Annotated in this window: 43 protein-coding genes and 1 tRNA gene (2 of these 44 only partly in view); 24 read left to right on the top strand and 20 right to left on the bottom strand. The window is 62.1% G+C overall.

The window, feature by feature from the left end:
- The 3 genes from IPM27_05675 to grxD all read left to right on the top strand — a co-directional run.
- Positions 1-1,027, top strand: partial view of a porin gene (locus IPM27_05675; protein ID MBK9161038.1) — the 3' portion only. 47 nt of this gene lie to the left of the window's left edge; the window shows 1,027 of its 1,074 coding nt (coding positions 48-1,074); its start codon lies beyond the left edge, outside the window; its stop codon occupies positions 1,025-1,027.
- 234 nt (positions 1,028-1,261) lie between these two features.
- Complete coding sequence (nhaD, locus tag IPM27_05670; protein ID MBK9161037.1) at positions 1,262-2,677, top strand: sodium:proton antiporter NhaD; 1,416 nt, start codon at positions 1,262-1,264, stop codon at positions 2,675-2,677.
- Positions 2,678-2,779: 102 nt separating this feature from the next.
- Positions 2,780-3,094, top strand: coding sequence for a Grx4 family monothiol glutaredoxin (grxD, locus tag IPM27_05665; protein ID MBK9161036.1), 315 nt, complete (start codon positions 2,780-2,782; stop codon positions 3,092-3,094).
- 204 nt (positions 3,095-3,298) lie between these two features.
- Here the strand turns inward: grxD and argH are convergent, their stop codons facing one another.
- The gene (gene argH / locus IPM27_05660; protein ID MBK9161035.1) at positions 3,299-4,690 is read right to left on the bottom strand and encodes an argininosuccinate lyase; all 1,392 of its coding nucleotides are present in this window, start codon (positions 4,688-4,690) and stop codon (positions 3,299-3,301) included.
- A 79-nt stretch (positions 4,691-4,769) separates the two neighbouring features.
- Between argH and IPM27_05655 the strand changes: the two genes are divergently transcribed.
- Together IPM27_05655 and IPM27_05650 are read left to right on the top strand one after the other, a co-directional pair.
- Complete coding sequence (locus tag IPM27_05655) at positions 4,770-5,783, top strand: histidine kinase (GenBank protein ID MBK9161034.1); 1,014 nt, start codon at positions 4,770-4,772, stop codon at positions 5,781-5,783.
- Positions 5,780-6,544, top strand: coding sequence for a response regulator transcription factor (locus IPM27_05650; protein ID MBK9161033.1), 765 nt, complete (start codon positions 5,780-5,782; stop codon positions 6,542-6,544). Before IPM27_05655 ends, IPM27_05650 begins: the two co-directional genes overlap by 4 nt.
- Here IPM27_05650 and IPM27_05645 read toward each other — a convergent pair.
- Positions 6,537-7,733 carry a DUF3393 domain-containing protein gene (locus IPM27_05645; protein MBK9161032.1) on the bottom strand — a complete coding sequence of 399 codons (1,197 nt, stop codon included), beginning with the start codon at positions 7,731-7,733 and terminating at the stop codon, positions 6,537-6,539. The genes IPM27_05650 and IPM27_05645 overlap by 8 nt on opposite strands.
- A 46-nt stretch (positions 7,734-7,779) precedes the next feature.
- On the bottom strand, positions 7,780-10,614 hold the full coding sequence (gene ppc, locus IPM27_05640) for a phosphoenolpyruvate carboxylase (GenBank protein MBK9161031.1): 2,835 nt from the start codon (positions 10,612-10,614) through the stop codon (positions 7,780-7,782).
- An 80-nt stretch (positions 10,615-10,694) separates the two neighbouring features.
- Between ppc and hemC the strand changes: the two genes are divergently transcribed.
- Genes hemC through IPM27_05620 form a run of 4 tightly spaced genes read left to right on the top strand, consistent with a single transcriptional unit; the run spans position 10,695 to position 14,723 of the window.
- Positions 10,695-11,639, top strand: a complete 945-nt coding sequence (hemC, locus tag IPM27_05635) for a hydroxymethylbilane synthase (protein MBK9161030.1) — start codon at positions 10,695-10,697, stop codon at positions 11,637-11,639.
- The gene (locus tag IPM27_05630) at positions 11,632-12,462 is read left to right on the top strand and encodes a uroporphyrinogen-III synthase (protein MBK9161029.1); all 831 of its coding nucleotides are present in this window, start codon (positions 11,632-11,634) and stop codon (positions 12,460-12,462) included. Before hemC ends, IPM27_05630 begins: the two co-directional genes overlap by 8 nt.
- A 36-nt stretch (positions 12,463-12,498) precedes the next feature.
- Positions 12,499-13,560, top strand: coding sequence for a uroporphyrinogen-III C-methyltransferase (locus tag IPM27_05625; GenBank protein MBK9161028.1), 1,062 nt, complete (start codon positions 12,499-12,501; stop codon positions 13,558-13,560).
- Positions 13,557-14,723 carry a heme biosynthesis protein HemY gene (locus IPM27_05620; protein MBK9161027.1) on the top strand — a complete coding sequence of 389 codons (1,167 nt, stop codon included), beginning with the start codon at positions 13,557-13,559 and terminating at the stop codon, positions 14,721-14,723. Before IPM27_05625 ends, IPM27_05620 begins: the two co-directional genes overlap by 4 nt.
- Positions 14,724-14,732: 9 nt before the next feature.
- On the opposite strand, the gene IPM27_05615 is transcribed toward IPM27_05620, so the two are convergent.
- Positions 14,733-15,746: a CDP-6-deoxy-delta-3,4-glucoseen reductase gene (locus IPM27_05615; protein ID MBK9161026.1), complete on the bottom strand. Its 1,014-nt coding sequence runs from the start codon at positions 15,744-15,746 to the stop codon at positions 14,733-14,735.
- A 52-nt stretch (positions 15,747-15,798) separates the two neighbouring features.
- On the opposite strand from IPM27_05615, the gene IPM27_05610 reads away from it, so the two are divergent.
- Positions 15,799-16,668 (top strand): SDR family oxidoreductase, encoded by an 870-nt coding sequence (locus tag IPM27_05610; protein ID MBK9161025.1) that lies wholly within the window; start codon positions 15,799-15,801, stop codon positions 16,666-16,668.
- A 1-nt stretch (position 16,669) separates the two neighbouring features.
- On the opposite strand, the gene IPM27_05605 is transcribed toward IPM27_05610, so the two are convergent.
- The 6 genes from IPM27_05605 to IPM27_05580 form a co-directional block, all read right to left on the bottom strand.
- Positions 16,670-17,491, bottom strand: coding sequence for an alpha/beta hydrolase (locus IPM27_05605; protein ID MBK9161024.1), 822 nt, complete (start codon positions 17,489-17,491; stop codon positions 16,670-16,672).
- Positions 17,492-17,712: 221 nt separating this feature from the next.
- A complete protein-coding gene (locus tag IPM27_05600) occupies positions 17,713-19,890 on the bottom strand; it encodes a tetratricopeptide repeat protein (GenBank protein MBK9161023.1) in 2,178 nt (725 codons plus the stop codon).
- A gap of 20 nt (positions 19,891-19,910) precedes the next feature.
- The gene (locus IPM27_05595; GenBank protein ID MBK9161022.1) at positions 19,911-21,080 is read right to left on the bottom strand and encodes an IS4 family transposase; all 1,170 of its coding nucleotides are present in this window, start codon (positions 21,078-21,080) and stop codon (positions 19,911-19,913) included.
- A 731-nt stretch (positions 21,081-21,811) separates the two neighbouring features.
- The gene (locus IPM27_05590) at positions 21,812-23,716 is read right to left on the bottom strand and encodes a sulfotransferase (GenBank protein ID MBK9161021.1); all 1,905 of its coding nucleotides are present in this window, start codon (positions 23,714-23,716) and stop codon (positions 21,812-21,814) included.
- Positions 23,717-23,767: 51 nt separating this feature from the next.
- Complete coding sequence (locus IPM27_05585) at positions 23,768-24,265, bottom strand: GNAT family N-acetyltransferase (protein MBK9161020.1); 498 nt, start codon at positions 24,263-24,265, stop codon at positions 23,768-23,770.
- On the bottom strand, positions 24,265-24,546 hold the full coding sequence (locus tag IPM27_05580; protein ID MBK9161019.1) for a DUF1778 domain-containing protein: 282 nt from the start codon (positions 24,544-24,546) through the stop codon (positions 24,265-24,267). Before IPM27_05580 ends, IPM27_05585 begins: the two co-directional genes overlap by 1 nt.
- Positions 24,547-24,805: 259 nt before the next feature.
- Between IPM27_05580 and IPM27_05575 the strand changes: the two genes are divergently transcribed.
- The 5 genes from IPM27_05575 (at position 24,806) to IPM27_05555 (ending at position 36,896) form a co-directional block, all read left to right on the top strand.
- Complete coding sequence (locus IPM27_05575) at positions 24,806-25,738, top strand: FAD:protein FMN transferase (GenBank protein MBK9161018.1); 933 nt, start codon at positions 24,806-24,808, stop codon at positions 25,736-25,738.
- Between the two features lie 310 nt (positions 25,739-26,048).
- Entirely contained in the window at positions 26,049-27,788 is a 1,740-nt protein-coding gene (locus tag IPM27_05570) for a hypothetical protein (protein MBK9161017.1), read from the top strand.
- Between the two features lie 67 nt (positions 27,789-27,855).
- A complete protein-coding gene (locus IPM27_05565) occupies positions 27,856-32,676 on the top strand; it encodes an autotransporter domain-containing protein (protein MBK9161016.1) in 4,821 nt (1,606 codons plus the stop codon).
- Between the two features lie 146 nt (positions 32,677-32,822).
- Positions 32,823-36,221: an autotransporter domain-containing protein gene (locus IPM27_05560; GenBank protein ID MBK9161015.1), complete on the top strand. Its 3,399-nt coding sequence runs from the start codon at positions 32,823-32,825 to the stop codon at positions 36,219-36,221.
- Between the two features lie 222 nt (positions 36,222-36,443).
- Positions 36,444-36,896, top strand: coding sequence for a transposase (locus IPM27_05555; GenBank protein ID MBK9161014.1), 453 nt, complete (start codon positions 36,444-36,446; stop codon positions 36,894-36,896).
- Between the two features lie 129 nt (positions 36,897-37,025).
- Here the strand turns inward: IPM27_05555 and trpD are convergent, their stop codons facing one another.
- From trpD to rpe, 6 genes are all read right to left on the bottom strand, one after another.
- Positions 37,026-38,048: an anthranilate phosphoribosyltransferase gene (trpD, locus tag IPM27_05550; GenBank protein MBK9161013.1), complete on the bottom strand. Its 1,023-nt coding sequence runs from the start codon at positions 38,046-38,048 to the stop codon at positions 37,026-37,028.
- A 183-nt stretch (positions 38,049-38,231) separates the two neighbouring features.
- Complete coding sequence (locus tag IPM27_05545) at positions 38,232-38,801, bottom strand: aminodeoxychorismate/anthranilate synthase component II (protein ID MBK9161012.1); 570 nt, start codon at positions 38,799-38,801, stop codon at positions 38,232-38,234.
- Between the two features lie 93 nt (positions 38,802-38,894).
- Entirely contained in the window at positions 38,895-40,601 is a 1,707-nt protein-coding gene (locus IPM27_05540) for an NAD(P)/FAD-dependent oxidoreductase (GenBank protein ID MBK9161011.1), read from the bottom strand.
- Between the two features lie 144 nt (positions 40,602-40,745).
- Positions 40,746-42,233, bottom strand: coding sequence for an anthranilate synthase component I (locus tag IPM27_05535; protein ID MBK9161010.1), 1,488 nt, complete (start codon positions 42,231-42,233; stop codon positions 40,746-40,748).
- A gap of 129 nt (positions 42,234-42,362) precedes the next feature.
- Positions 42,363-43,049, bottom strand: coding sequence for a phosphoglycolate phosphatase (locus tag IPM27_05530; GenBank protein MBK9161009.1), 687 nt, complete (start codon positions 43,047-43,049; stop codon positions 42,363-42,365).
- Complete coding sequence (gene rpe, locus IPM27_05525; protein ID MBK9161008.1) at positions 43,049-43,735, bottom strand: ribulose-phosphate 3-epimerase; 687 nt, start codon at positions 43,733-43,735, stop codon at positions 43,049-43,051. The genes IPM27_05530 and rpe overlap by 1 nt, the downstream gene beginning before the upstream one ends.
- Before the next feature lie 389 nt (positions 43,736-44,124).
- Here rpe and IPM27_05520 point away from each other — a divergent pair, with 389 nt between their 5' ends.
- Positions 44,125-45,993 carry a diguanylate cyclase gene (locus IPM27_05520; GenBank protein ID MBK9161007.1) on the top strand — a complete coding sequence of 623 codons (1,869 nt, stop codon included), beginning with the start codon at positions 44,125-44,127 and terminating at the stop codon, positions 45,991-45,993.
- Between the two features lie 44 nt (positions 45,994-46,037).
- Here the strand turns inward: IPM27_05520 and IPM27_05515 are convergent.
- The 3 genes from IPM27_05515 to ffh form a co-directional block, all read right to left on the bottom strand.
- Positions 46,038-46,113, bottom strand: a tRNA-Ala gene (locus IPM27_05515).
- A 14-nt stretch (positions 46,114-46,127) separates the two neighbouring features.
- A complete protein-coding gene (locus IPM27_05510) occupies positions 46,128-46,853 on the bottom strand; it encodes an HAD-IA family hydrolase (protein MBK9161006.1) in 726 nt (241 codons plus the stop codon).
- A gap of 133 nt (positions 46,854-46,986) precedes the next feature.
- Entirely contained in the window at positions 46,987-48,339 is a 1,353-nt protein-coding gene (ffh, locus tag IPM27_05505; GenBank protein ID MBK9161005.1) for a signal recognition particle protein, read from the bottom strand.
- Between the two features lie 57 nt (positions 48,340-48,396).
- Between ffh and ccsA the strand changes: the two genes are divergently transcribed.
- From ccsA to dnaE, 8 genes are all read left to right on the top strand, one after another.
- Complete coding sequence (gene ccsA / locus IPM27_05500) at positions 48,397-49,209, top strand: cytochrome c biogenesis protein CcsA (protein MBK9161004.1); 813 nt, start codon at positions 48,397-48,399, stop codon at positions 49,207-49,209.
- A 92-nt stretch (positions 49,210-49,301) separates the two neighbouring features.
- Complete coding sequence (gene rpsP / locus IPM27_05495) at positions 49,302-49,553, top strand: 30S ribosomal protein S16 (protein MBK9161003.1); 252 nt, start codon at positions 49,302-49,304, stop codon at positions 49,551-49,553.
- A gap of 44 nt (positions 49,554-49,597) precedes the next feature.
- The gene (gene rimM / locus IPM27_05490) at positions 49,598-50,098 is read left to right on the top strand and encodes a ribosome maturation factor RimM (GenBank protein MBK9161002.1); all 501 of its coding nucleotides are present in this window, start codon (positions 49,598-49,600) and stop codon (positions 50,096-50,098) included.
- On the top strand, positions 50,095-50,868 hold the full coding sequence (gene trmD / locus IPM27_05485) for a tRNA (guanosine(37)-N1)-methyltransferase TrmD (protein MBK9161001.1): 774 nt from the start codon (positions 50,095-50,097) through the stop codon (positions 50,866-50,868). Before rimM ends, trmD begins: the two co-directional genes overlap by 4 nt.
- A 4-nt stretch (positions 50,869-50,872) precedes the next feature.
- Positions 50,873-51,244: a 50S ribosomal protein L19 gene (gene rplS, locus IPM27_05480; GenBank protein MBK9161000.1), complete on the top strand. Its 372-nt coding sequence runs from the start codon at positions 50,873-50,875 to the stop codon at positions 51,242-51,244.
- 75 nt (positions 51,245-51,319) lie between these two features.
- A complete protein-coding gene (locus IPM27_05475; protein MBK9160999.1) occupies positions 51,320-51,877 on the top strand; it encodes a methylated-DNA--[protein]-cysteine S-methyltransferase in 558 nt (185 codons plus the stop codon).
- Complete coding sequence (gene xerD / locus IPM27_05470) at positions 51,870-52,766, top strand: site-specific tyrosine recombinase XerD (GenBank protein ID MBK9160998.1); 897 nt, start codon at positions 51,870-51,872, stop codon at positions 52,764-52,766. The genes IPM27_05475 and xerD overlap by 8 nt, the downstream gene beginning before the upstream one ends.
- A 164-nt stretch (positions 52,767-52,930) precedes the next feature.
- Entirely contained in the window at positions 52,931-56,470 is a 3,540-nt protein-coding gene (dnaE, locus tag IPM27_05465; protein ID MBK9160997.1) for a DNA polymerase III subunit alpha, read from the top strand.
- Positions 56,471-56,506: 36 nt separating this feature from the next.
- Here the strand turns inward: dnaE and sthA are convergent, their stop codons facing one another.
- Positions 56,507-57,671 carry the 3' portion of a Si-specific NAD(P)(+) transhydrogenase gene (sthA, locus tag IPM27_05460; GenBank protein MBK9160996.1) on the bottom strand. 230 nt of this gene lie beyond the right edge of the window, so only the last 1,165 of its 1,395 coding nucleotides appear in the window; its start codon lies off the right edge, out of view; the stop codon is at positions 56,507-56,509.

Below are 57,671 nucleotides of genomic sequence, written 5' to 3'. Positions count from 1 at the left end.
ACCGGCGTTCGCCGACAACAGCAACATCACGATCTATGGCATCGCCGACCTGTCCTATGACTTCATCAATACCGGCACCACCGCAGCGGGTGTTGCGGGTGTCAGCAAGCGCAATGTGTCGAGCAATGTTTCCCGTCTGGGCCTGAAGGGTGTAGAAGACCTGGGCGATGGTTTGGCGGCAGTCTGGCAGATCGAGCAACAGATCAACATGGACAATACCGGCGGTACTTTCGCCACCCGCAATACCTTCCTGGGGCTGAAGAGCAACAGCATGGGTACCGTGTTGCTGGGTCGCCACGATACGCCCTACAAGATTTCCACCCGCAAGCTGGACGTGTTCGGTGACAGCATCGCTGATAATCGCGGGTTGATGGGCGGTGTGACCGGCACTTCTGCTGCAGCCGCTTTCGATGGACGCCAGCCTGACGTGATTGCCTATATCAGCCCGGCCCTGAATGGTTTCACCGGTGCGGTAGCCTATGTCAATCTGACCGAAGCCAATACCACCGCTGCGGCCGCCAAGGCTAGCGCTGTGACGATGACGGGTATGTACGATGCTGGCCCATTCTATGGCGCGTTGGGCTACGAGGAGCATAAGCTCGACACCGTGCAGGTCGGCGGCAAGGAATCTGCATGGAAGCTGGGACTCGGCTATACGATGGATGCGTTCACGCTTGGTTTTGCCTACGAGAAGACCAGCGACAACCTCACCCCGGTTACCTATGCGAACCTGTTTGGTCACAACGCCTACTACCTGTCCGGCAAGTACAACATCGGCAACGACGCGGTCAAGCTGGCTTATGGCAAGGCTGGCCAGTTGGGGGCGACGGCCAACACCGGCGCGAACCAGTTCAGCTTGGGGTACGACCATGGCCTGAGCAAGCGTACCAAACTGTATGCGATCTATTCGCGTATCAGCAACCAGAGCGGCGTCAACTATGGTTTTTCGCAGACCACTGCGGTAACCATCAACGGCGCTGGCGCTTCCCCGTCTGTCGTTTCGCTGGGCATGAAGCACACGTTCTGACCCGAAGTGGCAAGGCACATCTGATCTGATTTGTCGATTGGATAAACAGGACAGGCACCTCAGGGTGCCTGTCCTGTTTTGTTTCCTGCTTGTCGCCGGGCATCCGTGTAGTGGCGGGCAGCCTGGATTCGGCCGGCTTCCTGTCTATTCGTTGTTCTGGGAGGGTAGAATGCCGCCCTGCTACCGCGCCGGACTGTGATCCGGCCCGGGTGACTTTAATCTGGAGATGTATTTATGGAACGTTTTGCCGCCTTCTTGTTTTTGATGCTCATGCCAATATGGGCGCACGCCTCCGAGGGTGCGGAGCGTCTTGATCTGACCGGAAGTTGGGTGGGTATCGCGGCGGCATTGCTGTTTTTCGTCGCCTATATCGTCGTCATGACCGAGGAATTCACCCACCTGCGCAAATCCAAGCCGGTGATGTTGGCTGCAGGGCTTATCTGGGGGCTGATCGCGTGGTATTACCAGTCACATGACATTCCGCATGTGGTTGAGGTCGCGCTACGCCACAATCTCGAGGAATATGCCGAGTTGATGCTGTTTTTGCTGGTGGCGATGACATTCATCAATGCGATGGAGGAGCGCCATGTATTCGAGGCGCTTCGGTCATGGCTGATCCGCAAGGGTTTCAGTTTTCATGGCCTGTTCTGGGTCACCGGGTTGCTGGCGTTCTTCATCTCGCCGGTTGCCGACAACCTGACGACCGCTTTATTGATGTCGGCGGTGGTGATTGCCGTCGGCGGAAGCAATAAAAAATTCGTCATGCTCTCCTGTATCAGCATCGTGGTCGCTGCCAATGCCGGCGGGGCTTTCAGCCCGTTCGGCGATATCACCACGCTGATGGTCTGGCAGAAGAATGTGCACGCGAGTAATGGCATTGTGGATTTCTGGAAGTTCTTCTATTTGTTCATTCCGTCACTGGTCAACTGGCTGGTTCCGGCGGCGGTCATGCATTTTTATGTTCCCGAAGGCAAGCCGGAAGGCGGAGGAAAAAAGATCGCCATGAAACGCGGAGCCCGCCCGATCATCGCGCTCTTTTTGTTTGCCATCGTCCTTGCGGTGACCTTTCACGGCTGGCTGGGTCTGCCGCCGGTGATCGGCATGCTGACCGGTCTGGGCCTGCTTAAGTTCTACGCGTATCACCTGAGGTTTGCTGACAGGCGGAAAAAATTGCGCAATCAGGAGGAAGAGGGCATCGGCAGCCCGGTGCCATTCGATATATACCGGGAGGTGGCGCGCTCCGAGTGGGATACGTTGTTCTTCTTCTACGGCGTGGTGATGTGCGTAGGCGCGCTCGGCTTCATCGGTTACCTGAGCATGCTTTCGCATTTGTTGTACGGCGTATGGGGCGCGACCAATGCCAATATCGCCATCGGCCTGATCTCGGCTGTCGTGGACAACATCCCGGTGATGTTCGCGGTACTGACGATGATGCCCGATATGTCGATGGGCCAATGGCTGCTGGTGACGATGACTGCGGGAGTGGGCGGGTCGCTGCTTTCGATCGGATCGGCTGCGGGTGTCGCCCTGATGGGGCAGGCACGCGGAATTTATACCTTTTTCGGCCACCTGAAGTGGACCCCGGTGATTGCGCTCGGTTATGCCGCCAGCATAGCGGTTCATATGCTGATCAATCGCAGTTTGTTTTAAAGAAGTCGGCGCCGCATGTTAATCCCCGACCGGGTTCGTGCGCTTGACGAAGCGCCGCTTGCGACCATAGAATTCCCGACCATTTAATTCAGGTAAGTGATAATGAGCACAGATATCCAGCAACGCATACACGAACAGGTCACCACCCATCCGGTGGTGCTCTACATGAAGGGCAACCCGAAATTTCCGCAATGCGGCTTTTCCGCCAACGCGGTACGCATCCTGAACGCGCTGGGGGTGAAGGATTTTTTCAGCGTGGACGTGCTGCAGGACCCGGATATCCGGCAGGGAATCAAGGACTACGCCAACTGGCCGACCATCCCGCAGCTTTATATCAGGGGTGATTTCGTCGGCGGTTCGGACATCATGACCGAGATGTACCAGAGCGGGGAGCTCAAGCAATTGCTGACAGACTAGGCCGAAATATATATGCATTTCGGCATATATGAATTGTTCGAAAATGTGTATATATTCCGTGTCGAGTGTCAAAAAGTGGTGGTTGGCGACAACCCCATTTTCATACTCTCCTCCTAACTTGGGCGATCTTCGGGTCGCCCATTTTTTGCCCATTTTTCAGGGCATCCGAATGGATGCACTGAAAGGGAGCGGAGACGCGACGCGCTATTCGGAAAGCGATTGGCGCGCGCGCACGATTGCGGCGCGGACCTGGTTGGGCGCGGTGCCGCCGATGTGATCGCGGCTGGCAAGTGAACCTTCCAGCGACAATACCTGATACACGTCCTCGCCGATATGCGGCGAGAATCGTTGCAACCCCGCCAATTCGATCTCGGCAAGGTCGCAGCCCTTCTGTTCGGCAAAACGCACCGCAAGCGCCACTGCCTCGTGGGCATCGCGGAACGGCAAGCCTTTTTTCACCAGGTAATCCGCCAGATCGGTTGCAGTCGCATAACCCTGCAATGCCGCACTGCGCATGGCTTCCGGTTTGACCTGTATGCCGGCGATCATGTCGGCGTAGATGCGCAGCGTCAGCGTCAGCGTCTCGACGGTGTCGAACAGCGGCTCCTTGTCTTCCTGGTTGTCCTTGTTGTAGGCCAGCGGCTGTCCTTTCATCAGCGTCAGCAGTGCCACCAGATGGCCGTTCACCCGCCCGGTCTTGCCGCGCACCAGTTCCGGGACGTCCGGGTTCTTTTTCTGCGGCATGATGCTCGAACCGGTGCAGAAGCGGTCGGCGAGGTCGATGAAGCCGACGCGCGGGCTCATCCACAGGATCAGCTCCTCTGAGAAGCGCGACAGGTGGGTCATGATCAGCGCGGCGCAGGCGGTGAACTCGATGGCGAAATCGCGATCCGACACCGCGTCCAGCGAGTTCTCGCATACGCCGTCGAAATCCAGCAGCTCCGCCACCATCTCCCGTTTGATCGGATAGCTGGTGCCGGCAAGCGCAGCAGCGCCCAGCGGCAAACGGTTCACGCGTTTGCGGCAATCGCGCAGACGTTCCGCATCGCGCTTGAGCATCTCGAAATAGGCCATCAGGTGATGGGCAAAGCTGATCGGTTGCGCGACCTGCAGATGCGTGAAGCCGGGCATGATGGTGTCAGTGTGCCGTTCGGCGAGGTCGAGCAGCGCGCGCTGCATGACTTTGATCAGTTCGAGCAGTTCGTCGATCGCGCTACGCAGATACAGTCGCACATCGGTTGCCACCTGGTCGTTGCGCGAACGTCCGGTATGCAGGCGCTTGCCCGCATCGCCGACCAGCGTGGTGAGCCGCTTCTCGATGTTGAGGTGCACGTCTTCCAGATCCAGCGACCAGACGAACTCGCCGCCGATGATCTCGTTCTCGATCTGCGCAAGGCCGCGCAGAATATCGTTCAGGTCCTGTCCCGCGATGATGCCGCAGGCGGCCAGCATGCGCGCGTGCGCCAGCGAACCCTGGATATCGAACAAGGCAAGCTTGCGGTCGAAATCCACCGAAGCCGTGTAGCGCTTCACCAGCTCTGCCACCGGTTCCGAGAATCGGCCCGACCAGGTATCTTTGTCTTGTATGTTCGCCATGGTTTGCTCCAGAATGGGACATGAAAAAATCCGCGATTCCTCATTCATGAATAAGGCGCGCAGTATAAAACAAAATGCCATGCCGGACGCGTTGCCGAACTTCCGCAACCTGGGCGTGACGCTGCGTATCCTGTTGATCGTCAACGGTCTGGCATTGGTGCAGTCGGTATTGCTGGCACATGCGTGGGCGGACGTGCCGCTGCACATGATGCAGATCGCCGCATTGCTCACCCCGGTACTGTTTGCCAGCCTGCTGCTGCTGTGGGCCGTGCAGCCATGGCTGGACAGGCTGGCATACTGGCGCGGCGTGCTGGCGGTGAATGTGGCGGTGGTCGTATTGACGCTGACTGTCTATTACGCGGGCGGGGAATTGTACCGGCCGCCGGAAACGGCCGATTACCGTTACTTCGATGCGGTGCGTTACGCGCTGCTCGGCGTGGCGGTATGCGGCATCCTGCTGGCGTATTTCAACCTGCGTGCCCGCTTCCTGTCGCGCGCGCTGCACGAGGCACGCCTGCAGGTGTTGCGCGCGCGCATCCGGCCGCACTTCCTGTTCAACAGCATCAATGCCGTACTCGGCATCGTGCGCGCCCAGCCCAAACAGGCCGAGACCGCGCTGGAAGACATGGCCGATCTGTTCCGCATGGCGATGAACGAAACCGGTGATCTGGTGCCCCTGCATCGCGAGATACAATTGAGCAGGCAATATATTGCACTGGAACAGTTGCGCATCGGCGATCGCCTGCGGGTGGATTGGGACACGAAGGGCGTACCCGACGATGCCCTGATCCCTCCGCTGTTGTTGCAACCGCTGCTGGAGAATGCCGTGTATCACGGCATCGAGCGGCTACCGCAGGGCGGCAGCATCGGCGTCGCGCTGCGCCTCGGCGGCGACGGATTGCGGATCACGGTGGAGAATCCATGCCCGCTGCGCGAAACCGCCCCGCACGCCGGCAGCAAGATGGCGTTGCGGAACATCCGTGAACGGCTGGCCTTGCTGTTCGACGTCGAGGCCAGCTATCAGGTGGAAAACGGCAAGGATTTCTATCGCGTGGAGATCACACTGCCGTACAGGAAGGAGGAAACAAGATGAACAACATCGTTGAACTGGCGTTGCGCGTCTTCATCGTGGACGACGAACCGCCCGCGCGCAACCGGCTGCGCGACCTGCTGCAGGATTGCAGCGAGCAGCTCGCGCTGGAAGTGGTCGGCGAGGCGGGCAACGGCCAGGAAGCGCTGGACAAACTGATGGAGGTGACGGCCGACGTGGTGCTGCTGGACATCCGTATGCCGCAGATGGACGGCATCGAACTCGCGCAACACCTCAATAAATTGCCCAGGCCGCCGGTGATCGTCTTTACCACCGCTTACGACGCCTACGCGATCAAGGCATTCGAACTGCACGCCATCGACTACCTGCTCAAGCCGATCCGCCTCGGCAGGTTGTTCGATGCGCTCACCCGCGCGCGCGAAGCCGTCCCGGTGCAGACCGAAGTGCTGCGCGAACTGCTGCCCGAGCCGCGCAAATGTCTTTCCATCCACGAGCGCGGCAAGATCCACCTGGTACCTGTCGAGCAGGTGCTGTACCTGCGCGCCGAGCTGAAATACGTCACGGTGCGAACCGCCGATCACGAATACCTGCTCGAGGAATCGCTCAGCGCGCTGGAGAAGGAATTCGCCACGCGCTTTGTGCGCATCCACCGCAACTGCCTGGTCGCGAAAGAGGAGATCGAAGGTTTTGAAAAAGGCGGCGAAGAGGGCGAAAGCAGCGGCTGGATGGTGAAGCTCAAAGGGCTGGACGAACTGCTGGCGATCAGCCGCAGGCAGCAGCATATCGTCAGGGAATTCAGTTGACCGTGACGAACTGCTTCCTGAACCCCACCACCTTCTGCAGGTACTGGCGCGTTTCGGCATAGGGCAGCTTCTGGCGCAGTTTCCAGTACACGGAAGGCGCGCTCAGGCTGTTGATCTGTTTCAGCGCGCTGTCGCGGTTCTTCGATGAGCCGCCGAAGGCGCGCAGCACGTTGCCGGGGCCGGTGTTGTAGGCGGAGATGACGCAGTACTCGCGCGACACCGGATCGGCGATGGCATCCAGTTCGTCGAAAGACAATACGCTCAGATAGGCCGTGCCCAGCTCGATGTTGTTGCCGGGATCGAACAGGTATTGCTTGCTCGGTATCTGGTCGTATCCTCTGGCGCGCTTGTAGGCGTCGCGCCCGCCGCTGCTCGGGACCAGTTGCATCAGGCCGTAGGCGGGCGCGGGGCTGACCGCGAACGGGTTGAAGTTGCTTTCGGTGCGCATGATGGCGAATACCAGACTGGGGCTGATGTCGTAGGTCCTGGCGAATTTTTCCACCAGCGGGCGGTATTTCTCCGCCTGTTTATTCGAGAAATTGCTGACCATGCCGAACCTGGCATAACGTGCCTGCTTGCGTCCCGCGTCGGTGTCGACGCTGCGGGATTGCGCCTTGCCGACCAGGCTGGCGGCGTAGCGTTCCGCCTGTTGCGGCGTGGCGATGGCGCGCCCCGTTTCGTCCAGCACCAGCCCGAGCAGGTAGGGGTCGTGTTCGCTGGTCAGTTTGATCGAGTTGTCCGAGAACAGGTCGACCGCGCGCGGATCGTCCGGTGTGAGCAGTGTGGTGATGATGGCGTCCTTCAGGCTGCCCTCCGGGTTCTTGTCGTCCAGCGTTTCGACAGTGATCTCGCCGCGGTCGAAGTCCACGATGGCGCGGCTCAGATAACCCTGCGTATATTTGACGTAATGGGTGCGGTCGGGCAGGCGCGTTTCCTTTTTGCCCCACTTCTTGCCGGCGTTGCCGCGCAACACGTCCATCAGTCTCTGGAAGTCGCGCTGGAGGCCCTTCAAATCGCTGGCGAGTTGCAGCGGGTTGCGCATGTAGGACAGCTTCTTGCGTTGCAGAATCGCGCGTGCGGCAGCCTCTGGACTGCCGCTGGTGGCGATCTGCGCGACGGTCCGCGCGGTGCCGCTGGTGGCGGCCGAGACGATGCTTCGGGCGGATTTGCTGCTGCACGAGGTGAGCAGCAGGAGGGCAGCAAGCGATAACAGGATGCCGCGTCTCACGTGCCGGTCACCCGCTGTTGCGCAGGCCGGTTGCGATGCCGTTGATGCTCAGGTGGATCGCGCGCTTGACCAGTACGTCGTTGTCGCCGGCACGGTGGCGGTGCAACAGGGCGACCTGGAGGTGGTTGAGCGGATCGATATAGGGGGTGCGGGTCATCAGGCTACGCGCGAAGGCCGGGTTGTCCTGTAACAGCGTGTGGTTGCCGGTGACCGCGAACAGCATTTTGATGGTGCTCTTCCATTCGCTTTCGATCGCGCCGAAGACGGCATCGCGCAACGCTTCGTCCTCGACCAGTTCCGCGTAGCGCGACGCGATGCCCATGTCGGTCTTCGACAGCACCATGTCCATGTTCGACAGCAGGCCGCGGAAGAACGGCCAGTTCCGGTACATCGCCTGCAATTGCGTCAGCCCGGCCTTGCCTTCGCGCTCGACGAAGCGCTGGACCGCGCTGCCGAAGCCGAACCAGCCGGGCAGCAGGGTGCGGGTCAGCCCCCAGCTGAACACCCACGGGATGGCGCGCAGATCTTCGATGCGGTCGGAAGCCTTGCGCGACGACGGGCGGCTGCCGATGTTGAGTTCGGCGATCTCGCGGATCGGCGTGGCGGAGAAGAAATAATCGTTGAAGCCCGGCGTTTCGTACACCAGCTTGCGGTAGGCCTGGAACGCGTCGAGGCTGAGCGCTTCCATGATGCGCATGTATTCCGGGTTGCCGTCCGCGTCGTGCGGATGGTCGAGCAGGGTCGCCTCGAACGTGGCCGCAATCAGCGTTTCGAGGTTGCGACGGCCGATCTCGGGATTGGAGTATTTGCTGGAGATCACCTCGCCCTGCTCGGTGATGCGGATCTGGCCGTTCACGCTGCCCGGCGGCTGCGCGAGGATCGCGTCGTAGCTCGGGCCGCCGCCGCGCCCCACCGTGCCGCCGCGCCCGTGGAACAGGCGCAGTTCGATGCCGTGCTTCTCGAACACCTTCACCAGTTCGACCTCGGCCTTGTACAGTTCCCAGTTGGCGGTGAGGTAACCGCCGTCCTTGTTGCTGTCGGAATAGCCCAGCATCACTTCCTGCGTGTCGCCGCGGCTGGCGAGCAGCGTGCGGTACCACGGCAGCGAGAACAGATCGTCCATGATGGCGGCACAGCCGCGCAGGTCTTCGATGGTCTCGAACAACGGGATGATGTTGACGTGCAGGCGAGGGTTGGGATCATCGCGCAGTGATTCGTTCGCTCCCTCTCCCGCTGGGCGGGAGAGGGTTGAGAGGGTCCCGCCTTCGAGCAGGCCGACCTGCTGCAGCATCAGCGCCAGTTCCAGCATGTCACTGACCGCATCGGTCTTGGAGATGATGTGGTTGGGCAGGGCGTCGCGGCCGAAGCGCTGGTGGAGTTGCGCGGCGGTTTGCATGATCTTCAGTTCGCTCTTTGCGATGTCGCCGTATTGTTCGATATCGCCGAGCATCGGTTTGCCGGCCTGCAACGCGTCCAGCAGTACGTTGCGCCGGGCCGCCTCGTCGAGATCGCGGTAGTTTGCCTTGCCGCTGCTGTGGGAGAACAGTTCACTGACGGTCTCCTCGATGACGGCACTGTGCTGGCGCATGTCCAGCGGCGCAAGGTGGAAACCGAACACCTCTGCGGCACGGCGCAGGTTGGCCAGCCGTCCGCGCGCCAGATAGACCGCGCCATGTTTGAACAGCGAATCGATCAGCACATCGAGGTCGGCGATGAATTCCCGGGGCGAGCCGTAGGGCTGCGCGTTCTCACCCAGAGGGGGTTGGTGCGAAAGCTTGTGTCCGAGCTGTTGTGAGGTTGCGGACAGGCGCGCATAGATCAGGTTCAGCGAGCGGCGGTAGGGTTCGTCGGCGCGCGCAGGATCCTTGTCCGGGGAGGCGTCGGACAGCTTGCGCAGGTCGTCGCTGACATCGACCAGATGGTCGGTCAGGCTCAGGCGCCGTCCCAGCACATAGGTCTCGTTCAGGTAGTATTCCAGTGCCAGTGAGGATTGCTGCTGAACGGCGTCCAGCATCACCTCATGGGTGACGAACGGGTTGCCGTCGCGGTCGCCGCCGATCCAGCTGCCGACCCGCAACAGCGGAGGCACCTTGATGTCCTTTGCGAAGCGGGCTTCGAGCTGTTTTTCCAGATTCGCGTAGATGCGCGGGATCTCCGACAGGAAGGTGTAGCGGTAGAACTCCAGCCCGTTGGCGACCTCGTCGCGCACATTGAGCTTGGAAGGGCGCAGCATGCGCGTTTGCCACAGGATCAGCACGAAGCGGCGCAACGCCACTTCGTTGTCGGCCAGTTCGTCCGGCGTCATTTCCATGCGGTCGCGGTTCGCCAGCAGGCTGGAGATGATCAGCTGGCAATCAAGGATGCTCTTGCGCTGCACTTCGGTGGGGTGAGCGGTGAGTACCGGCGAGACCAATGCGCTGTCGAGGAATCTCTGCAGCGCCTGCTTGCCGATCGGTTTGTTCTCGAGGCGTTTTAGCGCCAGCGCCAGGCTGCCATCCTTGGGGGCGCTGCCCTTTTTGAGATGGGCGCGATGGCGGCGGTTGTGGTGCATGTCCTCTGCAATGTTGGACAGTTGCGAGAAATAGCTGAACGCGCGCACCACGGCCAGTGTCTCACCGGGCGAGAGCGCTTCCAGCACCTGTTCGAGTTGTTCTCCGTCGCGCTCGTCCTGCGTCTTGCGGAAGCGTACCGCCGCGCGCCGCACGTTTTCGATCAGCTGGAACGTCTCCTCGCCTTCCTGCTCGCGCAGCGTATCGCCGAGGATGCGCCCGAGCAGGCGCACGTCGTCGCGCAACGGCTGGTCTTTACTGGAAATGCTGGTGGAAGCGACAATCAGGTTCATCAGTTTCTCGGAACAAAAGCGCGGCGCACCTCATGCTAGAATGCGCCGCAGATTAATTACAAAATTTTCAGGAAATTTCGATGAGTCAAACAGCCCCAACTTCCCCTTCCCGTCTGGTGATCGCGTCGCGCGAAAGCGCACTGGCCATGTGGCAGGCGGAACATGTGCGCGACAGGCTGCGCGCATTATATCCGCAAACCCAGGTCAGCATATTGGGGATGACCACGCAGGGCGATCAGATCCTCGATGTCACGCTGTCCAAGATCGGCGGCAAGGGGCTGTTCGTCAAGGAGCTGGAGACCGCGCTGGAAGACGGCCGCGCCGACCTTGCGGTGCATTCGCTGAAGGATGTGCCGATGCACCTTCCGGAAGGCTTTGTGCTGGCCGCGATCGGCGAACGCGAAGATCCTCATGACGCCTTCGTGTCCAATCAGCACGAAAACCTGCAGAGCCTGCCGGAAGGCAGCGTGGTCGGTACCTCCAGCCTGCGCCGCGAGAGCCAGTTGCGCGCGCGTTTCCCGCACCTGAAGATCGAACCGTTGCGTGGCAACGTACAGACCCGTTTGCGCAAGCTGGACGAAGGCCGCTATGCGGCCATCATCCTCGCTGCTGCCGGTCTGAAACGCCTCGGGCTGGGGGCGCGCATCCGCAACATCATCTCCAGCGAGGACAGCCTGCCGGCCGTCGGGCAGGGCGCGCTGGGCATCGAATGCCGCGCCGATCGCGCCGATGTGATCGCCTGTCTGCAACCGTTGCACCATGCGGATACCGCAGCCTGCGTGCTGGCCGAACGCGCAATGAGCCGGACGCTGAACGGCAGTTGCCAGGTGCCGTTGGGCGGTTTCGCCGAACTGCGCGAGGGCCGGTTGTGGATGCGCGGCTTCGTCGCCACGCCGGACGGCTCGCGGATGTTGCGTGCCGAGGCTTTCGGCGATTGCGGCGATCCCGCCGCGCTGGGCATCCGGGTCGCCGAAGCGTTGCTCGCGCAGGGTGCGGGCGAGATCCTTGCTGCGCTCAATGGGTGACCTGCCGCTCGCCGGACTGAGAATCGTCGTCACGCGGCCGCGTGACCAGGCCGCGCAACTGGCGCGTTCGATCGAACAGGCGGGCGGCATACCCGTACTGTTCCCGTTGCTGGAGATCGGCCCGGCGAGCGACCCGCAGACCTTGCAGGAGCAGATCGCGCGTTTGGCGCAATTCGACCTCGCCATTTTCATCAGCCCGAATGCCGTGCATTACGGTATGGAGGCTATCCTGGCGACCCTCGCGCGCGCTGTCGCGCCCTCCTCTCCCTCAAGCGGAGGAGGCGTTGGGGGAGAGGGGGGGCTTCTGGCATTGCCACCAGCCCTTAAAATCGCCGCAGTCGGGCAGGGCAGCGCGAAAGCGTTGCGCGAACTGGGCATCGCCCGGGTGATCGCGCCGGTCGAGCGCTTCGACAGCGAAGGCCTGCTGGCGGTGCCGGAATTGCAGGATGTTGCCGGATGGCGGGTGATGGTCTTCCGTGGCGACGGCGGTCGCGAGTTGCTGGGCGATACGCTCAGGGCGCGCGGGGCCACCGTGGAATATGCCGCGTGTTACCGGCGCAGCAAGTCGCAACAGGATGCGACCGTGTTGCGGGACAGCGCGCCTGACGCGATCAGCGTGACCAGCAGCGAGGCGCTGGAACACTTGTGGAAGATGCTGGACGGGACCGCGCGGGAAGGGTTGCGCGATGTGCCACTGTTCGTGCCTCACCCGCGCATCGCCGGGTTGGCGCAGCGGCAAGGCTGGCGGCAGGTGCGGCTAACCGGCCCCGGGGACGATGGTTTACTATCCGCGCTGGCGGATTGGTCTGAAGAGCAGGGGTGAGACATGAGTGAGCAGGACACGCAACCGGGAAGCGCCATGCCGGATGCACCGGAACCTCCGGTACCCGTCCGTCCGGCGCAAAAGAACTCGCCGGCGGATATCTTTTCGCGCATCACACTCACGCAGATGACGCTGGCCGCACTGGCCGTGATATTCCTGTGGCAATGGCTGGACGGGCATCGCGCCATCGGCGACATGCAGCGCCAGTTGGCGCAGAAGATCGCGGAGATGGACGGTGCGGGCAAGGCCAATCAGGTGCTGCTGGCGCAGAGCCAGGACGAGGTGCGCGAACTGTCGGCCAGATTGAGCATGATGGACGCGCGTTATGCCGAAGCGCAGGATCAGCGGGCTGCGCTGGAGGTGTTGTATAACGACCTGTCGGTCAGCCGCGACGAGACGGCACTGGCGGAAGTCGAGCAGCTTCTGCTGATCGCCGGCCAGCAACTGCAACTGTCGGCCAACGTCAAAGCCGCGCTGATCGCGATGCAAAGCGCCGATGAGCGTTTGCAGCGCACGGATCGCCCCGTATTCAACCGGCTGCGCAAAGTCATCGGCCAGGACATGGACAAACTCCGCGCGCTGCCCGACGTGGATGTCGCCGCGCTCAATTTCCAGCTCGACGACCTGAGTGCCGGCGTGGACGCGTTGCCGCTGGCCTACCAGCGCCGTGCGACGGAGGCTGCCGCCGAAACACATCCCCGGGAAGACGGATCCGCATGGCAGAAACTGCTGCGCGAGATCGGGCGGGAGGCGGGACAACTGGTGCGCATCGAGAACACCGGCAAGTCTGCCATCCCGCTGGTCGCACCCGACCAGAAATTCTTCCTGCGCGAGAATCTCAAGCTGCGCCTGCTGTCCGCTCGCCTTGCACTGTTGTCGCGCGACCAGGAGAGTTTCCGGCGCGAGATCAAGACCGCGCAGCTATGGACGGCACGCTATTTCGACGAGAAATCGAAACCGGTCGCGCAGATGCAGAAGGCGCTCGGGAAGTTCGCACAGTCCGACATCGACATCGAGTTGCCCGACATCAGCGCCAGCCTGCAGGCCGTGCGTACCCAGCGGCTGTCCCGCGAGAACGAGGCAAAGGCCTCGCGATGAAATACCTGCTCTGGATCCTGGCTCTGTTCGCGGCAGCGGCGGCGCTGACAGTCGCCTCGCACAATCCGGGGTATGTGCTGCTGGTTTATCCGCCGTACCGCATCGAACTGTCGTTCACGCTGTTCGCCATCCTGTCGCTGCTGGCATTCGTGACCGGCTATGTGCTGGTGCGCATGGTGTCTGCCGCGTTGCAATTGCCCGCCTATGTGCGGAAATTCCGTATGGAGCGCGCGCGGTCCAAGGCGCGCGAGCTGCTCGACGAGGCGCTCGGCGCGTTCTTCGAGGGCCGCTACGCTGCAGCGGAAAAAGCCTCGGTGCGTGCGATGGAGCTGGGCGACACCTCCGCATTGCATCCCGTTATCGCCGCGCGGTCCGCGCACGAACTGCACGAATACGAGAAGCGCGACGTCTACCTGTCCGCTGCCGAGGGCAGGACGGCGGGGGACGCCACCATGCGCCTGATGGCTTCCGCCAAGTTCATGCTCGACCAGCACGACCCGCACGCGGCTCTGGGCGCCTTGCACAAACTGCGCGGCAGCGGGGGCAAGAGTCATGCCGGCGCGTTATCCCTGGAACTCAAGGCGCAACAACAGGCGGGGAACTGGGATGAAGTGCTGGGCGTGCTGGAGCAACTGGAAAAGCGCGCAGCCATCGATGTCACGACGGCTGCGCAATTGCGCCAACAGGCCTGGCTGGAAAAGATCCGCCGCCAGGAAAGCCTGGCGGACCTGAACACCTGCCTGAGAGGCATGCCTGCAGAACTCAATCGGTGCGGCAAGATTGCGGCGGCGACCGCGCAGGCGCTGATCCGCCGTGGCGATTGCCAGGCCGCGCAACACCTGCTTGCCGACAGCCTGAACGCGCAATGGGACAGCGAACTGGTCGCGCTATATGGCGATTGCCGTTCCGGGGATGCCGTGGCGCAGATCGAACAAGCCGAGAAGTGGCTCGGCCTGCACCGGGACGACGCGGGATTGCTGCTGGCGCTCGGCAAGCTTTGTCTGCACCAGCAGTTGTGGGGCAAGGCGCAGAACTATCTGGATGCCAGCGCCAGCATCGCGCCCGGTCATGCGGTCTATACCGCGCTGGGCCAGCTTGCGCAGCACACGGGGAAATCCGGCGAGTCGCTCGAATACTATCGGCGCGCGATGGAATTGAAGTGAGACGGGCGGCTAGCTCTTCGGCACGAAGGTGAAGGCGTCCGAATAGAATGCGTCCTCCGGCAGGCCGCGCTGCGAAGTGAAGTCGCGGTGTGCCGCTTCCACCACCACCGGTGCGCCGCAGGCATACACCTCATGCGCGGATAGATCATCGTAGTCGTCCAGCACCGCCTGGTGCACGAAGCCGGTGCGCCCCTGCCAGTTGTCTTCCGGCAACGCGTCCGACAGCACCGGCGTGAATCTGATGCCGTTGCCTTCCCATTCCTTCGCCTTGTCCAGCATGTACAGGTCGGCCAGCTTGCGCACGCCCCAGTAGAAATGCATCGGGCGCTTGATGCCGACATACAGCGCGTGCTCGATGATCGCCTTGATCGGCGCGAAGCCGGTGCCGCTGGCGACGAAGATGATCGGCCGGCCGGAATCCTCGCGCAGGAAGAACGTGCCGAGCGGGCCCTTGAAACGCAGGATGTCGCGCTCCTTCATCTCCTCGAAGATATGGCGCGTGAACGCGCCGCCGGAGATGTTGCGGACATGCAGTTCGAGGAACTCGTCGTCGTGCGGCGCATTCGCCAGCGAGAAGCTGCGCGGCTTCTGGTCCTTTTGCAGGATGTCGATGTATTGCCCGGCGAGGAATTGCAGCCTTTCATTCGCGGGGAGCTTGAGTTTCAGCACCATCACGTCCTCGGCGGGACGCTCCATCCTCTGCACCCGGCACGGCAGCGTCTTGATCTGGATCTCGCCCGCCGCAGTCACTTCGCGGCACTCGATCACCAGATCCGACAGCGGTTTGGCGCAGCAGAACAATGCCATGCCGGTAGCCTTTTCGGCATCCGTCAACACGCCTTCCTGATGCCTGCCGTGGTCGATATTGCCCTGCACCACCTTTCCCTTGCAGGCCCCGCACACACCGTCGCGGCAACTGTAGGGCAGGGTATAGCCATGCCTGATGGCGGCTTCGAGGACGGTCTCGTTCGCTTCGATGGGGAATTCGTGCCCGCTGGGCTCGATGATCGTTTTGAATGACATGGTGAATAGTTCGGGGTGCGTGAAGGCATGGATTTTAACGCATAATCACGCCATGAAAAGAATTCTTGTCGTTGGATGCGGCGATGTCGCGCTGCGTACCATCCCGCTGTTGAAAGGGCGCCATCGCGTGTTCGCGCTGGTGCGCAACCCGGCTTATCGGGAACGTTTGCGCGCCCTTGGCGTGATACCGGTACTGGGCGATCTGGACGACCGTGCCAGCCTCGTGCGCCTGGCCGGCCTGGCCGATGCGGTGCTGCATTTCGCGCCGCCGCCGGATTCCGGAACGCGCGACCCGCGCACGTGCAACCTGTTGAGCGCGCTGTCGCGGGGAAAGTTACCCGGACGTTTGATCTACATCAGCACCAGTGGCGTGTACGGCGATTGCGCGGGAGAACGGGTCGGCGAGACGCGTCCGCCGAATGCGCGGAATCCGCGCGCGCAGCGCCGCATCGACGCCGAACGCCAAGTGCGCGACTGGGCGAGGCGCAACGGGGTGAACGCCGCCATCCTGCGCGTGCCGGGCATCTACGCGGCCGACCGACTGCCGCTGGAACGGCTGCGGGCTGCCGCCCCGGCGATCGTGCCGGAAGAAGACAGCTACACCAATCGCATCCATGCAGACGACCTGGCGCGCATCGCCGTCGCCGCGTTGCGGCGCGGCAAGGCGTGCCGCATCTACCACGCCAGCGACGACAGTACATTGAAGATGGGCGATTATTTCGATGCGGTGGCGGACGCCTTCGGTCTGCCGCGCCCGCCGCGCCTGCCGCGCGCGCGGGTGGAGCAGGCGGTGTCGCCGATGATGTGGTCGTTCATGAACGAATCGCGGCGTCTGGACAACCGGCGCATGAAGCGGGAACTGCAAGTGAAATTGCGCTACCCGACGCTGGCGGACACGCTGACTGTCAGCGGGCGCGGCTGATTCAGCGCGCCTCCTGCCAGATCGAATCCCATTGCTCGGCCCAGCAACAGGCGTGATCGAAATCCGGGATTTCGATCACTTCCGGGCGCCGCTGCGGCGGGAAGCGCGCAGCATAGGCGTCGGCCACCGCGCGGCTGACGACCTTGTCCTGTTCCCCGACGAAGTGCCGTTGCGGCAAGCCGACCAGCGACCGCCACTCGTCCGCGGGATTCAGCGAGTTCTTGAGCGCGGGGACATGATGCAGCGTCGTCCAGGCGCGGTGATCCAGGTTGCCCGCCACCGTCACCAGCCGGACGACATCCTTGCGCCGTGCCGCCAGTAGTGCCGCGACGGCGCCGCCGCCCGAATAGCCGACCAGCACCAGCCGTGCCGCGCCGAAGCGCTGTTTGAGTTGGTCGACAGCCCGATCGCTGGCATCGATCACCTCGGGCGCGAAGCGTCCGTCCGTCCAGTAAGTCTGCCGGCAGTTCTGCGCGTCCTGCGGCGCGGTGTACTGGCAGGGGCGCGCCAGATAGGCGGCCAAACCCTGCGGATGGCGCAGCGCCAGTTGCAGCCCGACCGGATTGCGCGGCGTCGGGTCGTTCGAAGGTTGCGAGCGCGTCAGCCAGGCCAGCCCGTCGCCTTCGATATACACCGTCAGCGCGTCCTCGGGCGCGGCGGGTGCGGGTGCATAGGCGGTAAGGACGAAGGTTCCGGCCGGGATGTGCAGCTTCTGCCAACCCGCCTGTTCCGCCAGCCGGTCGGCAAGCTGCCAGCGGGACTGCGGCGACAGGTCGGCGCAACCGGCCAGCAGCAACAACACGAAAAGTACGCCTGTCTTCATAACCAACCCGGATGATCCATTACCCTGAAATATGTGTCCGTAGGAGCCCGACTTGTCGGGCGATTCGATATCGTTCTATCGCCCGATAAATCGGGCTCCTGCATTTGTTTCCATCGCCATCCTGTAGGAGCGCAATTTCATTGCGCGATAGCTGCGTGATCGAGAATCATCGCCCAGCAAGCTGGGCTCCTACAACATCGTCCCTCTGTAGGAGCGCAATTCTATTGCGCGATAGTTGTCTTTGGCGCAAGTTCACCCAGCGCGTCCAGCAACGGGCCGAGGTGTTTCTCGTAAGGCCGCCAGCGCTCCACCGATGAACTGTAGATTGGCTGGCGTACCTGCGTCACGCTGGCGGTACGGATCGCGCGCTTGGTCTTGTGGAAATCGATGCAGGCCTCGTCCCACTCCAGCCCGCAATATTCGATCAGACGGCGCGCCTGCGCTTCCTGGTCGGCGACGATGTCCTCGTAGCGCACGTCGAGAAAGGCGCCGGCAGGCAGCACCGCGCGCCAGTGTTCCATCAGCCGCGCGTAATCGACGTAGTAGCGCCCGAGTTCCGCCAGGTCGTAGGTCTGGTTCTGCTTGCGGTTGAACAAACGGGTGAAGCAGGACAAACAGGTGTCCACCGGATTGCGGTTGACGTGGATGATCTTCGCGTTGGGCAGCATCAGGTGGATCAGGCCGACGGCGAAGAAATTCGCCGGCATCTTGTCGGTGATGTGCCGCGCATCCGGCGCATGCCGGCGCAGCGCCGCGACGTAGTCCGCCCCCCATGCATCGAGCTGCGTCCGGTCGATGGAACGGATGCTCTCGGGATAATTCGCGCCATTGATCGGGCGCTGCGCGATAGCGAGCAGATCGGGCAACTCGCCCGCGCCGTGCACCTCCGGGTGACTGGCGATGATCTGCTCGGTCAGCGTGGTGCCCGAGCGCGGCATGCCCAGCACGAAGATCGGCACCCTCGAAGGGTCGCCCGCGCCGCGCAGGCGCTCCAGGGTATCGCGGTCGAACACCGCGCGGATCGAATCGAAGTGCCGGGTGACCTCGTTCGCTTCGTAGTCGTAGGTGGCGCGTTTCAGTCGGCAGCCCTCGAGGAAATGCGGGAACGCCCTGTCATGTTGCTTGCTGTCGTCGTAGCACTTGCCCAGCGCGAAATGCAGCGACATCGCCTTCCTCGGCGTCAGCGGCAAAGTGCCGTTCCGTGCCGCGGCGTCCGTCGCCTCCAGCGCGGCGAGGTTCCCGTCGCTGGCCTTCACCTTTCTGACCTGGGCGAGGTGGAAGCGCGCCGCAAGGTTATCTACATCGAGCGTCAGCGCCTGGCGGAACAGCGCTTCCGCATTTTCCATATTGCCGCCTTCCATATTCAGGTTGCCCAGTCCGAGCAGCGCTTCGTCGCACTCCGGGTCGATCTCCAGCGCGCGCCGGTACATCTCTTCAGCCTCGGCGCTACGCGCCATCTCGGTGTAGATGCCGCCCAGTTGAGCGTACACATTGGCTTTTTCCGGCGCCAGCTCGACGGCGCGGCGGGCGCAACGTTCCGCCTCGGGCAGGTCCTCCTTCTCGGAAAAGAAGCGCGCCAGCCCGATAAAGGCCTCGGCATAGTCGGGCCGCACCTGCAACGCCCGCTGCAACAGCGGCAGCGCCGCATCGTGCTGGTCCAGCGCGTTGCGCACCATGCCGAGATTGCACAGCGCTTCGGCATAGTTCGGGTTGACGCGCAGCGCCTGTTCGAGCGGCACGACTGCTTCGTCCGGACGGTCGGCTTCCAGCAATACCGCGCCGAGGTTACTCAGCGACTCCACATAATCCGGCGCGGCGGCGATCGCCTTGCGATACCAGTCCAGCGCGGCCTCCTTGTCCTTGCGCGCGCGGCAGATGCTGCCCATGTTGTTCAGCGCCGGCGCGAAGGTGGGAGCAATCGCCAGCGCGCGGCGCTGGCATGCTTCGGCACGGTCATAGTCCTTGAGGTCGTAACAGGCGATGCCCAGGTTGCTGTGCCCGGAGACCATGTTCGCATCCAGCTCGACCGCTCGCTCGCCATGCTGCACCGCCTCGTCGAGACGGCCCTGCAGCCGGCACATCTCGCCCAGGTTGGCATGGAACAGCGCGACGTTGCCGTTGCTCCGGATCGCCTGCCGGATCAGTTCGATCGCCAGTTCCGGCTTGCCGGCCTGATGCGCGATCACGCCGAGCAGGTGCAGCGCGAAGGTGTGCTGCGGCTGCGCCTGCAATATCTGGCGCAACAGATGCTCTGCTTCCTGCAGACGCCCCTGCGACTGGAGCTGGCTCGCCAACGCCATCGCCTGCTCGACGGACATCTGCTGCGGCTGGGTCGGTGCGACCGGCACGATGGGTTCGGCAAGCAGGTCGAAGGGGTTGGTGCGAGTTTTATGCTTCATTGTGATTCACTAGTGTCCGGTTAAGAATCGAATAGATTCAGTTGGTTGTTGAAATCGGTGTTTTCTGGCTGCCCACCGATGCCCTGCAAGGCTTGCTGGATGGGCATTTTCTCGAACAGCGTGACCGATAGAATCTGTAGCAAAGTGTAGAGCGAAGCGTCCAGATTGAGGCGCTTTTTGATGATGGCGACGAGGACGTAGACCGAGACGGCGATCCAGATTTGCGCCTTCACCGCATTCTCGGACGTGCCATAGAAACGTTGGATACGAAGATGCTGCTTGACCCATTTGAAGAACAACTCCACCTGCCAGCGGCTCTTGTAGAGCGCGCAGATCGTTGCCGCCGGCAACGTGAAGTTGTTGGTGAGAAACACCAGCGTCTTGTTGGTTTCCGGGTCTTTGAAGCGGATGCGGCGCAACGGCTCCGGGTAATCCTGTCGGGTATAAAACCCGTCGAGCGCAATCGTCTGATCGCAGATGATGCCGAGGCTGCGGTCGGTTTTGGCAGAATACATCCGGTGCGCGTCGAGATTCGACTTGGCGCGGGTGACGAAGAACGCCCCGGCCAGATGCAGCCGATGCAAACGCACGAAATCGACGTAGCCCCGATCCATGACATAGATAGCACCCGGCTCCGGGATCAACAAGTCGAGGATGCGGGCGTCGTGCATCTTGCCATCGGAGACGTGGATGAAGCTGGGAATGCTGCCGCGCAAGTCCAGCAGCGTATGCATCTTCACCGCTGCCTTGGTCGTTCTGAAATGCGCCCATGGAAATACCGACAGGCACAGATCGATGGTGGTCGAATCCAGTGCGTACACTGTGTTGGTCAAATCCAAGCCCAAGTCTTCGCTGGCGTAAAGCGTTCTGGCTTGAGCAATCAAACGGTGAGCGAATTCGGCGTAGATGCGCCAGTCGCGCAGTTCGTTGGCATCGGCCAGTGTCGAACGGGATACCGTGCTTCTGATGCCCATGTGGTAGAGCTTGGCAGCCTGTGCCGAGAGGCAGGCCTCGATGTCGCGCAAACTCTCGCGATAGGTGAGTTGAGCGAAGGCCAGAATACGGAAGTGTTCGGCACAGGACAATGTCCTGACGCGATGATCGCCGCCATGCCGAGCCACGATGCGATGAAAGGTCTTCCATGGCAGGAAGTCCATGACTTGGGCGAACAAGGGCTTGCCAACGTACATCGCAGTCTCCAGCAGCAGGAAAGCTGCCAGACTGCACCAAGGCTGGTTCGCCGTTCAAGTCGGAGACACTATAAAAATCTCCGGATGCGGCATCAAATAAGGATTTCAGAGTCATGGAATCGTTTTTAACCGGACACTAGTGATTGTGATTACCAAAAAATGAGTAAGTCGTCGTCCAATCTGTAGGAGCGCAATTTATTGCGCGATAGCCGCAAGCATCCAATCGCCCGATAAATCGGGCTCCTACAACCCCGCGCCCGGTACGATGGGTTCGGCAAGCAGGTCGAAGGGGTTGGTGCGAGTTTTATGCTTCATTGTGATTACCAAAAAATGAGTAAGTCGTCGTCCAATCTGCAGGAGCGCAATTTATTGCGCGATAGCCGCAAGCATCCAATCGCCCGATAAATCGGGCTCCTACAACCCCGCGCCCGGTACGATGGGTTCGGCAAGCAGGTCGAAGGGGTTGGTGCGAGTTTTATGCTTCATTGTGATTACCAAAAAATGAGTAAGTCGTCGTCCAATCTGTAGGAGCGCAATTTATTGCGCGATAGCCGCAAGCATCCAATCGCCCGATAAATCGGGCTCCTACAACCCCGCGCCCGGTAGGAGCGCAATTCACTTCGAAGATAACCAATGACTTGCCCGGCGTCTTTTTGCAGGGCAAGTCAGATGGCTAGTAGTTCAATCAGATTCTCGCGCCCTGTGGGTATTGCGCGATAGCTCCCATAAAATCATTTTCGGTAATCCCGCACGATCTCCAGCAGCGGTGCCAGATGTTTCTCGAAACGTTGCCAGCGCGCCACCGAGGTCTTGTAGATCGGCTTGCGCACCTGCGCCACGCTGGCGGTCTTCACGTGCCGTTTGTTGCGGTGGAACGCGAGACACTCGTCGTCCCACGGCAGGCCGACGTAATCGAGGATGCGGCGCGCCTGGCCCTCGGTGTCCGCCACCATGTCCTCGTAGCGCAGGTCGAGGATCGTCCCCTGCGGCAGCACGTCATGCCAGTGCCGCATCAGCTTGATGTAGCGTACGTAGTAACGGCCCAGCGTGCCGAGGTCGTAGGCGAACTCCATGGTGTCGTTGAACAGCCGCGCGTAGTTCGAGAAGCACGAATCCATCGGGTCGCGCATCGCGTGGATGATCCTTGCGTTCGGCATCGCCAGCCGGATCATACCGATGTAGAAGAAGTTGGCCGGCATCTTGTCGGTGATGCGCAGCGCATCGGGCGCCAGTTGCCACAGCCGTTCCGTATAGGTCGCGCCCAGTCGCGCGAAATCCTCCGCCAGCAGGCAAGGCACGAAATCCGGGAACGGTTTTCCGGAATCGCCGGCCAGCCCCATGATCGCCTCGTTCAGATACATCAGTTCGCCCGCGCCGTGCACCGCCGGATGGCTGGACAGGATCTGCTCCAGCAGCGTGGTGCCGGAGCGCGGCATGCCGACGATGAAGATCGGCGCTTTTTCACCCTCTCCCCCGGCCCCTCTCCCGTAAACGGGCGAGGGGAGAGGAGGTTCGCCTTCTCCTTCAGCCATACTCCCGTGAACGGGCGAGGGGAGAGGAGGCTCACCTTCTCCTTCAGCCATACTCCCGTGAACGGACGGGGGGAGAGGGGACTCACCTTCTTCTTCAGCCATACTCCCGTGAACGGGCGAGGAGTGTAAGCGCACCTCAGGTTTGCTCCCCTCTCCCACCCGGGGGAGAGGGGCCGGGGGAGAGGGCATGTGCGTGTCGAAGAACGCGCGGTCGAACACCGTCATCACCCGTTCCAGCAACGCGTCCGCGCGCGCTTCGTCGTAGGGCATGATCTCGTGTTGCAGGCGGTTGCCCTCGGCATAGGCGGCGAACGCCTCGTCATGGCGACCGACATCCTCGCGCGCCTTGCCCAGCGCGAACCAGTAGCGGATGCGCCCCTTGACCTCCATCGACGCCGCCTTGTCCAGATTGCGTTCCAGATACAACAGGTGCGGGTCGTCCTCGCGGTAGGTCTTCAGCGAGGACAGGTTGAAATGCGGCTCGATGAAATCCGGGCTGGCCTTGATCGAATCCTCGAAACAGCGCGTGGCGTCTTCCAGCCGCCCCTGTTCGCTGTAGATCGCGCCGAGGTTGTTCTGCGCCTCGTGATGTGCGGGGTCGATCCCGACCGCCTTGGCGTAGGCGGCCTCGGCTTCCGCCATGTCGCCCTGTTTTTCCAGCGCCGCGCCCAGGTTGTTCCAGGACAGGCCATGCTGCGGGTTCAGTTTCAGCGCGCGCCGGTAGGAACGGATCGCATCGCCCCACTTGCCCTGGTCGGTCAGCGCGAGGCCGAGGTTGTAGTGCGCGTCCAGGTCGTCCGGCGCCAGCTTGGTCGCGCGTTTGCCGGCCTTCACCGCCTCATCCAGTTGCCCGATGCGGCGGCACATCTCGCCCCGGTTGCGGTGGTAGAGCGCCACCGAATCATCCAGCCGGATCGCCTCGGCGATCAGTTCCGCCGCCAGCGGCAGCTTGCCGACCTCATAGGCGATCAGCCCCAGCGCATGCCAGGCCGGGTGGAATTTGGGTGATGCTTCAAGTACTTTGCGGCAGATGCCCTCGGCCTCGGCCAGTCGCCCGTTCGCCCGCAATCGCTCGGCTTGCGCCATGGCTTGCGGCAAATTCATGTTCTGTTGTGACATCATTGTCATCAAATAAAGGTTTCGGTAACCGGGTGACTACTTTGCATGGAACAGGGAAGCGGGCAACAGCATTCTTTCCGCTTGCCCCTGTACGGGGATAAAACCAAAGTGCTCATAGAACGCGATGGCTTCGTCATCTTTTGCATCAACGATGATCCCGGCCACAGCCATGACAGCGCTGGCTTGAACGACTTTCTGGCACGCATCGGCAAGCAGGATGGCACCCAGCCCCTTGCCCTGGAATTGTTTGTCCACAGCCAGCCGGCCTATCAGTGCAACCGGCACAGGGTAGCGGGGCAGTTTCTTTGCCAGGGATGCAGGAAGGCTTGAGCAACTCACACTTCCCGCACTGAGCGTAAAGAATCCGGCTAGTTGTCGTGGATTAACTTCCGGCGTGGCGACAAACACCCGGGCAACGTTTCTGCGGACATCTTGCGGTGCGTAGCGACAAATATAGTCGTTCAAAGGCTCGCGACCGCACTGAAAACTTGCAGTGTCGATGGACGCATCGAGCGGCCCGATCCGATAAGGCATCACCCGCGAACTTGATTGGCGCGACGTTTGAGAGCGCGCTTCAGTGCCGCATTGGGCTTTGCCGGTGCGTCCAGCGCAGCCAGAAATGCCTCGAAGTCCATCGGCTTCAAGGTGATCGATTCGTGTTCCTGAACCACCTGCTCGGCGGATGCCAGCGCATGCGAAAGAACAAACTCGGAAATGCTGACATGCGCATAACCGGCTGCCTTGTCCAGCAACTGGCGCGTGCGGTTGTCGCACCTTATATTCAAGCGGCTTTCTTTGAGCGTGGTGGTTTCCATGTTTGGCTCCCAAAAATCAACGCCAGCATTGTGCGTCAGTTGTACTTACATTGCAAGCATCCATTCGTTCAGGCTCATGTGCCACTGGACAAAGCTCAACGAAGTCACTCACACCATTATTTTGGTATGATGCGCGCGTGAGTTTTGACCCAGACAATCCATTTACCTGTCATTCCCGCGCAGGCTGGAATCCAGCGAGCCGGACACTTCGCGCAGCGGACAAGCCCACGGTTTTGCGGCTCCATTCGCCGCTTTCAAGATGATTTTTCACCGTTTCAGTTTCAAGGCGATGGCCTGCGACAACGAACTCCAGTTCTACGCGGCCGACAGTGACGCCGCGCGCCGTGCGGCCAACCGGGCCATCGCCGAGGTCAGGCGCATCGAGACGAAATACTCGCGCTACCGCGAGGATAGCCTCGTCAGCCAAATCAACCGCGAGGCGGGGCAATCGCACGTGACGGTGGACGAGGAGACCGCCGCGCTGCTGCGATTCGCGGACACCTGTTACCGTGACAGTGGCGGCCGGTTCGACATCACCTCCGGCGTGTTGCGGCGCATCTGGGATTTCCGCAGCGGCGCCGTACCGGGCGAACAGGCGGTCGCCGACATCCTGCCGCAGATCGGCTGGGCAAAGGTCGAGTGGGACGGCAAGCAGATCAGGCTGCCGCAGCAGGGGATGGAGATCGACTTCGGCGGCATCGGCAAGGAATACGCGGCCGACCGCGCCGCGCTGATTTTGCGCGCCGAAGGCATCAGCGCCGGTCTGGTCAACCTGGGCGGCGACATCTGCATCCTCGGCCCCCATCCGGACGGTTCCCCGTGGGCCGTACACATCGTCCGTCCGCGCCGACCGGACACCATCATGACCACCCTTCCCCTTGGCCGGGGGGCGCTGACGACCAGCGGCGACTACCAGCGCTATTTCGAATCCGGCGGCAAACGCTACTGCCACATCCTCGACCCGCGCACCGGCTGGCCGGTGGCGTACTGGCGGTCCGCCACCGTGATCGCCGCGCAATGCAGCGCGGCAGGCAGCGCCGCGACGATCGCGATGCTGCTGGGCGGGGAAGCTGTCGCCTTCCTCGAATCGCGCAAACTGGGTTACCTGCTGGTCGACCAGCAGGGGAAAGTGACAACCAACATCGCCCCGCAGCAGCGCAATCCATCACGCGATAAATCAATCGCCCGATGAATCGGGCTCCTGCAGGGGGCGATTCCAGCGCCCGATACCCGCAGGGCACAAGAACCTGATTGAACTATTAGCCATCTGACTAGCCCGTCAAAAGACGCTGGGCTAGTCATTGGTTATCTTCGGGGTAAATCGGGGGGTAGGAGCGCAATTCCATTGCGCGATCAAGCCGTTATTTCATTGAGCTTGCGCGGCGGGTATGTTTTTGGGACAATCCGTGGCAATTTCGTGTTGATATATTAGGGATGCTGTCAGATATCGGCACGATTTGACTACGACGAATTCTCGATCACAGTTTTTAAGGGAGCAGTAAATGAACCGTACCCACCGCGTCATCTGGAGCGAATCGCGCCAGGCATTCATCGTCACCAGCGAAAAAACAAAGACCAAAGGCAAACCTTCTTCTTCGGTAAAAGCTGTGGCTTCGGCCGTGGTGATGGCGCTGGCCGCGATGGCCGCAGAGCCGGCGATGGCGGTAGCGGCTCCCTGTCCTGCCCCGGTCGCGGGCGTGATCACTGTCACCGCAGGCGTGTCCACCCAGTGCTTGCTCGGGGCCGGTGAATCGCTGACGGTCGCCAATACCGGTTCGGTCACTGCCGGCCCAACCGCGGCCAGGGCGCTCGGCGTCACTGCGGGCAGCATCACCAACAGCGGCACGATCTCCGGCCCTTGGGCGGTCGCTGCCACCAGTTCCGCCCTGACCGGCGCCATCACCAACAACGCGCTCGGCGTGATTGCCGGCACCGCCAACGATGGCATTTACATCTTGAGCAGCACCGTGGCGGGCGGCATCGCCAACAGCGGCACGATCAACGGCGCTCCTGGTATCGGGATTTACACCTCCAGCACCGTGAACGGTGGCATCACCAATAACACGGGTGGCACGATCAACGGCAATTTAACCATCAGCGGACGTTTTGGCGCCCTTGTCGGTGGCACCGTGAACGGCGGCATCACCAACAGCGGCACGATCAACGGTGGATTAAACATAGACAGAGTTAGCGCCGTGAACGGCGGCATCACCAACAGCGGTGCGATCGCCGTTGCCGGAAACGTTATCAACATCAACGGCGCCGTGACCGGCGGCATCACCAATAATCTGGGCGGCACGATCTCCGTCGCTGGCAGCGCCAGCGCCAGGGGGATATGGATCGGCAGCGGAGCCTCGATTGGTGGTGCGATAAGCAATTCCGGCACCATCACGGCCAAAGGCCACGGTATGGAAATCGTCAGTGGCGCGACGATCGGCGCGATATTCAACGATGGTCTGATCCAGTCCACCAACAGCGGATGGGGCGACGAATCGGGCATCCGGATCGCCAGCGGGGTCCAGGTCGGCGGCAATATAACCAATGCATTGGGCGGTACCATTTCCGGCGCAGTCTACGGCCTGAACATCAGGGGCGGGCGCGGCGGTGCCACCACCATCAATGGCACCATAACTAACGACGGCACCATGTCCGGTGCTGCGGCCGGCATCAACATCGGCAGCAGTGGCAGCGTGACCGGCGGCATCACCAACAGCGGCACGATCTCCGGCAGCGGTGCGGGCATCGCGCTCAACAGCAACAGCAGCCTTGCAGGCGGCATCAGCAACAGTGGCACGATCGTCGGTGGTCCCGGCGGAATAAACGGGATATCGGTGGGTGGGGGTAGCACGATCTCCGGCACCACGGCCATCCTCGTCCAAAGCGGCGGCACCGTCAGCGGCGTCGCCAACAACGGCACGATCAGGGGTACTTCCGCCGCCATCCGCGTCGACGCCGCCAGCACGATCGGCAGCATCGCCAACAGTGCCAGCGGGATCATTTTCGGCGCACTGGACATTCTGAGCGCCACCACCGTCACCAATAACGGCATCATCGTGCTGGGGGCGGCAGCGCCCTCCACCATCACCGGCGACTATATAGGATCAAGCCCTGGCAGCACGCTGGGCGTGGATTCCTCCGCCCCGCTGACGGTGACCGGCACGGCCACCCTGGGAGTGGGGGGGCACCCTCGGCGCGATCCTGAATCCGGCCGACTTCACTACGCCGCTTTTCACTTCCAGTAGCACCATTGCGGGCATCGTCAACGCGGGCGTCGTTGTTGGCAACTTCGGTGCTGTCACAGACAACTCCGTGCTGTATGACTTCACCCCGGTGGTGAACGGCACCAGCATCGACCTGCTTGCCGCAGCCGCGCCCAACGCCTGCGGCGCGGTCGGCGGGACGACCACCGTCGCCGGCCCGGTAGTCGGCCCCTGCGAGATCGGATTCGACGCGCCGACCATCACCGTGAACCCCGGCGGATCGATCAACGGCGGCGCGACCGGCATCCATGCGCTGGCCGGCAGTTACACCGGCTCCATCGGCAACTCCGGCATCGTCACGGGTACGAGCACCGGCATCCTGGTCGGCCCTGTCACCAACCTGACGGGCAACATCACCAATAGCGGCACGGTCGCCGGCGGTTCGAACGGTATCAAGCTCACCGGCGCCAGCACCGTGACCGGCAACATCACCAACAACGCGCTTGCCACGATCTCGGGCGGCTGGGGAAGCATGGCGGGTGGCATCGCACTATGGAGCAGCAGCAGTATCACCGGTGGCATCAGTAACAGCGGTACCATCTCCGGCGCCAGCGGCATCGCGCTGTGGGGCGGCAGCAGCGTCGGCAGCATCACCAACAATACCGGCGGCGCCATCTCCGGCACGTCTAATGCAGGCATCAGCTTCCGCAACGGCAGCAGCGTCGGCAGTATCAGCAACAGCGGCGCGATCTCCGGCAACAACAACGGCATCGGCATCTGGAGCGGCAGCGTCGGCAGCATCGCCAACAATGCCGGTGGCATGATCTCCGGTAGCAGTGTGGGTATTTCCATCTCGTCGGGCGGCACGGCCGGCAGCATCAGCAATAGCGGCACCATCTCGGGCGCCAGCGGCATCAGCCTCCGGAGCGTTAGCAGCGTCGGCAGCATCGCTAACAATGCGGGCGGCGTCATTTCTGGCAGTGGCGGCAGTGGCGGCAATGGCATCTCGCTGTGGGGCGGCAGCAGCATTGCCAGCATCACCAACGGCGGCACGATCAGCGGCTGGAGAGGCGGTATCAACGTCAGCAGCGGCAGCACTGTCGGCGGCATCACCAACAACACCGGCGGCACGATCTCCGGCTCTTCCTGGGTCGGCATCAACGTTTCCCGTAGCGGCAGCAGCGTCGGCAGCATCACCAACAGCGGCACGATCTCCGGGCTGTGGGCCATCAACATCGCCTCCGGCGGCAGCGTGACCGGCGCCATCACCAACAATGCGGGCGGCATCATTTCCAGCATCGGCACCAGCAGCTCTTCCCCCGCCGCCGGCATCTGGCTCGGCAGCGGCGGCGCCACCGTTGGCAGCATCACCAACCATGGCACGATCTCCGTCACTGGCAGCAGCGGCGCCGGTATCTGGCTCGGCAGCGGCAGCAGCGTGACCGGCGCCATCACCAACAGCGGCACGATCTCCGGCGGTGCCGACGGCATCCACGTCGTCGGCAGCAGTACGGTGGCCGGCGGCATCACCAACAGCGGCACGATCTTCGGCACCAACGCTCGCGGCATCTACCTCAGCAGCAGTACGGCGACCGGCGGCATCACCAATAATACCGGCGGCACGATCTCCGGCAATATGAGCGGCCTCGGCGTATTCCGCAGCACCGTGAACGGCGACATCACCAACCACGGCACCATCTCCGCCGCCAACTTTACCGCTCTCGACATCTGGAGCGGCAGCAGCGTGACCGGCGGTATCACCAATACCGGCACTATCTTCAGCAATTACGGCATCTATGTCGGCAGCACCAGCAGCGTGGCCAACGGCATCACCAACAGCGGCACGATCTCCGGCACTACCAGTTCCATCACCGTCACATCCCTTAGCACGGTCGGCTCCGTCACCAACCAGGCGGGCGGCGTGCTGACCGGCCAACTAACCGTGGCAGATGCAACCGCACTCGTCACCAACGACGGCACCATCGACACGGCGCTTGCCACCAGCACGGTAGCGGGCGATTACACCCAGGGCGCGACCGGCGTGCTGAGCGTAGGTGCGACGAGCGCTGCTGCACATGGCGCGTTAAACGTCGGCGGCACGGCAACTCTTGCCAGCGGCACCGGGGTGAACGTGGTGCTGGGCACCGGCCATACCGTTGTCGCGACCAATGTGCTTGCCGGCGTCCTTCTGGCGACGGGCGGCATCACCAACGGAACCTTCAATGTCACCGACAACTCCGTGCTGCTCGACTTCACGGCGCTGGTCATCGGCGGCAGCACTCTGGATCTGACCGCGGCGGCATCCACCACCAACTCCGTGTGTGCCACGCCCGTCACGACCGCGATCACCGGCCCCTGCGAGATCGCCTTCGACGCGCCAAACATCGCCGTGAACGCCGGCGGCTCGATCAGCGGCGCGGCGACCGGCATCCATGCGCTGGCCGGCAGCTATGTCGGGACCATTGCCGTGAACACCGGCAGCGTCACCGGCAGCGCGACCGGCATCCTCGTCGATGCCAACCTGACTGGCCAGATCGTCAGCAGCGGCACGATCTCCGGCACCACCCACGGCATCAATGTCGCTACCGGTGGTGGCCTCTCCGGCAACAATACCGGCATATTCATCGATGGTGGCAGCGTGACCGGCGGCATCAGCAACAGCGGCACGATCGCGGCGATCCGCAGCGGCATCTGGATCGGAATTTTTGGCGGCGGCAGTGTTGGCGGCGGCAGTGTCGATGGCATCACCAACAATGCGGGCGCCGCGATCTCGGGTGGCTGGGCTGGCATCATATTCACCGCCGGTGCCAGCACTGGCAGTATCACCAATAACGGAACGATCTTCGGCGGTACCACGGACGGCATCGGTATTTATACCGGGAGCAGCGTGACCGGCGGCATCACCAACAGCGGCACGATCTCGGGTGTTTCCAATGGAATCGGGCTTCACAATTCCAGTACCCTGACCGGCGGCATCACCAACAGCAGCAGGATATCGGGTACCAGCCGAGGTGTCGGCCTCTACAGTAGCAGCAGCGTGACCGGCGGCATCGTCAACAGCGGCACGATCTCCGGCAGCAACAGCGGTATCAGCATTTACGGTGGTAGTACAGTCAACGGTGGCATCAGCAACAGCGGCACGATCTCCGGTGGTGCCAGCGGTATCTATATCACTACTAGCTCCGTTGTGAATGGCGGCATTACCAACAGCGGCACGATTTCCAGTGGCAGCACCTATGCGATCAATGTGAGTGGTACGCTCGCTAACATCGACATCACCGGCACGACCGCCCGTCTGGTCGGCGCCGTCGCGGCCCCGGCCACCGCGCTGAACGTTACCGCCGGAGCGACCTTCACCAGCGAAGGCACGTTCAACGTCGGCACCTTCAACATCGCCAATACCGGCACGTTCAACATGGCGCACGGCGTCACTGCCGTCACCGGCTTCAACAACGACGGCGTCCTGTCCGTTGCCGATGCCACCGCGGCCACCCTCACCGGCAACTACACGCAGAGTGCGACCGGCGTACTGCAGGTGGGCGCATCCAGTGCGGCCAGCTACGGCACCCTGAACGTCACCGGCACCGCCGACCTGTCGGCCAGCAACAAGCTCGACGTCAACGTCGCCGGCGCCAACACCCTCGCGGCAGGCAATGTATTGCCCGGCGTGCTCACTGCGGGCACCCTGACCGCCGGCCCGGCCTACACCGTCACCGACAACAGCGCACTGTTCGACTTCACCGGCGCCACCAACGTCAACGCCATCGACCTCACCGTCGTGGCTGCCGCCGTCGCGCCTGGCGGTGGCACGACCGCCGTCAGCAGCGTCACCGCCGCCGGCAACACGTCAGCGCTCGGTGCGGCCGCGGTCTTCGACGCGCTGATCGCCCTCGGAGGCGCAGCGCCACCCGCGATGGCCCCGGTCATCACCGCACTCGGCCTGCTCGGCACCCAGCAGCAAGTCTCCGCCGCCATCGGCCAGATGCTGCCGCTGATCACCGGCGGCATGGCCCAGGCCAACCTTTCCAACCTGCACGGCGTCAGCCGCGTCATCCAGGCCCGCATGGAAGGCGCGCGCGGCCTCGGCCTGTCCTCCGGCGACGGCATGGCCGACCGCAAGGCCTGGGTCAAGCCGCTCGGCTCCTGGGCCAACCAGAAAGACCGTAACGGCGCATTCGGCTACGCCGCACAGACCTACGGCGTCGTCGTCGGCGCCGACAGCGAACTGTCGCAGGCCTACCGCATGGGTGCCGCCTTCGCCTACAGCCACAGCAACGTCGACGGCAACTCCGGCGCGCAGGCGGCCGGCATCGACAGCTACCAGGCCGTACTGTACGGCAGCAGCAGTCTGAGCGACGCCACCGAGATCAACTGGCAGGCCGACTACGCCTACAACCAGAACAAGGGCAGCCGCTACATCGCCCTGGTCGGCAGCGTCGCCTCGTCCAGCTACACCAGCGACAGCATCCACCTGGGTGCGGGCATCGGCCACACCATGGCACTGAACGAGCAGACCAGCTTCACCCCTTCGTTCCGAGCCGACTACACCAGCCTGAGCGACAAGGGCTACACCGAGACCGGTGCGGGTGCGCTCAACCTCACCGTGGCCGGCAAGACCACCGACGAGTTCATCCTCGCCGCGGACGGCAAGATCGCCCACCGGCTGGACGACAACACCGCCGTGACGGCCAATCTGGGTGTGGGCTACGACGCCAACGCCAAGCAGAACTCGGTCACCGCCTCGTTCGCCGGTGGTGGTGGGGCATTCGTCACCAACGGCATCACCCCGTCCTCGACGGTGGTGCGCGGCGGACTGGGCTATGTCGCCAACACGGCCGGCGGAGTGGAGATCACCGCGCGTTACGACCTCGAGGCACGTTCCGGCTTCACCGGCCAGACCGCATCGGTGAAGGCGCGCTGGGCGTTCTGATCTGCCCGCAGCTGCAAACGAAAAGCCCGGCGATGCCGGGCTTTTTTGTGCGTGAATCCGCTTGATGAAAAGTCCTCGCAGGAGGAAAATCCGTATTCGATTCAGGGATAAAATTTTCCGTAACAACTGACTTCAGGAGCATTCAAATGAACCGTACCCACCGCGTCGTCTGGAGCGAATCGCGCCAGGCATTCATCGTCACCAGCGAAAAAGCCAAGGCCAAGGGCAAACCTTCATCTTCCGTAAAAGCCGTGGCTTCGGCCGTGGTGATGGCGCTGGCCGCGATGGCCGCAGAGCCGGCGATGGCGGGGGCAGGATCTCCCTGTCCTGCCCCGGTCGCGGGCGTGGTCGATGTCGGGGCAGGTGTCGCCGTAACGAGCCAGTGTTTGCTCGGGGCTGGCGAATCGCTGACAGTCGCTAATACTGGCTCGATCAGCGCCAATCCGGCGGTCGCGGTGAACGGCGGCAACACCGCGACCAGCATCGGCAACAGCGGCACTCTTTCAGGTGCTACCTGGGGTATAGACATCTACGCCAGCAGCAGCCTTGGCAGCATCACCAACAACGCGGGCGGCAGTATCGCCGGCGGCAATTTCGGCATCCACATCGATACGCATAGCAGTGTCACCGGCGGCATCACAAACAGCGGCACGATCAGCGGCGCCGCTGGCGGGGGTATTGGTGTTTTTTCCAGCTTGGGCGCGCCGCTTAGCAGTATCACCGGCGGCATCACCAACAACGCGGGTGGCGCCATCTCCGGCGCCAGTTACGGCATCGGCCTGAACAACGCCAGCCTGTCCGGCGGCATTGTCAACAGTGGCACTATCACTGGCTGGGCAGCCATCCGCCTCGCTAACGGTGGCAGCGTGGACAGCATCACCAACAACGCGGGCGGCACGATCGCCGGCGGTCCAAACGGCATCAGGATTTACACCAATGGCATGGTCACCGGCGGCATTATCAATAGCGGCACGATCCACGGCAACACGGACGGTATCCGCATTTTCAACTCCGGCAGCATCACCGGCGGCATCACCAACAGCGGTACGATCTCCGGTGTCTACGGTTTCAGCCTTTCCACCGGCGGCAGCATCGACAACATCACCAATAATAATGGCGGCACAATTACCGGCACCAGCTTGGGTATCGTCATTTATACAGGTGGCAGCATCGGCAGTATCACCAACAACACGGGTGGCTCGATCTCCGGTAGTGCTGCCGGAATTACCGTCTACGACACACTTGGGAGTATCAGCAACAGCGGCACGATCTTCGGTGGCATTCAAGGTGTCGTCCTCAACAATGGTATCGTGACCGGTGGCATCAGCAACAGCGGCACGATCTCGGGTGTTTCCAAAGGTATCGGGCTTTACAATTCTAGCAGCGTGACCGGCAGCATCACCAACAACGCCGGTGGCACGATCTCCGGTGGCACTCAAGGTGTCGGCCTCAGCAGTAGTATCGTGACCGGCGGCATCACCAACAACGCGGGAGGTACAATATCAAGCGGGCGGACAGGGATCTATATTCATAACAGTAGCTTCGCGGGCGGCATCAGCAACAACGGCACGATCTCGGGCGGCAATACCGCCATCATGGTTTCCACCGGAACCAGTATCACCGGCGGCATCACCAACAACGGCACGATTACCGGAACTGCCTTTACCGGCATCAGCATCTTCAATGGCGCCCTGGGTGGCGTGGACAGCATCACCAACAACGGGGGGGGCACCATTTCCGGCGCCATGACTGGTATCTATCTTGCTTCTGGAAAAGTCACCGGCGGTATCACCAACAGCGGCACGATCTCCGGCGGTACTTGGGCTGTCACCACGATAGGGATGAGCACCCTGCCCACCATCGACATCGGCGGCAACAACACTGCCAGCTTCGTCGGAGCGGTGAATGCGCCCAATACGGCGGTGTCCATTCTCAACGGTGCAAGCTATACGCTGAATACCGCTGACGCGTTCACCGTGGCGAGCTTCACCAACAACGGCACGGCCATGTTTGCCGCAGGCGCGAACAGCTTCGACCTGACGAACGTGACCGGCACCACATTCACCAACAACGGCGTGCTGTCGGTAGCGGATGGCGGCGCGGCCACCCTCACCGGCAACTACACGCAGAGTGCGACCGGCGTACTGCAGGTGGGCGCATCCAGCGCGGCCAGCTACGGCACGCTGAACGTCACCGGCACCGCCGACCTGTCGGCCAGCAACGCGATCGACGTCAACGTCGCCGGCGCCAACACCCTCGCGGCAGGCAATGTATTGCCCGGCGTGCTCACTGCGGGCACCCTGACCGCCGGCCCGGCCTACACCGTCACCGACAACAGCGCACTGTTCGACTTCACCGGCGCCACCAACGTCAACGCCATCGACCTCACCGTCGTGGCTGCCGCCGTCGCGCCTGGCGGTGGCACGACCGCCGTCAGCAGCGTCACCGCCGCCGGCAACACGTCAGCGCTCGGTGCGGCCGCGGTCTTCGACGCGCTGATCGCCCTCGGAGGCGCAGCGCCACCCGCGATGGCCCCGGTCATCACCGCACTCGGCCTGCTCGGCACCCAGCAGCAAGTCTCCGCCGCCATCGGCCAGATGCTGCCGCTGATCACCGGCGGCATGGCCCAGGCCAACCTTTCCAACCTGCACGGCGTCAGCCGCGTCATCCAGGCCCGCATGGAAGGCGCGCGCGGCCTCGGCCTGTCCTCCGGCGACGGCATGGCCGACCGCAAGGCCTGGGTCAAGCCGCTCGGTTCCTGGGCCAACCAGAAGGACCGTAACGGCGCATTCGGCTACGCCGCCCAGACCTACGGCGTCGTCGTCGGCGCCGACAGCGAACTGTCGCAGGCCTACCGCATGGGTGCCGCCTTCGCCTACAGCCACAGCAACGTCGACGGCAACTCCGGCGCGCAGGCGGCCGGCATCGACAGCTACCAGGCCGTACTGTACGGCAGCAACAGCCTGAGCGACGCCACCGAGATCAACTGGCAGGCCGACTACGCCTACAACCAGAACAAGGGCAGCCGCTACATCGCCCTCGTCGGCAGCGTCGCCTCGTCCAGCTACACCAGCGACAGCATCCACCTGGGCGCGGGCATCGGTCACACCATGGCACTGAACGAGCAGACCAGCTTTACGCCGTCGTTCCGAGCCGACTACACCAGCCTGAGCGACAAGGGCTACACCGAGACCGGCGCGGGCGCGCTCAACCTCACCGTGGCCGGCAAGACCACCGACGAGTTCATCCTCGCCGCGGACGGCAAGCTCGCCCACCGGCTGGACGACAACACCGCCGTGACGGCCAACCTTGGCGTGGGCTACGACGCCAACGCCAAGCAGAACTCGGTCACCGCCTCGTTCGCCGGAGGTGGCGCGGCATTCGTCACCAACGGCATCACCCCGTCCTCGACGGTGGTGCGCGGCGGACTGGGCTATGTCGCCACCACGGCCGGCGGAGTGGAGATCACCGCGCGTTACGACCTCGAGGCTCGTTCCGGCTTCACCGGCCAGACCGCATCGGTGAAGGCACGCTGGGCGTTCTGACCGGCCCGCAGCTGCAAACGAAAAGCCCGGCGATGCCGGGCTTTTCGTTGGGAGCGGGTTGCTGTCCGATTCCCAATCGCCCGATAAATCGGGTTCCTACACCCCCCGCAGGAGCGCAATTTCATTGCGCGATAGCTGCGTGATCGGGAATCATCGCCCGACAAGTCGGGCTCCTACAGGGGGGTGTAGGAGCGCAATTTCATTGCGCGATAGAATTCAACCATGAAAGAAAAGCAATCTTCACCACGAGGCAAGCAACTCCGCATTGGACGGGTATCTTTGCCGCATCACGTTTATCTTGTTACTGCGGTGACAAGATCGCGTGACAGCATATTCGCACAACACGAATCTGCCGCAGTGGCGTCAAGAGGTTTCTATGACGAAACTACCGCCTGCCATGCCGACACACTGGCCTTTGTGGTGATGCCCGACCATATCCACTGGCTCGTGCAGTTAAAAACCAGCGCGTCACTATCCGAAACGGTACGGCTTTACAAAGCCGGAGTTTCCCGGAAACTCGGCCGTCGTATCTGGCAGCGCGGCTTTCATGACCATGCCCTGCGCGCCGACGAAGATGTTGCCGGTGTGGCACGCTACATTGTCGCCAATCCATTGCGTGCCGGGCTGTGCGACAAGATTGGGAACTATCCGTATTGGAATGCGAAATGGTTGTGATCGAAAATCATCGCCCGGCAAGCCGGGCTCCTACAGGGGGCGATTCCATCGCCCAATACCCACAGGGCAAAACCTCTTCGAGGTGAGTCTGAGGGGGTGCAGGAGCGCAAAATTATTGCGCGATAGATTTCAGGAACGGTTGCTCAATTCAATGAGCTGTTCCAGTTTGGCCTTCGCTTCGCCGCTGGCGATGACTTCGCCGGCTTTTGAGATGCCTGACCTGAGCGAATTGGTCAGGCCCGCCGCGTAGATCGCCGCGCCGGCGTTCAACTGCACGATGTCGCGCGCCACGCCCGGCTGGTTGTCCAGTACGCCGAGCAGCATGGCTTTCGCTTCTGCGGTGTTGCCGACCTTGATGGTATCCAGCGGTGCCCGCTCCAGCCCGAACTCTTCCGGAGCGATGGTGTATTCGTTCACCTGCCCGTCCTTCAGTTCCGCGACGTTGGTGATGCCGCTGATGGTGATCTCGTCGAGGCCGTCGCTGCCGTTCACCACCAGCACGTGGTGGCTGCCGAGGCGTTGCAGCACGCGCGCCTGGATGCCGACCAGGTCGGGATGGAACACGCCCATCACCTGGTTGTCCGCGCCGGCCGGATTGGTCAGCGGGCCCAGCACGTTGAACATCGTGCGTACCCCCAGTTCCTTGCGTACCGGCGCGGCGTATTTCATCGCGCCGTGGAAGTTGGGCGCGAACATGAAGCCGATGCCGATCCGGTCTATGCTTTGTCCGACCTGTTCCGGCGTGAGCGCAAGGTTCACGCCCAGCGCTTCCAGCACGTCCGCCGAGCCGCAGGTGGACGACACCGAGCGTCCGCCGTGCTTGGCGACGCGCGCGCCGGCCGCCGCCGCGACGAAGGCGCTGGCGGTGGAGATGTTGAAGGTGTGCGACGTGTCGCCGCCGGTGCCGCAGGTGTCCACCAGGTGGTCACGGCGGGTGACCGGCACCTTGCTGGCGAATTCGCGCATCACGAACGCGGCGGCGGAGATCTCGCCGATGGTTTCCTTTTTCACGCGCAGTCCGACCAGGATGGCCGCGATCATGGTCGGCGTGACTTCGCCGCTCATGATCTGGCGCATCAGCGAGACCATCTCGTCGTAGAAGATCTCGCGCTGCTCGATGAGCCGGGCGAGTGCCTGTTGCGGTGTGATCATGGTTGTTCCTTCAAAGACTAAAACATTCAGCTGGAGATAGCTCATGCTGAATTATACGGTGCCTTGTTCTGCATTCCCTCCCCCTTGCAGGGGGAGGGTTAGGGAGGGGGTAGAATCTCTGCTCAATGATACAACCCCCATCCCAGCCTTCCCCCTGCAAGGGGGAAGGAAAGGCGGAGGATATTATCGCTTCCCCTCCAGAAAGTTCTTCAGCATGTCGTGGCCGTGCTCGGTGAGGATGGACTCGGGATGGAACTGCACGCCGTGCACCGCCAGCGTCCTGTGGCGCACGCCCATGATCTCGCCGTCGTCGGTCCAAGCGGTGACCTCCAGGCAGTCCGGCAGCGTCTCGCGCTCGATCACCAGCGAATGGTAACGCGTCGCGGTGAACGGGTCGGGCAGCCCGGTGAACACGCTGTTGTTGTGGTGATGGATCAGCGAGGTCTTGCCGTGCATCAGTGTCTTCGCGTGGATGATCCTGCCGCCGAACGCCTGCCCGATACTCTGGTGGCCGAGGCATACGCCGAGCAACGGGACCTTGCCGGCGAAGTGTTTGATCGCGGCGACGGACACGCCCGCCTCGGTCGGTGTGCAGGGGCCGGGCGAGACCACGATGTGCTGCGGATTCATTTTTTCGATCTGCTCCACCGTGATCTCGTCGTTGCGGTGCACCACCACATCTGCGCCGAGTTCGGCGAAATACTGCACCAGGTTGTAGGTGAAGGAGTCGTAGTTGTCGATCATTAGCAGCATGTTCAAGTCCTGTTGTTGTCGTCATCCCCGCGAAAGCGGGGATCCAGCTTGCATGAACCGGGTTCCCGCTTGCGCGGGAACGACGATGGGTTGTTAGCTTTTTGTCCGTATGATACTCAATGCCACCGCTTCGGCAACCTCGATGCCGTCCACCGCGGCCGAGAGTATCCCGCCCGCGTAGCCTGCGCCTTCGCCGGCCGGATACAGGCCGCGGGTGTTGATGCTCTGGTAATCGTCCGGACTGCGCCGGATGCGCACCGGCGAGGAAGTGCGCGTCTCGACGCCGGTCAGTACGGCGTCATCCATGTCGAACCCCCTGATCTGTTTCGCGAACGCGGGCAGCGCCTCGCGGATCGCTTCGATCGCGTAGTCCGGCAGCGCGCTGGACAGGTCGGTCAGATGTACGCCGGGCGTGTATGACGGCAGCACTTCGCCGAATCTTGTCGAGGGGCGGCCCGCGAGGAAGTCGCCGACCCGTTGTCCGGGCGCCTGGTAGGTCTTGCCGCCGAGTTCGTAGGCGTGCGACTCCAGCCGGCGCTGCAACTCGATGCCGCCCAGCGGACTGGCCGGGTCGCCGGGCACCTCCGGGAAATCTTCCGGCGAGATGCCCACCACGATGCCGCTGTTGGCATTGCGCTCGTTGCGAGAGTACTGGCTCATGCCGTTGGTGACCACTCGCCCCGGCTCGGAGGTCGCGGCGACCACGGTGCCGCCGGGGCACATGCAGAAGCTGTACACCGAACGGCCGTTGCCGGCGTGATGCACCAGCTTGTAATCCGCCGCGCCGAGTTGCGGGTTGCCCGCGTTGACGCCATAGCGCGCACGGTCGATCAGCGACTGCGGGTGTTCGATGCGGAAGCCGATGGAGAACGGTTTGGCCTCAAGGTGGACGCCGCGCTTGTGCAGCATCTCGAAGGTGTCGCGCGCGCTGTGGCCGACCGCCAGCACCAGGTGGTTCGTCGCGATGTGTTCGCCATTGGCGAGCGTCACGCCGGTGACTTGCCCGGCGTTGTCCGGCCCCCGGGTGATCTCGATGTCGTCCACGCGGCTCTGGAAACGGATCTCGCCGCCCAGCGCGATGATGTTCTCGCGCATCTTCTCGACCATGCCGACGAGGCGGAAGGTGCCGATGTGCGGATGGCTGACATACAGGATCTCCTCGGGCGCGCCGGCCTTGACGAATTCGGTCAGTACCTTCCTGCCCAGATGGCGCGGGTCCTTGATCTGGCTGTACAGCTTGCCGTCCGAGAAGGTTCCCGCGCCGCCCTCGCCGAACTGCACGTTGGACTCCGGATCGAGCTTGCCCTGCCGCCACAATCCCCAGGTGTCCTTGGTGCGCTCGCGCACGGCCTTGCCGCGTTCGAGTATCAGCGGCTTGAAACCCATCTGCGCGAGGATCAGCCCGGCGAACAATCCGGCGGGCCCCATGCCGATGATGACCGGCCTATTCGGCTTCCATTTCATCGGCGGAGCTGTGTTGGCTTCCTCGCTCGCTCCTTGCTCCACCTTCGAAAACAAATCCGAAGGAGCGTGCGTTACGAAGTGATAGCTGGTGTCGGGCGTTATCTTGACGTGAGGGTCCTCGGCGAAGCGCGCGAGCACTGCGGTCTCGTCGCGCAGTTCAACATCCAGCGTGTAAGCGAACAGGATGTGGTTCTTCTTGCGCGCATCGACGCCGCGCTTGAACACGACGTGGCCGAGCAAGTCTTCCGCAGGGATGCCCAGCCGCTTGAGGATGGCGGCTTCGATTTCGCCCTCGGGATGCTCGATGGGCAGCTTGATTTCGGTCAGGCGCAACATGCTTTCAGATTCGATGGGATTCCGGAAGGTTCAAAATTCGAAGCGAGACAAGGCACGAGCAAAAAAATCGCGCCGCCGCATATATCCAATATGCAAGGAGTAAGTTTTTGTGAGCAACACAGTATCGCGAAAAAAGTTTGGATTCTATCGATGCGCTGGCGTATCCAGCCCTTCCAGTACCATCTCCGCAGCACGCAACACGGCGCGCGCCTTGTTCTGCGTCTCCATCCATTCGTTGTCCGGAACCGAGTCGGCAACAATGCCCGCACCGGCCTGCACGTACAGCGTCGCGTCCTTTACCACGGCGGTGCGCAGCGCGATCGCCAGATCCATGTCGCCGTTGAAGCCGAGGTAGCCGACCGCGCCGGCGTAGATGCCGCGCTTGCTGGGTTCCAGTTCGTCGATGATCTCCATCGCGCGCACCTTGGCCGCGCCCGATACCGTTCCGGCGGGGAAGGTGGCCTTGAGCACGTCCATCGCGTTCAGGCCCGGCTTCAATTTCGCCTCGACGTTGGAGACGATGTGCATCACGTGAGAGTAGCGCTCGATGACCATCTTCTCGGTGAGTTTGACTGTGCCGTTCTGCGCGACGCGGCCGATATCGTTGCGGCCCAGGTCGATCAGCATCAGATGCTCGGCCAGTTCCTTGGGATCGGCCAGCAGTTCTTCGGCGAGTGCGACATCCTGTTCCACTATCTTGCCGCGTGGACGCGTACCGGCGATCGGGCGCACGGTGACCATGTCGTGTTCGAGGCGAACTAGAATCTCCGGCGACGCGCCGACGACGTGATGGTCGCCCATGTCGTAGTAGAACATGTAGGGCGACGGGTTCACGCTGCGCAGCGCGCGGTACAGCGACAGCGGCGAGGCGGGGAAGGGCTGCGACATGCGCTGAGACAGCACCACTTGCATGATGTCGCCGTCGAAGATGTAGCGCTTGGCCTTTTCCACCGCCGACTTGAATGCGGTCTCGCCGAATTCGGATTTTGCCTCGCCGCCGTGCATCGGCGGCGCATGCGGGATGTCCACCGGTCGGTGCATCAGGCTGATGAGTTCGCGCAACCGTTCACGCGCCGTTGCGTAGGCGTCGTCATGCTCCGGATTGGCGTAGACGATGAAGGTGAGTTTGCCGGACAGGTTGTCGATCACGGCGAGCTGTTCGGTGAGCATCAGCAGGATGTCGGGCGTGCCGAGCACGTCGGGCTTGTGGACTCCGGCCAGTCGCGATTCGATGTAGCGTATCGTCTCGTAACCGAAATATCCGGCCAGCCCGCCGGTGAAACGCGGCAGGTTCGGCAACGGCGCGACCCTGAAGCGCGACTGGTATTCGCTGATGAAGTCGAGCGGGTTGTCGACCTCGTGTGTCGTTTCCGAATCCTGGTGCGTCAGCGTGACCTGCTTGCCGCGCACGGTGATGCGGGCCTCGGCCGGCAGGCCGATGAAGGAGTAGCGCCCGAAGCGCTCGCCGCCCTGCACCGATTCGAGCAGGTAGGAGAACGGCTTGTTGGCGAGCTTGAGGTACAGCGACAGCGGCGTGTCGAGGTCGGCAAAGGTTTCGGCGACCAGCGGGATGCGGTTGTATCCCTGTTCGGCAAGGGATTGGAATTCCTGTTCGGTGATGGGGAACGACATAAACAACTCCTTGAAATTCGTTACGGGAGAAAAGCGGCGGTAGGTGCGCCGCTGCATGGCGGGATGGTTAGCACCATCGCCAGCTTGCTGTTGCTCTCCCGAATCTGAAGTTGTAATGCAGCATCGTTATCAAGCGCGTTCGATGAGCGGCAGGACCGCCGTGAGGTCGGGGATGACCGCATCCACGTTGAGCGTTTCCACCGGCTCGCCGTGGTTGTAGCCGTAGGGCACACAGATGATGGGGCAACCTGCGGCGCGCGCGGCCTGCGCGTCGCTCAGCGAATCGCCGATCAGCAGCAGGTTTTCGATGGCACAGCCGAAGAACTTCGCCGAGTGCAGCAACGGCATCGGATGCGGTTTCTTTTCCGGCAGCGTGTCGCCCGCGACCACGATCTCGAAATACTTCGCCATGCCGATGCCTTCCAGCAGCGGCAGGGTGTAGCGTTCCACCTTGTTGGTGATGCAGCCCAGGCGGAAGCCCGCCGCTTTCATCGCGTCCAGTCCAGCGACGACACCGCCGAACGGTTTGCTTTGCAGCAACAGTTCGGTGTAATGCTTCTCGAAGATCGGCAACGCGCGGTCGAACAGCGCCGCATCCGGCTCGGCATGCATGTCGCCGGTCAGCGCGCGCTTCACCAGCCAGTGGATACCGTTGCCGATATAGCTCATCAGCAGGTCCTGCGACACCGGCGCACGGCCCATGTCGCGCAGCATGCGGTTGGCCGACTCGGCCAGTTCCGGCGCGGTATGCAGCAGCGTGCCGTCGAGGTCGATGACGATGGCGCTGACGGGTAGCGGGAAGTCGTTGAAGGACATTATTTTCCGACTTTTGCCAGTTCGGCACGCAGTTCGCCGATGATGGTGTCGTAACGGTTCGGGTCGGCTTCGTTGCGTTTGCCGAATACGGCGGATCCCGCGACGAACATGTCCACGCCCGCTTCGGCCACTTCCCGGATGTTGGCCGGGCCGACGCCGCCGTCGATCTCCAGGCGGATATCGAGGCCGCTCGCATCGATCATCTTGCGCACGGCGCGCGCCTTGTCCAGCACGTGGGGGATGAATTTCTGGCCGCCGAAGCCGGGGTTCACCGACATCAGCAATACCATGTCCAGCTTGGGCAGCGTGTATTCCAGAATGTCCAGCGGGGTGGCCGGGTTGAATACCAGGCCGGCCTTGCAGCCACTTTCCTTGATCAGGCCGATGGTGCGGTCGATGTGCTCGGAGGCTTCCGGGTGGAAGGTGATGTAGGTGGCACCGGCCTTGGCGAAATCGGGGATGATGCGGTCGACCGGTTTGACCATCAGGTGCACGTCGATCGGGGCGGTGACGCCATGCTTGCGCAGGGCTTCGCAGACCAGCGGGCCGATGGTCAGGTTGGGCACGTAATGGTTGTCCATCACGTCGAAGTGCACGACATCGGCACCGGAAGCGAGGACGTTATCGACTTCCTCGCCCAGTCTGGCGAAGTTGGCGGAAAGAATGCTCGGCGCGATCTGGTACATGGCTGACTCCTCGGTAAGTTTTACGTTGTAGGGGGTGAAAATTATGGACCGGCGTATTCTAACCGAATACTTTCCCGAGTGGGGATCACGCGGTTGCCAAGGGCTGAGGCGCGCTTCCGAAACCGTGCGTCATGCCGCATTTTCATGCGGTGGGAAAGGGGCTTTGCCGGGCTTGAAGGTTTTTGGCGGGGATGTGTCAATGGCGTGAAGATTTATCTGCCATATCGTATTACTATAGGCATGATCCGGTCTTCGGGATCGTATGTGTGGATGATGGGCAGTACATACGATTTCGATGTCTGCAGTAAGGGGGTCGAACTTGGATTGCGTTTGATATTCATGTCGCGCTAGCCGTTTCCGGAAGGCGCATCGCAAGATGGGAGGGATTCATGAAACTGAAATCGAAGATCCTGCTGGTTACCACGGTTGCGACCGCGACCTGCGCGCTGTTGTTCGCTGTTGCCACGGTCTATGTCTTCGGCGAGCTTGCCGAAAGGGATGTGTCGACGCAGGGGAAGATGGGCGCCGAATTGATGCGCCTGACCGTGACCCATGAGATGCACGAGGGGAATCCGGAGCATATCAAGCCCTATCTGCTGAGGCTGGACAACATCCCCGGATTGCTGGATGCGCATGTCGTGCCCGCCGATTCGGTGGTCAAACAAATGAACATGGATGTCAGCGACCGGAGAGCGGCAACGCCGATAGAGTTGCAGGTGCTCAAGACCGGCAAGGAGGCATATGAGTACCTGAATGATCGCGGACATGTGTTCCACTATGCGATCCCTTATGTCGCCACTTCAACCGACCCCAGCAACTGCATGGCGTGCCACCAGGCGCGCGAGGGCGAGGTGCTGGGTGTGGTCAGCCTGTCGATGGATGTATCGGCGCAGCATGACATGGCATTCTGGTCGGTGATCGGCATCGTGCTCTTGTCCTTCCTGTTCGGCACGGTGATCGTCCTTGCGTTCAGGAGGATGATGCAGCCTGTCGTGGAGACCACACAGGATCTGAACAGGGTGATCCGGCGTGCCGAAGCGGGCGATTTTTCAGAGCGTCTGCAAAAACGAGGCGATGACGAAGTCGGCGAGATCGCGGACAAGACCAACCAGTTCATGCAGATACTGGAGGACAGTTTCGGCAATATCACCAAGCAAGTCGAAGGCCTGGGCAGTTGCAATGACAGGTCGGGCAAGGGGGGCTTGCTGGCGCATACCGTGCAGGTGGTGAACAATATGGTGAGCGCCTCGCACTTCAAGCAGGCGATCGAGAACGACCGCGACCTTGGCGATGTATACGACCGGGTATGCAGGGTGCTGACAGAGAAATTCTCGCTCAAGCGGTATTCCTTCTATGAGGTCGCGAATTCAAAGAACCACCTGACACTGATCGCAGCCCGGGGTCTTCCAGACAAAGCCGAGTTGTGGTGCGATCGCGAAGTCACCGTGGATTGCGATGCATGCCGGGCCAAGCGCACCGCGCTGATCGTGTCTTCGGTCGATGAAGACCGGATATGCAGCGCTTATTGCGGCAATCAGGTGCAGGACAACGAACATCTGTTGCATATCTGCATCCCGATCATGTTGTCCGGCAGCGTGGGCGGGGTGCTGCAAGTCCTGTTCACCCGCGAGGAAGCGGCCGAAGTGCAGGAGAACATGGTCACGCTGCAAACCTATCTGGGCGAGGCGGCGCCTGTCATCGAAGCCAAGCGCCTGATGCAGTCCCTGAAGGATGCGTCCATGCACGACCCAATGACCAATTTGTACAACCGTCGATTCCTTGAAGGTTATCTGGAGACTCTGCTGGCCACTGTGCAAAGGCAGAAAACCAGCGTCGGCATACTGATGTGCGACGTGGATTTCTTCAAGCAGGTTAACGATACCTACGGCCACGAAACAGGCGACAAGGTTCTGGTGAAGGTGGCTGACATCCTGAAGAAGGCGATCAGGACGTCCGACCTGGCGATACGTTTTGGCGGCGAAGAATTCGTCGCCCTGTTGATCGGCGCCGACGAGGCCAGTTCAATGGCCGTGGCCGAGCGGGTGCGCAAGTCGATGGAGGAAAATGTGTTCCAGACGGGAAGCGGGCCGCTCAAGAAAACGATCTCGGTGGGCATATCGCTGTTCCCGACGGACGGCGAGGCTTTCTGGAGCTGTGTGAAATATGCCGATGTGGCCATGTATCAGGCCAAGGAATCCGGCCGGAACAAGGTGCTGCGTTTTACCAGGGACATGTGGAAAGAGGAGGGGAGTTACTGATCCCGCTGGCCGATTCCGATTGCGCGTGAGCATCTTCTGGCGGGTGGTGGAGACGAGGAGGATCGAACTCCCGACCTTCGCATTGCGAACGCGACGCTCTCCCAGCTGAGCTACGTCCCCACGGCGGGCGAATACTAGCCAGAAGTCGCAGCCTTGGGAAGGGGCAGGCCGGTTGTCCTGTAAAAGGCTGCCAGGTCGCTTAGGTCGTCGAATATGCCTGCCGCGCCGTCGAAATCGTGCCAGTGCGTATAGGGGTTGGTGGTGACGTAGGTCTTGATGCCGGCGGCAAGCGCAGAGCGCAGTCCGTTGTTCGAGTCCTCCAGCGCGATGCAGTCTTCCGCCTTGAGGCCGAGTTTGTCCAGCACCCAGTAATAGATGTCGGGCGCGGGCTTCTTGTGCGGCACGATGTCGCCGCAACCGTTCGCGTCAAAATAATCCGCCCAGTTCTTGCCCAGTCCGACCTCCAGTAGCGCGGTGACGTTTTCCGCAGTGGTGGTGGTCGAGATGGCCAGCTTGATGCCGGCAGCGTGCGCTTCCTGGATCAGTTGTTTGATGCCGGGGCGCAACGGGATATGCCCTTCGCCCAGCATCGCGGTGTAATGCGCGGTCTTGACCTTGTGCAGGTGCTTGACGAAGTCGTCGAAGTTGTCCGGTTTGGCATAGTCTTTCAGGAAATCCGAGACGAAATACTTGATGCGCTCCTTGCCGCCGGTCACTTTCAGCAGCTTGTCGTACAGCGCGACATCCCAGTTCCAGTCGAGGCCGTTCTCGGCGAACGCCTTGTTGAACGATTTGCGGTGCCCGTCTTCGGTATCTGCCAGCGTGCCGTCCACGTCGAAAATAATAGCTTTAATGTTCATGATGGCCTTCAAGGTTAAGTTTTCAGGAATGTAAAACAAATCAAAGCAATGTGTCCACGAAAGGCACGAAAAGTCAGTATCAGGAATGCTCCGGCTTGTTCGTGGAGTTCGTGTTTTTCGTGGACTGAAAGTCTTAGCGCATGCCGGGCAACTTACCCGCCATGCCGCGCATCATCTTGGCCATGCCACCGCCCTTGCCGAACATCTTCATCATCTTCTGGGTCTGCTCGAACTGGTTGAGCAACTGGTTGACGTGCATCACCTGCACACCGGCACCCATCGCGATGCGGCGCTTGCGCGATGCCTTGATGAGTTCCGGTCTGCTGCGCTCAAGCGGGGTCATCGAGTTGATGATCCCCTCGGTGCGGCTGATCTGTTTGTCGTCCACCCTGGCGCCCGCGGCGGCCTGGCTGAGCTGCGCGGGCAGCTTGTCCATCAGCGCCGACATGCCGCCCATCTTGCGCATCTGCACGATCTGCGTCTTGAAATCGTTGAGGTCGAATCCCTTGCCGCTCTGGACCTTCTTGGCCAGCTTGGCCGCTTCGACATGATCGACTTCGCGCTGTGCCTCCTCGAGCAGCGACAGCACGTCGCCCATGCCCAGCACGCGCGACGCCATGCGTTCGGGATGGAAGGCTTCGAGGCCGTTGACCTTCTCGCTGACACCGACGAACTTGATCGGCTTGCCGGTGATCTGGCGCACCGACAGTGCCGCGCCACCGCGCGCGTCGCCGTCCAGTTTGGTGAGGATCACGCCGGTCAACGGCAGCGCTTCGCCGAACGCCCTGGCGGTGTTTACCGCGTCCTGTCCGGTCATCGCATCGACCACGAACAGCGTCTCGATCGGTTTCAGCGCGGTGCTCAGTTGCCTGATCTCGGTCATCATCGCCTCGTCGATGGCGAGGCGGCCGGCGGTATCGACGATCAGCACATCATGGTAATGCTTGCGCGCGAAATCCAGTGCGGCCAGCGCGATGTCCTGAGGTTTCTGGCTGGTGTCCGAGGCGAAGAAGTCAATCTCGAGTTGTTGCGCCAGCGTGCGCAACTGCTCGATCGCGGCGGGGCGGTAGATGTCGCAACTGACCAGCAGCACCTTTTTCTTCTGCTGGTCGCGCAGCAGTTTTGCCAGCTTGCCGCTGGTGGTGGTCTTGCCGGCGCCCTGCAGGCCGGCCATCAGGATCACCGCGGGCGGCGTGGTGGCGAGATTGAGCGCGTCGTTGTGCTCGCCCATCAGGCGGGTGAGTTCGCGATGCACCACGCCGACCAGAGCCTGTCCGGGATTCAGATTGCCGATGACTTCCTGTCCCAGCGCCGCCTGTTTCACTTGGGCGATGAAGTCCTTGACCACAGGCAGTGCGACATCGGCCTCCAGCAGCGCCATGCGCACTTCGCGCAATGCGTCCTGGATGTTGTTCTCGGTCAGGCGCGCCTGACCCCGCAGGTTCTTGATGACGCCGGAAAGGCGTTGCGTCAGATTGTCCAGCATGAGTGATGAGCGGGAGATGGTGTAGAATTCGCGAAGTCTAAAACATCCCGACGAAAAATGTCTAACGTTATCCTCTCCTGGCTCGCTTTCACCGGCTACAGCGTGCTTGCAGTCTACTTCTGGCATGCGCAGACGCACGGCAAGGGTGATGTGCTGAGCCGGACCGCGCTGGGACACTGGGTGCTGTTGCCGCTGGTGTTGCACGGCTATCTGCTGGTGCAGGACGTGTTTGCGGGAGGCGGGTTCAACCTGAGCGTGGTCAACGCGTTGTCGCTGATCGTGTGGCTGACCCTGCTGGTCTATTGGGTGGCGCGCTTCTTCTATCCGGTCGGCGGACTGCAGGCGCTGGTGCTGCCGCTGGCGGCGGTGGCCGTGCTGTTGCCGGAGATCTTTCCGTCCGCGCACCAACTGGGGAACACCGGACTGTTCGCGTTCAAGGCGCACATCTCTGCGGCGATGCTCGCATACAGCCTGTTCACCATCGCCATGCTGCACGCGGTGCTGATCTCTCAGGTGGAGAAGCGGCTGCATCATGCCAGGATGCCGACCGTGTTGCGCAACCTGCCGCCGCTGCTGACCATGGAGACATTGCTGTTCCGCATGATCGGCATCGGCTTCCTGCTGCTGACCCTGACGCTGGCATCCGGTGCACTGTTCTCCGAAGAGATCTTCGGCAAGGCCTGGCAATTCAACCACAAGGTGCTGTTCGGATTCCTGTCCTGGGCGGTGTTCGCCGTGCTGTTGTGGGGACATCATTTCTACGGCTGGCGCGGCCGGATCGCGGTGCGCTGGACGGTGAGCGGCTTCATCTTCCTGCTGCTGGCGTATCTGGGCAGCAAGTTTGTGCTGGAAGTGCTGCTCCACCGATAAAATTCATTGATTTTCTAAGGGTTGCAACATTCGCCCAAAGGTCGTAGAATTCGCGCCCTTTCGCTGGGCTCATCTTCATTTAGGATAGGTATATGGTAATCATTCGTCTTTCCCGTGGCGGTTCCAAGAATCGTCCGTTCTACAACGTGGTTGTTGCGGATTCGCGCAATCGCCGCGATGGCCGCTTCATCGAGCGCATCGGTTTCTACAATTCCATCGCCACGGAAAAGCAGGAAGCGTTGCGTCTGGATCTGGCGCGCATCAGTCACTGGCAAAGCAAGGGCGCGCAATTGAGCGACGCCGTCGCCAAGCTGGTCAAGCGTGCCGGGGCTGCGGCAGCCTGATATTCAGAGAAGTGCCTTCACGCGGGCCCGATGCAGCAGAACCCATGGTGATCATGGGACGAGTGGCAGCGGCGCATGGCATACGCGGCTGGGTCAAGGTCCAGCCGTATACCGAGTACCTCGACAGCCTGATGGACTATCAGGTGTGGTGGCTGGGGAGCGAGCATGGCCCGTGGCGCGAGGTGCGGGTCGAACAGAGCGAGATGCACAACAAGACGCTGGCGGCATTGCTGGCGGATTGTCCGGATCGCAATGCGGCAGAAAAACTGAAAGGGCTGTTGATCGCGGTGCCGCGTAGCAGCTTGCCGGAGCAGGACGAGGATGAATACTACTGGCATGACCTGATCGGCATGACGGTGGTGAACGAGGCGGATGTGGTTCTGGGGACGGTGGCGAACCTGCTGGAGACCGGCGCGAACGATGTGTTGTGCGTGCGGGATGGCGGCGGCGAGATACTGATCCCGTTCGTGGCCAGTGCGATCCGACGGGTCGATTTGAAGAACAGGACTATCCGTGTGGATTGGTCGGCGGATTACCTCAAATGATCTTTGACGTGATCACGCTGTTTCCGCAGATGTTCGACGCGCTGACGCAATACGGCATCACGCGCCGCGCCGCCGAACAGGGAAGTTATGTATTGAAGACGTGGAATCCCAGGGATTTCACGACGGACAGTTACCGCACCATTGACGACCGCCCCTACGGCGGCGGACCGGGGATGGTGATGCTGGCAGAGCCGCTGGCGGGCGCGATCAGCGCGGCCAGGCAGCGACAGGCGGCAAGCGGAGTGAAGATGAGCCGCGTGGTGTATCTGTCGCCGCAAGGCAGATTGCTGACCCACCCGGTCGTCAAGGAACTGGTGGCGCAACAGGATGAAGGGCTGATCCTGCTGGCAGGGCGATACGAAGGCGTCGATGAGCGCCTGATCCGCCAGTATGTGGATGAGGAAATATCCATCGGCGACTATGTGTTGTCCGGTGGCGAGTTGGCGGCAATGGTGTTGATCGACAGCCTGGTGCGGCAATTGCCCGGCGTGCTGGGCGATGCGGATTCGGCGGAGCAGGATTCGTTCGTGCAGGGACGGCTGGATTGTCCCCATTACACCCGGCCGGAAATGTTTCATGGTGAAGCCGTGCCCCCGGTATTGTTGTCCGGCAATCATGCCGACATACAGCGCTGGCGGCTTCAGCAGTCGTTGGGCAGGACGTGGTTGCGCAGGCCGGATCTGTTGGCCGGGCGTGATTTGACAAAAGAGGAGTCTGGGCTTCTGGCAGCGTTCCAGAAGGAACAAGACCCGAATAACGAGAAGGAGTAACAAAGTGAATCTGATTCAACAATTGGAACAGGAAGAAATCGCCCGCTTGGGTAAAAAGGTTCCCGCATTTGCGCCCGGCGACACGGTCGTGGTCGGCGTGAACGTGGTCGAGGGCGAGCGCAAGCGCGTCCAGGTATTCGAGGGAGTCGTGATCGCCAAGCGCAATCGCGGCCTGAACTCCAGCTTCATCGTGCGCAAGATTTCTGCCGGTGAGGGCGTGGAACGCACCTTCCAGACCTACTCGCCAACCATCGCCAGCATCGATGTCAAGCGCAAGGGCGACGTGCGCCGCGCCAAGCTGTACTACCTGCGCGAGCGTTCCGGCAAGTCTGCGCGCATCAAGGAAAAACTGGCAACGCGTACGACAGCGGAATAACCGGCATCCGAAGGATGAGGTTTGGAAACGGGAGGCGCTGCCTCCCGTTTTTTATTTGTACGCTATCATCCCGCCATGGACTATCAGGCAAAACTTGCCGTGCCGTTCGGCGTGCTGGGCATCCGTTGCGACGACGAAGCCCTGCTCGGCATCGACTTCCTCCCCGCGACGGAACGGCCGTTGCGTCCCGTCTGCGCGTTTGCCGAAAGCGTGTGCGATCAATTGCTGCGTTATTTCGATGACCCCGATACGGAATTCTTTATTCCGCTCAGGCTTGAGGCGACCCCGCACCGGCAAAAGGTCTGGCAGGCCATGCTGGACATTCCGCGCGGCCGGACGCGCAGTTACGGTGAACTGGCGGCGGAACTTCATTCCGGTGCGCGGGCCGTCGGCCAGGCCTGTGGCGCCAATCCCGTACCCATCGTCATTCCCTGCCACCGCGTGGTGGGCAAGTCCGGACCGGGAGGATTCATGGGTCATGCACAAGGCGCCCCGCTGGACATCAAGCGCTGGTTGCTGGTGCATGAGGGTGCGATAAATTCAAAGTCCGTCATTCCCGCGAAGGCGGGAATCCAGTCAAATAAAAACACTGGATTCCGGGGCAAGCCCGGAATGACAAAACCTTATGGCTGATACCGACCTGCTCGACGAATTCTGCGACAGCCTGTGGCTGGAAGACGGCCTGTCGCGCAATACGCTGGACAGTTACCGGCGCGACCTGCACAAGTTCGCCGCATGGCTGGAAAAGCAGGGCAACGCATCCATCCTGCAGGCCACGCATGGCGACATCCAGCGCTATCTCGCCCATCTGGTCACGGTGCAGAAATCACGGCCCAGCAGTACCGGTCGGGCCATCTCCAGTATGAAGCGGCTGTTCCGCTATCTGGTGCGGCAAGGCAGGATAACGTCCGACCCCACGTTGCAGATCGACACGCCCAAGTTGCCGCGCAACCTGCCCAAGAGCCTGACCGAGCAGGATGTGGAGCAGTTGCTTGGTGCGCCCGACGCGCAAACACCGCTGGGCCTGCGCGACCGCACCATGTTCGAGGTGCTGTATGCCACCGGTCTGCGCGTATCGGAACTGGTGACGTTGCGCATCGCGCAGGTCAGCATGGACATGGGCGTGGTGCGCGTGATGGGCAAGGGCAGCAAGGAGCGCCTGGTGCCGCTCGGCGAAGAGGCGCTGGACTGGCTGCGCCGCTATCTGGCGGACGGGCGTGGTGTGCTGCTGGGCAGACAGGTCAGCGACGCGCTGTTCGTCACCGCGCGCGGCGGGGGCATGACGCGGCAGATGTTCTGGTACCTGATCAAGAAACACGCAAGGACCTGCGGGCTCGGCAAGCCGCTGTCGCCGCACACGCTGCGCCACGCGTTCGCCACCCACCTGCTGAATCACGGTGCCGACCTGCGCGTGGTGCAGATGCTGCTGGGTCATTCGGACATCTCGACCACGCAGATCTACACGCATGTCGCGCGGGAACGTCTGAAGCAACTGCACGCAGTGCATCATCCAAGGGGGTAGGCAGGGGCCTGCCCGCGACGATGGCGGGTGTAATCGCTGCGCGACTTATCGAATCTACGCGATCAGTGTCGCGGAACACCTTGATTATTCGGAAAGCATTTTCTGGTAATTTTCTGTGCATCCGACGGTGCTAAAATCTGCTGCAAATTTCCCCGTATCCAGTCATGCCGCAACCATCCTTCATCCATCTCCGGCTGCACAGCGAATATTCCATCGCGGACGGGATGGTGCGCGTGGGTCAGGCAGTCGATGCCGCGAAGAGCGATGCGATGCCCGCGCTGGCGCTGACCGACCTGAACAACGTGTTCGGCCTGATCAAGTTCTACAAGGCGGCGCGCGGGGCGGGTATCAAGCCTGTTGCCGGTTGCGACGTGTTCATCAGCAACGAGGCCGACCGCGACCGGCCGCACCGGTTGCTGCTGCTGTGCCAGTCCCACGAAGGCTATCTGCTGCTGTGCCGCCTGCTGTCGCGCGCCTATCTGGAGAACCAGCACCGCGGCCGCGCCGAGGTGCGCCGCGAATGGCTGCACCAGGAAGGAACGGCCGGCCTGATCGCCCTGTCCGGCGCGCATCTGGGCGATGTCGGTTGCGCATTGCTGGCGGGCAACGCGCGGCAGGCCAAACAGTTTGCGCAGGAATGGGCGGGGCTGTTCAACAACCGTTATTACCTCGAGGTGCAGCGCGCCGGCTTTACCGACGAGGAGCTTTATATCCACGGGGCGTTGCACCTGGCCGCCGAGCTCGGCTTGCCGGTGGTCGCCACGCATCCGGTGCAGTTCCTTGCCGCGGACGATTTCAAGGCGCATGAGGCACGCGTCTGCATCGCCGAAGGCTATGTGCTCAATGACAAGCGCCGTGCCCGGCAATTCACCGCGCGGCAATATTTCAAGACGCAGGCGGAAATGGCGGAACTGTTCGCCGATCTGCCGGAGGCGTTGCAGAACAGCGTGGAGATCGCGCGGCGTTGCAACCTGACCCTGACGCTGGACAAGCCGCGCCTGCCGGATTTCCCGACGCCGAACGGCGAAAGCCTGGATGAGTTCCTGCGACTGGAATCGATGCGCGGCCTGCATGAGCGCATGCTGCACCTGTTCCCGGACGAAGCCGCGAGGGCGGCGAAGCTTCAGGAATACGAGGAACGTCTCGACTTCGAGATCGGGACCATCATCAAGATGGGCTTCCCCGGCTACTTCCTGATCGTGGCGGATTTCATCCGCTGGGCCAAGAAGAACGGTGTGCCGGTCGGACCGGGGCGCGGCTCCGGCGCGGGTTCGCTGGTGGCATACAGCCTCGGCATCACCGATCTCGACCCGATACGCTACGAACTGCTGTTCGAGCGCTTCCTGAATCCGGAGCGCGTGTCGATGCCCGACTTCGACGTGGACTTCTGCCAGGACGGTCGCGAGCGCGTCATCGAATACGTGAAGAACAAATACGGCGCGCAATGCGTATCGCAGATCGCCACGTTCGGCACGATGGCGTCCAAGGGGGTGATCCGCGACGTCGGGCGCGTGATGGATTTTCCGTACGGCCTGTGCGACAGCCTGTCCAAGGCGATCCCGGTCGAAGGGGTCAAGCCGGTCTCGTTGCAGAAGGCGCGCGAGATGGAGCCGGAGATCAACGCCATCGCCGAGCGCGAAGAAGGTGTGCCGGAACTGCTCGAACTGGCGGGACGCCTTGAGGACCTGACGCGCAACGTCGGCATGCATGCGGGCGGCGTGCTGATCGCGCCGGGCCAGTTGACCGATTTCTGCCCGCTGTATTGCGCCGACAGCGCGGCCAGCGTGGTCAGCCAGTTCGACAAGGACGATGTCGAGGCCATCGGGCTGGTGAAGTTCGACTTCCTCGGCCTGCGCACGCTGACCATCATCGACTGGGCGGTGCGTTATATTGAAGGAGCCAGGATTCGGGATTCGGGATTCGGCAAACCCGTTTCAGCGAGCGGCGCAGATTCTGGATCCTTGATCCCGAATCCTGAATCCTTCTCGATAGAGAGCATCCCGCTCGACGACAGGGAGACCTTCGAGCGCGTCTTCAAGGTGGCCAATACCACGGCGGTGTTCCAGTTCGAATCGCGCGGCATGAAGGACACGCTGGTCAAGGCCAGGCCGGACTGCCTGGAAGACCTGATCGCGTTGAATGCGCTGTACCGGCCCGGCCCGATGGACTTCATCCCGAACTATATCGACCGCAAGCACGGGCGCGAGAAGGTCGTCATGCCGCATCCCAGCCTGGAGAAGGTGATCGGCAACACCTACGGCATCATGGTGTACCAGGAGCAGGTGATGCAGGCGGCGCAGGTGGTGGCGGGCTACAGTCTGGGCGGCGCGGACCTGCTGCGTCGCGCGATGGGCAAGAAGAAGCCCGAGGAGATGGCCAAGCAGCGCGAGATATTCGTCGCGGGCGCCGGACAGAACGGCATCGCTTCGGGCAAGGCGAACGAGATCTTCGACACGATGGAGAAGTTCGCCGGTTACGGCTTCAACAAGTCGCACGCCGCCGCCTATTCGCTGGTCGCCTACCAGACGGCGTATCTCAAGTGCCATCACCCCGCGGCCTTCATGGCGGCGACCCTGTCCTCGGAAATGGATAATACCGACAAGATCGGGTTCTTCTACCAGGATACCCTGCAACAGGGCTTGCGCATCCTGCCGCCGGATGTGAATTCCTCCGGTTTCCGTTTCGCGCCGGTCGATGAAGGCGCGATCTCCTACGGGCTTGGTGCGATCAAGGGAACCGGCGAGGCGGCGATCAACAACCTCGTGGAAGCGCGCAAGCAGGGCGAGTTCAAGGACCTGTTCGATTTCTGCCGCCGCGTGGACAAGCGTATCGTCAACCGGCGTACCGTCGAGGCGCTGATCAAGGCGGGCGCGTTCGACACGATCAACGATCACCGCGCCGCGCTGATGGCCAGCGTCGATGCGGCGATGGCCAGCGCCGACCAGCAGGCGCGCGCGGCCAACCAGAACAGCCTGTTCGGCGACGACGAGGCCGATGCGGTGCTGATCGACCAGCATGCCGATGTTCCGCGCTGGCGGTTGCGCGAACAGCTTGCGCACGAAAAAGCCGGTCTGGGCATCTATCTGGGCGGGCATCCGTACCAGGAATATGCCGAGGAACTGGCCCATTTCATCAAGGTGAAGCTGGCCGACTTGACGCCGCAATTCGTCGGGCAGGCGAACGGATCGGGGCAGGCCTCCCGGCGTGGGGTGCCGGTGGTGCTGGCGGGGATCGTCGCGGGGCTGCGCATCCAGCAGACACGACGCGGACGCATGGCAATCATTACGCTGGACGATGGCGGCGGCCAGGTCGAACTGACCGTGTTCAACGATGAATACGAGAACAGCAAGCCTTGGATACGCGCCGATGAGCTGCTGGTGGTGCGTGGTACTGCGAAGCTGGACGAATATTCCGGCAACGTGCGGGTGAACGGCGAGGAGTTGTTCGACTTCGCCTCGGCACGTTCGCATTTCGCGCAGCAACTGGCATTGCGCTGCAACGGCAGCGCCAGCGTCGCGCAACTCAAGAAACTGTTCACCCCGTACCGCGAAGGCAAATGCCCGGTACACATCTATTACCGCAACGCCAGCGCGAGCTGTCAGTTGCGGCTGGGCGAGGAGTGGAGCGTCACGCTGCATGACGACCTGTTGCAGGGATTGCGCAACCTGTTGCAGGCGGAGAACGTCAAGGTGATCTACCCCTGAGGAGGTATCGGGTGGTTGCGCTCAGCCCGATCGGTGTCAGGCGGGTGCGGCGTGCCGTTCGAGTTGGTGCAGGCAATCCAGCGCGGCCAGTTTGTAGCACTCGGCGAGCGTCGGATAGTTGAATACGTTGCTGACCAGGTCGCGCACGGTGCCTTTCAGGTTCATCAGCAGTTGCCCGATGTGGACCAGTTCGCTGGCCTGCTCGCCGACGATATGCACGCCGAGGATGTGTTGGTCGCGCGCATCGACGATCAGCTTCAACAAGCCCTGCGCGTCGCCGATGATCTGGCCGCGCGCGCTGTCCCTGAAATAGGCGCGGCCGATGACATAAGGGATGTTCGCCTGTTGTATTTCCTTCTCGGTCTTGCCTACATAGGAGATCTCCGGAATGGTGTACACCGCCATCGGCAGGTTCTCGGCGGACTGTTGCGTGCTGCCGCCGAAGGCATGCAGCACGGCGCTGCGTCCCTGTTCCATGCCGGTGGAGGCGAGCGCGGGGCGGCCGATCAGGTCGCCCACCGCGTAGATGTGCGGCACGCTGGTCTGGAAATGCGCATTGACCGTGATCCAGTTGCCGTCCATTTCGATGCCGACGCGCCCGGCCTGCAGCCATGCGGTGTTTGGCTCGCGGCCCTGCGCGAACAACACCGCATCGGTACGGAATTCCTTGCCGCTCGCCAGCCGCGTCAGCACGATACCGTCCTCATGCACGATCTCGGCCACGCGCTGTTCCATGTGGAAGGTGACGCCCATGCCGAGGAAGCTGTCGGCCAGCACGTTCACCACGTCCCCGCTCAGGTAGTCGAGCAGTTGCGTGTGGCTGTCCACCACCGAGACCTGCACGCCGAGCGCGGCGAAGATCGATACGAACTCGCAGGCGATCACGCCGCCGCCCACCACCAGCAGACTGTCGGGCAGATGACGCAGGTTGAGGATGGAGGATGAGTCCAGCACCGTCTTCTTGTCGAACGGGATGTTCGCCGGGCGGCGCGGGCGGGAACCGGCGGCGAGCAGGATGACCTGCGCCGACAAGTTGCGCGCGTTGCCGGAGGCGTCGGTGACCTGCAGCGTGTGATCGTCGACGAACGAGGCTTCTCCCGGGATCAATGCCACGCCGTGTTTCAGCAGACGTTGCAGGATGACTGACTCCTGCTGTGCGATCACGCCTTCCTTGCGGCGCACCGCGTCGGCCAGCAGTCCG

Source organism: Nitrosomonadales bacterium (assembly GCA_016716325.1).
Lineage (GTDB): Bacteria > Pseudomonadota > Gammaproteobacteria > Burkholderiales > Gallionellaceae > Gallionella.
The sequence above is the reverse complement of the archived record's forward strand: the minus strand, read 5'-3'. Positions and strand labels throughout refer to the sequence as shown.

Excerpts from the sequence above, each read along its gene's own strand:
- IPM27_05605 (MBK9161024.1), bottom strand. The coding sequence starts at position 17,491 with ATGAAGACAGGCGTACTTTTCGTGTTGTTGCTGCTGGCCGGTTGCGCC.
- IPM27_05555 (MBK9161014.1), top strand. The coding sequence starts at position 36,444 with ATGAAAGAAAAGCAATCTTCACCACGAGGCAAGCAACTCCGCATTGGA.
- IPM27_05630 (MBK9161029.1), top strand. The coding sequence starts at position 11,632 with ATGGGTGACCTGCCGCTCGCCGGACTGAGAATCGTCGTCACGCGGCCG.
- rpe (MBK9161008.1), bottom strand. The coding sequence starts at position 43,735 with ATGTACCAGATCGCGCCGAGCATTCTTTCCGCCAACTTCGCCAGACTG.
- IPM27_05530 (MBK9161009.1), bottom strand. The coding sequence starts at position 43,049 with ATGTCCTTCAACGACTTCCCGCTACCCGTCAGCGCCATCGTCATCGAC.
- IPM27_05510 (MBK9161006.1), bottom strand. The coding sequence starts at position 46,853 with ATGAACATTAAAGCTATTATTTTCGACGTGGACGGCACGCTGGCAGAT.
- IPM27_05540 (MBK9161011.1), bottom strand. The coding sequence starts at position 40,601 with ATGTTGCGCCTGACCGAAATCAAGCTGCCCATCGAGCATCCCGAGGGC.
- trpD (MBK9161013.1), bottom strand. The coding sequence starts at position 38,048 with ATGATCACACCGCAACAGGCACTCGCCCGGCTCATCGAGCAGCGCGAG.
- IPM27_05610 (MBK9161025.1), top strand. The coding sequence starts at position 15,799 with ATGAAAAGAATTCTTGTCGTTGGATGCGGCGATGTCGCGCTGCGTACC.
- IPM27_05600 (MBK9161023.1), bottom strand. The coding sequence starts at position 19,890 with ATGAAGCATAAAACTCGCACCAACCCCTTCGACCTGCTTGCCGAACCC.
- nhaD (MBK9161037.1), top strand. The coding sequence starts at position 1,262 with ATGGAACGTTTTGCCGCCTTCTTGTTTTTGATGCTCATGCCAATATGG.
- trmD (MBK9161001.1), top strand. The coding sequence starts at position 50,095 with ATGATCTTTGACGTGATCACGCTGTTTCCGCAGATGTTCGACGCGCTG.
- IPM27_05475 (MBK9160999.1), top strand. The coding sequence starts at position 51,320 with ATGGACTATCAGGCAAAACTTGCCGTGCCGTTCGGCGTGCTGGGCATC.
- IPM27_05590 (MBK9161021.1), bottom strand. The coding sequence starts at position 23,716 with ATGAATTTGCCGCAAGCCATGGCGCAAGCCGAGCGATTGCGGGCGAAC.
- IPM27_05615 (MBK9161026.1), bottom strand. The coding sequence starts at position 15,746 with ATGTCATTCAAAACGATCATCGAGCCCAGCGGGCACGAATTCCCCATC.
- IPM27_05620 (MBK9161027.1), top strand. The coding sequence starts at position 13,557 with ATGAAATACCTGCTCTGGATCCTGGCTCTGTTCGCGGCAGCGGCGGCG.
- IPM27_05560 (MBK9161015.1), top strand. The coding sequence starts at position 32,823 with ATGAACCGTACCCACCGCGTCGTCTGGAGCGAATCGCGCCAGGCATTC.
- IPM27_05520 (MBK9161007.1), top strand. The coding sequence starts at position 44,125 with ATGAAACTGAAATCGAAGATCCTGCTGGTTACCACGGTTGCGACCGCG.
- grxD (MBK9161036.1), top strand. The coding sequence starts at position 2,780 with ATGAGCACAGATATCCAGCAACGCATACACGAACAGGTCACCACCCAT.
- hemC (MBK9161030.1), top strand. The coding sequence starts at position 10,695 with ATGAGTCAAACAGCCCCAACTTCCCCTTCCCGTCTGGTGATCGCGTCG.
- IPM27_05575 (MBK9161018.1), top strand. The coding sequence starts at position 24,806 with ATGATTTTTCACCGTTTCAGTTTCAAGGCGATGGCCTGCGACAACGAA.
- ccsA (MBK9161004.1), top strand. The coding sequence starts at position 48,397 with ATGTCTAACGTTATCCTCTCCTGGCTCGCTTTCACCGGCTACAGCGTG.
- IPM27_05580 (MBK9161019.1), bottom strand. The coding sequence starts at position 24,546 with ATGGAAACCACCACGCTCAAAGAAAGCCGCTTGAATATAAGGTGCGAC.
- rimM (MBK9161002.1), top strand. The coding sequence starts at position 49,598 with ATGGTGATCATGGGACGAGTGGCAGCGGCGCATGGCATACGCGGCTGG.
- IPM27_05655 (MBK9161034.1), top strand. The coding sequence starts at position 4,770 with ATGCCGGACGCGTTGCCGAACTTCCGCAACCTGGGCGTGACGCTGCGT.
- IPM27_05650 (MBK9161033.1), top strand. The coding sequence starts at position 5,780 with ATGAACAACATCGTTGAACTGGCGTTGCGCGTCTTCATCGTGGACGAC.
- IPM27_05625 (MBK9161028.1), top strand. The coding sequence starts at position 12,499 with ATGCCGGATGCACCGGAACCTCCGGTACCCGTCCGTCCGGCGCAAAAG.
- argH (MBK9161035.1), bottom strand. The coding sequence starts at position 4,690 with ATGGCGAACATACAAGACAAAGATACCTGGTCGGGCCGATTCTCGGAA.
- ppc (MBK9161031.1), bottom strand. The coding sequence starts at position 10,614 with ATGAACCTGATTGTCGCTTCCACCAGCATTTCCAGTAAAGACCAGCCG.
- IPM27_05585 (MBK9161020.1), bottom strand. The coding sequence starts at position 24,265 with ATGCCTTATCGGATCGGGCCGCTCGATGCGTCCATCGACACTGCAAGT.
- IPM27_05570 (MBK9161017.1), top strand. The coding sequence starts at position 26,049 with ATGAACCGTACCCACCGCGTCATCTGGAGCGAATCGCGCCAGGCATTC.
- IPM27_05535 (MBK9161010.1), bottom strand. The coding sequence starts at position 42,233 with ATGTCGTTCCCCATCACCGAACAGGAATTCCAATCCCTTGCCGAACAG.
- IPM27_05545 (MBK9161012.1), bottom strand. The coding sequence starts at position 38,801 with ATGCTGCTAATGATCGACAACTACGACTCCTTCACCTACAACCTGGTG.
- rpsP (MBK9161003.1), top strand. The coding sequence starts at position 49,302 with ATGGTAATCATTCGTCTTTCCCGTGGCGGTTCCAAGAATCGTCCGTTC.
- dnaE (MBK9160997.1), top strand. The coding sequence starts at position 52,931 with ATGCCGCAACCATCCTTCATCCATCTCCGGCTGCACAGCGAATATTCC.
- xerD (MBK9160998.1), top strand. The coding sequence starts at position 51,870 with ATGGCTGATACCGACCTGCTCGACGAATTCTGCGACAGCCTGTGGCTG.
- ffh (MBK9161005.1), bottom strand. The coding sequence starts at position 48,339 with ATGCTGGACAATCTGACGCAACGCCTTTCCGGCGTCATCAAGAACCTG.
- IPM27_05595 (MBK9161022.1), bottom strand. The coding sequence starts at position 21,080 with ATGTACGTTGGCAAGCCCTTGTTCGCCCAAGTCATGGACTTCCTGCCA.